Here is a 45,866-nt window from a genome sequence, read left to right on the forward strand (position 1 = left end):
TAAGGCTACCAGGGACTACTCGCCCTAGCCTTCGGCTATCCATGGCTCGCAGCGAAAGAAGGACCTCTTCTTTGTGAGCAGGGCAATCTTAATCAATGCTATCAACCACCCGAAGGCCACCTGCTGAATGTAAATTTCTCCTCATCCCCACAACCAGGTCATTTGCTTTTAAGCCAATACGGCATGCCGATAAGCGCGTTACAGCTATCTCCTGGCGACAGCGGAACATTGCTTCTCACCAATACGGGACAAAACACTCTTTCTTCTTTAACAATTCAATGGTCTTTTGGCTGGAGTGCCTATTTTTCGAACAACTGTCCTGCGCAACTGGCTACGCAGCAAAGCTGTTCGCTCAACTACACCATCCCGACCCCTGCCGCAGTCGGGATTTTAAATCCATTGGCCATTCAGGCGACAGGGGCTGATAACAGCATTAAAATTCCTGTCAGTATTCAAACAATGGGGGCTGCAAAATGCTGGGGTTCGAACAGATATGGCCAATTAGGCTCCATCACTAACAGTGGAACTTTTAATCCCAACAATAGCCCGCTGAACGTGCAGACGTTAAGTTCAGGCGTGATGGCCATAAACGGAGGGCAATTTCATACCTGCGCCTTGTCCGATACCGGGACGCTAAAATGCTGGGGAATAAACCGGTATGGCCAGTTGGGATCCGTCACCAACAGCGAAACGACTAATCCCAATCACACTCCTCTGAACGTGCAGACTTTAAGCTCAGGCGTGGTGGCCATTACCGCAGGAGCATCCCATACCTGTGCCCTGCTTGATAACGGGTCAGCACAATGCTGGGGATTGAACCGCTATGGACAGCTGGGCTTCATTACCAATAGTGGAAGTCCAGCTCCCAACAACAGTCCGCTGAATGTACAGACTTTAAGTGCTTTAGGGATTTTTAATCATAACTTGGGAAATTATTTCTGTGCTATCGCTCCGGCTCCTTAAACCTGAAACTTATTATAAAACCGGTGGAATTTTCCACCGGCCACTTCAAAATATATAAAACTAGTGAACTAAACGCATAACCCATAAAAAAACATAATTTTTTAAACTATTTGAACCACTTGAGCCCATGATAATAACTATGATATAGATACGTCTCTAATTTAGATGGAGTATTTTAGAAATGGATTTTCAACGTAAATTAATAGCTCTTTGTTTGTTTTTTTTCTCAACCATTATCCAGGCAATTCCAGATACAACACCGAACATGGGGATGGCTTTAGTTCATGGTACTCGTGATCACCGAGAGGATGCTTATGGTGGTTATTGGAAAGTCGATTTTATTGAAGAAATGTCTCGAGGCTTGGCCAGACCAGGAAACCTGTTTGTAGTACATTGTGATTTTAGCCAATACATGTGGCATGAAGATGCAGCAAACTGCGTTGCTGATCAATTACTTGATTTCATTAAAGAAAAAGAAATCAGCTCAATGACCGTCTACACCCATTCAAATGGAGCTAATATTATGCGTTGGATTCTGTCCAACCCGACTTATGATAGCCGCTACATCACATTGAAAAACAAAATAAGCCAGGTCATTGCCGTAGCTCCTTCCAGCGGTGGCACTCCTTTAGCTGACGAAGTGTTTGGTGGGGGAGTATTTGAGACGAGTCTTGCCTGGCTAATGGGTTATTTATCCGATGCAATTAAGCAACAACGCATAGGAGACATGCTTCTTTATAATGAGGAGCTATTGTTCGGAAGTAAGGGACGCCCCTCTTTGCCTGTGCCATTTAGAGTAATTGTTGGCTCTGAAGTCTTGGCCTCACCGTTTTCCTCAGCAAGTTATTGCAATGGCTACTTACTGAATAGTGGTTTAAAAATAACCCGCTTGTTTCTTGAAAATTGCGCCGATGGCTTTATAAATTGTACCTCACAGGCAGCAGCTGGCGAACTGTGGTTTTACGACCGGGATAAAACCGATAATAATGAACCTCTGAGTCATAACCAAAGTCGTCATTCATGCTTTGGTCTGGATAAAATTCTCAAAAGTGCCTTATCTGCAAAAGGAGTTGCATAATGAAGACCTCTCGACTGATATTATTATCTGCATTGAGTCTAAGCCAAGCTCATGCCTATACTCTTCCCCAACAAGCAATAAGAGCTTATAACTGCGATGTGTGCAGTCATTTATCACGTGAAAATCTGCAGGCTAAATGGGATATTAGTAACGAACCTTTAGGCTCAGAGAGCAATAACACTCAAAAAAGTTACCGCTATAAGGAGCGCGTTACACTGAAACAACTCCGAGCAGGTGTTGCAATTACAACAACTGCCCCTGGCGCCATTATCCGTGTTACTCCCTTGCAAAATAAACTCATTCCCAAATTAAAAATTAAAACACCCGAGCAACAGATTTTGAATATACAAGATGCCTCTGCCCTATATAGCCAGGATGAATCATTGGGAGAACTTCAGGGTGCGGCCAAACATCAAACCATGCTGCAAATAAAGCCTGAACTGGGTTTCGGTACATTCATCCTTAAAAGTGATGTCAATTCGCTCCAAGATGCCGATGCTTATCTGATTAATGTTTATGATAAGTTTTCTCCTGTCTCCATGGAGGTTGGAACCAATGCTATTCATTATCAATATGGCGATAAAGTTACGGCAACAATTTCTCTGACAGGTAATTACATGAGTTCAGCTCATTGTGATATCGAAGCCGCGCTGGTGGGTCCTAGCGGGCAATATGTTCCTCTGCAAATGAATCGAATTAAAGGCAATCAGTTTGAAGCAACAGAAGTCCTGACTTCAGAAGTGAATGACCATGGAGAAAACTGGTATCTTGAAGCAAAAATTCAAACTGGATACGATCAGGAAGTTGTACTACGTAACGGGCATGCTGCGTTTTCTTATTCAATTCCTTCAGCCAGTTTATTAAATGTAACGAAATTATCATCAAAACCCTTAACTTTCGAAGCGACTCTGGACGTCGCGACAGCCAGTAGATATGCCCTGCAAAGCGTTTTATACAGTAAAAACAGTAATGGCGAACCAGTGCCAATTGAGACATCACAAAAGGCACAATGGCTTGAGGCTGGTAAACAAGTAATGCAATTTACCTTTGACAATTCCCATCAATTAGCAGACGATAACCTTTATTTAGGTTATTTTCGCTTGACTGATTACGGACAATTAAAAACTGTTTATCAATATAATCAACCAATCAAGCTGAGCCAATTAGTGGAATAATGCATGATAGATTTTTCATCTTTTACTCTCATTGAGGGCATAGCTGCGGCTATTGCCCTGCAATTGCTTCTAACTCTCTGGTTTATCAACAAGCAAAACAAACAACGCGCACTGAGTGAAAGCATTCAGGAAAAAATACAACAAGCGCTAATGACACAACTGCATCAATTACATCTTGATCTGGCTCAATCGTACCAAAACAGCCAAAACACGATTAATGAAAAAGTAGCCCATGGACAATTAAGAACTCAGCAAATCATCAGCGATACGATGCAAAAACAAATGACCGATGTCAGAGAACAAATGAACCATAGCTTCAAACAACACGCCAACTCTCTTACCTCGCATTTACAGCTACTGACAGAAGAAATTCGTACTCATTTGAATAGCCTGACCCAGCAGGTCAATCATAAATTAACCGAAGGCTTCGAGAAAACCTCCTCTACATTTATCGACGTAGTAAAACGCCTGACTATCATCGATGAGGCTCAAAAGAAAATCACTGAACTGTCGAACCACGTAGTCAGTTTACAAGATGTATTGGTTGATAAGCGAGCCAGAGGGGCATTTGGTGAAGTCCAGCTGTCCACCTTAATCAGCAATATGATCCCAAGTACTCACTTTCAGATGCAATATACCTTAAGCAATCAAAAGCGCGCGGATTGCATTTTATTTTTGCCAGAGCCTACTGGAAACGTAGTGATAGATGCTAAATTTCCTTTGGAAACCTATCAACGACTGATTAACACGGAAGCTCTTTCTATAGAAAGAAAATCAATTCAGCAACAATTTCGACAAGACATTCAAAAACATATTAAAGACATCTCTGAGAAATACATCATTCCTAATGAAACAACGGATGGCGCGATGATGTTCATTCCAGCAGAGTCTATCTTTGCTGAAATTCATGCAAATTACCCTGATTTAATCACGCTGTCGCAACGGTTAAAGGTGTGGCTGGTGTCTCCCAGTACATTGATGGCAGTACTCACCACTGCTAAAGCGGTGCTTAAAGACGATGCCACTCGCAAACAGGTGCATATTATTCAAAAACATTTACATTACCTGGCAGAAGATTTCCAGCGTTTTGAAAAACGAATGGATAAGCTCTCCAAACACATTGACTTAGCACATCAAGACGTAAACGAAGTAAACACATCTGCTAAAAAAATCACATCAAGATTCCAGAAAATTGAGTCTGTAGAAATAGAGTTGGAAGAACTTGAAAAAAACGAGGTAGAATTAATCGACGCGGTATAACAAAAGGAGTTTGTTTTGCTAAAACGTGACATATCTACAATAAACATATTGGTCGCCTCTGCAGGCGGAATGGTTGGGTCAGGATGGCTGTTTAGTCCTTTTATCAGTGCCCAAATGGCAGGGAGCAATGCCTTAATCAGCTGGGTAATAGCCGCCCTCTTCATGCTTTTTATCGCCCTGCCCTTATGTGAACTAGGGACTATGTTTCCCGTGGCAGGGGGTATGTCCAACTACCCAACCTACACACACGGACAAGAAGTCGGTTTTTTATTTGCCTGGACTTCATGGCTTTCTTATGTCGTTATGACCCCAATTGAAATACAAGCAATACTTCAATATTCCAGCCATTTTTTCCCCTCGTTAATAGTGGATGATCCAGCGACCTTAAAGCTATCAGGAACAGGTTACGTTGCAGCAATATGCATCATGTTATTTGTCGTCATGCTGAACTCATACGGCATTAAATTACTGGCGGAATGTAATAAATACGCCAGCCTGATTAAATTTGCTCTGCCTGGTATCGCCATTGTTGCCTTGCTTCATAGCGCTCCTGACATGAGCAATGTATCTTTGAGCCTGCACGATAAATCCAGTTGGGTGAATATTTTTTCTGCACTGTCAGCCGGTGGAGTTATTTTTGCTTTCACCGGATTTCAGAACGGACTGATTCTTGCCGGGGAAGTAAAAAATCCGCAACGAAGCATCCCTACTGCAATTTTAGGAGCAGTGCTGATTGGTTTTGTCCTTTACTTCCTGCTGCAGTTAAGTTTTATTGCTGCCATACCTCAAAAATTTCTGACCAATGGTTGGAGCGCATTAAGCTATCCCGGGGACAGTGGTCCTTTGGTAGGGCTCACTTTATTATTGGGGCTTGGGGTTGTAGCTACCCTTTTAATGATTGATGCTGCTTTTTCACCATTTGGCACCACTCTTGTTTATACTGCAGCCACTTCCAGAATTATCTATGGAATGGCATTAAATAATCACTTACCTAAAATATTTTTAAAAGTGAATCGCCATAAGATCCCTTATGTCACTCTTTATGCCAATTTTTTAGTAGGCATCCTGTCGTTTTTACCCTTTCCCGGATGGCAAAAGCTGGTGGCATTCCTTTCATCCGCCAGTATACTTTCCTATAGCATTGGCCCTATTTGTCTTCTAGCCATGCGTAAATTACAACCAGGTACTCATAGACCATTCAAACTGTCAGGCAGCCTATTTTGTTCCCATATGGCTTTTTACTTTTGTAATTTAATGTTGTATTGGTGTGGTTTTTCCATTTTATGGAAACTTGATATTGCTTTGTTCTTTGGACTTTTAGTCTGCGTTGCCTATCACCGCAAGAGTTTTATCCTTCATAACTATCCTTTATACTGGTTTATATTTTATATGGCATCCTTGCTGTTCGTCTCTTATCTTGGAACTTTTGGTGGAATTGGTGTTCTGAAGTTTCCAATTGACATGCTGTGCCTGCTTCCTTTGAGTATAATAATTCTTCATTTGTCTCAGGTTGTATTGAATATCGAAGAACATAAAGAAATAAATTGTGACCTGGAGACTGTTCTGACTTGATTTGTTTGTTATTCTCGTTCAAGTGTTCGGGAATAACATACTTTCAGACATTAAGTCCCTCGCCATGAAGACGTCATCCAGAGGAGCTAGCGACGAAGGAACTCCCGGGATTCAGTAGCTCCTTAGCCAGGCTCAGGATTGACGTACTTTTCTTAACTTAATAACAGTGAACATTAAGTATCTCCTCTCGACTTAAATATGCATTTATTTTTAAGATGCAGAATAGAAAAGATACAGGTATAATAGTTCAATTTTCAACCTTGACTACTTATTCCATGGCTAAAGCTCCTCTTCTCTACCAACCCACCAGCAACAAACAAATATGGGGGCAATTGTATGGTAGTAGCCTTGCTCTTGCTCTGGCCGAATATTGCCAGGAAACAGCAGGAATAAAGTTAATCATTGCTCAGGATAACCTCAGCGCAAGCCAACTCCAGGATGAACTGCAGTTTTTCCTTGATCCACAAAAAAATCAACAAGAACTGTTATTTTTTCCTGATTGGGAAACCCTGCCCTACGATCAATTTTCACCACATCAAGACATCATTTCAGAGCGACTCTATACTTTAAGTCGCATTCAGCAAATGACTAATGCGGTTATTATCACTTCGGCCAGCACCTTGATGCACAGACTATGTCCTCCTGAGTTTCTAAACCAGTATGCATTAATGCTAAAGGAAGGACAAAAACTTGATCTGAACATGTTCCGAAATCAGCTCCAACAATCAGGATATCATTGCGTTAACAAAGTGCTGGAGCATGGTGAGTTTGCCTTGCGCGGTTCCATCATTGATGTTTACCCGATGGGAAGCGGATTTCCTTTTCGGATTGAATTATTTGATGATGAAATTGAGAGTTTAAGACAATTTGATACCGAGACCCAACGTACTATCGAAAAAATATCAGAAATCAATGTATTACCGGCACGTGAATTTCCTTTAAATGAAACAAGTCAGATGCTTTTTCGACGAAGCTTTAGAGAACTATTTCCAGGAAACCCCAGCCAATGTCCTATTTATGAAGCCATCACTAATGGCCAATTTCCTTCAGGAATAGAATACTACCTGCCTTTATTTTTTGATAAAACTGTTACTTTTTTTGATTACTTGCCCAAGCAATCCAGCATTTGTCTTATTGAGGACATTCAAGTTAATGCAGAGCAATTCTGGCTAGAACTAAATGAACGTTACGAACAAAGGCGATATGACGTTAGCAGACCCATATTGGCTCCAACGGCATGCTTCATTAATCCTACAGAATTATTAACCTGTGCGAATACTTATAACCAAGTACGCATGTTTCATAAGCCGTCAGAGAAAAAAGGGGCTGTGCTCAATTTCAATATAGGGAAAGCCCCCCTGCTTCCAATAGACAGGAAAAATCAGGAACCACTTCTTAATTTGCGTCAGTATTGTTCTGATTCCTCTTGCCGTTATCTGGTTGTCGTAGAAAGTGCCGGACGACGAGAAGTACTGCTTGATTTACTTAAAATAAGCAGCGTATTCCCCAAAGTACAAAACTCCTGGTTCGACTTTATAAATGACAATGCACCAATCAGTATCACCACAGGACCATTAATTTATGGCTGCGAACTAAAATCTCAAAATATTATTCTGATCGTTGAATCTCAATTATTTGGGGAACAAAATACCCCGCAACGGCGTAGTTCTCAAAAGACCGTCGATCCTGATTTAATCATACGTGATATGGCCGCACTGAGATTGGGTGCTCCTGTCGTTCATCTGCAATTTGGCGTTGGGCGCTATCAAGGATTACAGTACATTACGACAAATGATACATCCAGTGAGTTCCTGATACTTGCCTATGCCGGAGACGATAAAATTTATGTTCCGGTAACTTCTCTGCATTTGATCAGTAGATATACAGGCGCTGACAGTGAACATGCCCCGCTTCATAAATTAGGGAGCGATCAATGGCAAAAGGAACGAAAAAAAGCTGCAGAGAAAATTCATGATGTCGCCATTGAATTACTGGATTTATATGCCAAAAGAGAGGCACAAAGCGGACATCAATATGAGTTTAATCAAAACGAATACATTAAATTTGCCAGCGGGTTCTCATTCACTGAAACCCAAGATCAACTCCAGGCAATTGAACAGATAGTTAAAGACATGCAATCGAGTCGTCCAATGGATAGGTTAATTTGCGGTGATGTCGGTTTTGGTAAAACAGAAGTAGCAATGCGAGCAGCGTTCGTTGCCGTACAAAATGGAAAACAGGTCTGTGTTTTAGTTCCAACAACTCTCTTAGCAGGCCAACATTTTGAATCATTCAGAGATCGCTTCGCTGATTTTCCAATCAATATTGAATTATTATCTCGCTTTCGTAGCAGCAAAGAATCAGCAGAAGTACTAAGCTCATTAACTTCTGGCAAAGTAGATATAGTAATCGGAACACATAAATTATTTCAAAAAGACATTAATTTCAAAAATCTGGGATTACTCATTATTGATGAAGAGCACCGATTTGGTGTTAAGCAAAAAGAATACATGAAATCGTTGCGTACTCACGTTGATATATTATCGATGACCGCAACTCCTATTCCCCGCACATTAAATATGGCCATGGCTGGAATAAGGGATATTTCATTAATAGCAACACCTCCTGCCAAACGTCTGGCAATAAAAACATTCTGGCAGGAGAAGAAAGACATTGTGGTCAGAGAAGCCATACTTCGTGAGATTTTGCGAGGAGGCCAGGTATTTTTTCTTCATAATAACGTTCAAACTATTGAACGAATTTGTCAGGATCTGCAAACTCTGGTTCCTGAAGCTAAAATACGCAGCGCGCACGGGCAAATGCGCGAACGAGAATTAGAACGCATCATGTCTGATTTTTATCATCATCGTTTTAATGTTTTAGTGTGCACTACTATTATTGAAACAGGAATAGACATCCCTACAGCCAATACCATTATTATTGACCGAGCCGATAAATTTGGACTGGCGCAATTACATCAACTACGCGGACGCGTCGGTCGTTCTCACCATCAAGCCTATGCCTATTTATTAACCCCAGATGAAAAACTACTGACTACAGACGCAGTAAAACGACTCGAAGCGATTGTGTCGTTGGAAGATTTGGGGGCAGGATTTACACTGGCAACCCATGATCTGGAAATCAGAGGAGCGGGTGAATTACTGGGCGAAAATCAAAGCGGTAATATGCAGGCTATAGGCTTTAATCTCTTTATGGAAATGCTGGATAGAGCAGTAAATGATCTGAAAGAAGGGAAAACGCCTGAATTGTCAGCACCAATGTATCAAGGACCAGAAATTGATTTGCGTATCAGCGCCATTATTCCGGAAGATTATATTGCAGATATACATAATCGTTTGATTATGTATAAAAGGATTTCTAACGCCCAAAACACGCAACAAATTCATGATTTACAAATAGAGTTAATTGATAGATTCGGTCTATTACCTCAGCCAGTAAAACATTTATTACTGATTACCGAGCTTAAGTTAAAAGCAGCAAAAACAGGTATTTTAAAAATCAGTGCCAGTGGGCAACAAGGAAAACTGGATTTTAACGAGAAACCATCCATAGATCCCGGAGCTTTAATCAGCCTGATTCAAGTGCATGCAAAACGATATCAAATGGAAGGTCCACAGCGGTTACGTTTTACTTTGGATAATACCAATCCTGAAGAGCGTATTTTTGAAATCAGTTCGTTACTAAGTAAATTAGCGCTCTAAAAAGCAGTTATTATTTTTTATCGTATATTGAGGATTTATCGATGACCTATTACAGCCATAGATTTAAAGGGACATGAGAGACATGTTCAATGAAAGTAGAATTCTGTTTAATAAAATAATGGCATCTACATCAAAAAACAGCGTCGCTGTTTTAGGATGGTTAATCACTCTCTTATGTTCCCTGCTGACGCGCATCGCAACCGAATATTCAAACACTAATCTGGCATATTCTGAATTCTCAATTATCTTGGTTGCTGCCCTGGTTATGTGGATATTTCGCCTTGTTCCAGCCTACATTCCGTCTTTACTTATAGTTTTTGCAACCCTGGTACTTCATATTGCACCACAACATATAATTCTTTCTGGCTTCAGTTCGGACAGCTTTTTTTTCGCCATCAGTGTGTTCAGCATTGGAGCATTATTAACCAAGTCCCGGCTCTTTTATCGATTATCGTTGATACTGCTAATTAAACTTCCTTTTAAACAATCCTTGTTACAAAAAATTCTTTTTTTTCTTGGCGCTCTAATGACCCCCATGATGAGTGTGCAAAGTTCTCGGGTGGCATTAATTGCTCCCTTATTGGATGACATCCTGAAAAGCAGCAAAATTAAGCCTAAAAGCTCCTCTGCTAACGCCCTGGCTAATGCAGCATTTAGCGGATGCATAATACTTTCCACTATTTTTTTGACAGGAAAATCGAGCAATTTTATTATTTATGGCCTATTGTCAGAACAACACCAATGGCAAGGTAACTGGTTTAGCTGGCTAGGACTGGCAGCATTCCCCGGGTTCATCCTCATCTCTGTCTTTTTTATTTTACAATCTGTTGTATTCAAACCCACCAAGGATCTAAATCTCAATCACTATAAATTAAAAAAAGAACTGTATTCGATGGGAACGCTCTCTTCTAACGAATATAAGGCCATAGCTACCGTTGTATTATTTACAGCAGGAACCCTATGCTCAACATGGCTGAATATCTCTGCTGCCTGGCTCTGTCTTGCAATTTTTATCATTTTAATGAGCAGCAACGCCTTAAATTTCAAAGAAATACAGACCAAAATAAATTGGAGCTTCTTATTCTATTTTGGTGCCATTATTGGAGTCATGCGTACCATTCAGAATATTGGCATCGATGTTTGGTTAATCCATCATTTTAATTGGCTAACTCATTTAGCTCAAAGCAACGTAGCTTGTTTTATCACTTTGATTTACATCATCAGTTGGATAGGCGGTTTATTTTTAGGAACGATGATAGCACCAGCCATACTTTTTACAGCAATTATTCCCTTTGCTCTTCAAAGCCCAGTAAACAACTGGATCATCGCTTTTGTCATTCTAATGGCAACAGAAGCCTGGATATTTCCATATCAGTCCAGTTATTTTCTCTGTTTTGAAGAGTTGCTGAAGCGCAATGATAACTTTCATATGAAACCTCTTCTGAAATTAAATGCCTGGTTTAGCCTGATCAAATTATTTGCAATCCTGGCATCCATACCATTTTGGTATGCTTTAGGAGTTTTGTATTAAATAAAGAACGGGCGCATAAAACCGGTGTAAAATGCGTCTGGTTCCAAGTCCTGCAAACCAAATTTTAATTCGCAATAAGTTCGTCTTTGCGAGCAAAGGGAAGCAGGATTTTAGCAAAAGCTCGCAACGACAGGTTTTCTCAAGCCTGTTGGTTTCTTGGTTTAATCGCTACCCCAAACAGTGCAACCCCTAATCGCTTCTTCTCCAGGTATATTCCTTTAATCGTCAATACGGGACTTTTTACTCTTAATTCTACATGTATCTGTTGTGGCGAAGAATGAACAGGCAGCAATATTAACTTTCTGTTATCTGCAAAGGAAAAACGAGCTTTTTTAATATATTGACCATTGATATAAAAACTGACTTCTTGAATAAAATCCAGTTGTGGCAATGTTGCAACCAGTTCCAGGCCTATTTGTCCGGAAAACCCCTTATCCAAGTTAAACACCATAGAGGATTGCTTACCTTCAGTCCAGACATAATCAAACTCCAATCCCGACCAGCCATGTTCGAATATTTTTTGTGTAGGAGACTTAAGTAGTTCCTGCGTAGAAATAAATTTTACATGAGTTAAATCAAAGCGTTCAACATTGTAGACAGCGACGATATCCGTCTTAAAAAATGGTTTAAAATCAGAAATAACATCAGAATGTTGGAAAAAAAAGTGCTTATTATGAATACTTTCGAATTTAGTGCATTTTGCTGCTTTGGTAAAAGAAATCTGCCAACTGTTATTTACACAAAATAAATCATTATGTTCTCTTTTAGCAAGTGCGGCCAAAGCCATTACACTACTCCATAGATCAAGGCCGTTTGAGTCATAATTGAAATTAAATACAAGCCTTCCCTCTGTCTTATGTTGATTTAACGCATCATACAGCTGGATAAGATCTGGTTGATAATGAGTTATCGCGGGAGCAATTGCTCGTACTTCTCTGAAATTTTGATAACCTAAAAAAAAGAATGCTGCAATCAAGACAGAAGCAGATAAAACCGACGATTGTTTTTTATTAATTTTTCGAAACACAACAACAAGAAACATGGCAATGAACAATGCCGGAACTGCGTAATAAAACCACCCCACATAAGTACTGAGTAATTCTCTTACGCCATTTTTAGCATAATAAAGAAAAATCAGGCTAGTAAAAAGCAGCGTAGCACAAAGCGAGCATATGCTTGATGTATAGAGCTCTGTTATCCAATGTTTTTTATAACATAGAACTCCTAAAAAACAAACAAGCATTCCCAATGACAATGGTAGAAGTCCTCCCCAATAAAAAGCAACAAAACGAATTGCCTCAACGAATTTGTGCCCCTTATCATCTCTGCCATAACGTATATAATCAGCAAGAGGTCCTGGAAAATCAATAGCTGTTTGAATAAAAATGGGTATTAAAAAAAGTACAAAGAGAGCCAGTGCAATAACAAGATTTTTCTTATGCGCAATAAAATAGCCTTTACTTAATATCTTATTATTTCCAGGATAGATCCAATAATTGTAGATTAATGCAAAAGAAAAAAGTAATCCAAGAAGCACAATAAAAGATGCATAACCATTGATTAAGACTCCCATGCTAAGTGCTAAAGAATATAAAGAATCTACTCGTGATTCTTGAAATAGCGTTATAGCCAACAAGAACACCGTAAAAGGAAAAAAGAATAATGCTGGAGGCCAGGGACCGCTATAAAAGGTATGGTTTATTAAAGCAGCACATCCTAGAAAAAAGGAAAGAAATAACACGGACAAATGAATTGGGTGCACTATTTTATAAAGTAATCGAACCAACAAAACAATCCAGAACGCATTATAAAAAGCAACCGCAATTAATTGACCGGAAAATGGAGACGGTACCATATGTAACCAATCAAAAAAGATGAGCTCACCAAGTGCAAGCACATAAAGAATAGCGGGTCCAGGGTGATTGAATCCCAACCAGGAATAATGACCGACTAGTAATTTAAAAGATTTAGCATCTTGGATTAACAGTGAATCAGCTGCAAAATCCCCGCTTTCAGTATGCAAAGCATTTATTTCTGCAAAATTACCAACCAAGAGGCATAATAGTACTGCCAAGAATAAGAGAGACCACATCAATTTGGCATTACTAAAAATCATGAGCGCGCTTTTTTCAATATTCCGCTTTGAATTTATAAAATTATAGTTCCGTAACACAATGGCAATCTTCATGGATTTTGTAACTGCATACTATAATAAAAAAAAATGATATGACATGAGTAAATTTAATTTTTAGATTAATAACTATTTTAGTTCGAGCAACATTAAAATAATTAGTTCTATATGATTAATATCTACTCTTGCAATAGTAAATGTTTTATACTGCCCTCCATAAAATACGTAACCTCTCAATAGGTTGCAGCAAAATAACTGTACCGAATTACCACGACTTGCTCGAGGTGATTCAAAATAGAAAACAATTCCTCAGAGCATTGAGTTACTACGACACCCGAAGTTAGTTGTAATAGCTCATAAAAAAATGGGAATTCATACGACATTTTCCAGCATTTGGAACATAGGAATATTATTTACTGAAGCTATTGGAGAGCCCATGTTATTCTTGATTTATTCAGCGACTAATTTACGCACTATTGAATCCAGCCTTGGCCTACCAGAATACAGTTATTATTTTGTCCTGAAAGACTTCCTGCCCATGCTGGAACAATTAGGTGAAATCAAAATCATCCATACCCCCAAACTGGAAGTAGACGCCATTTATGATGCCTGTAAGAAAGAAGGCAAAGACTGTTTGTTTCTTTCTTTTAGCCCCCCTCATAAAACACGTTTAAACTTACGATGCCCAACGATTCCAGTATTTGCATGGGAATTTGATACCATTCCTGACGAAGAATGGGAGAATCATCCTCAACATAATTGGGTCATGTGCTTACAGAAAACAGGTAGTGCTATTGTTCACTCAAACCACACAGTTAATGCAGTTAAGCGGCAACTAGGCAATCAATTTCCTGTCGTAGCAATATGGGCTCCACTATGGGATCGCTTTGAGTCTATACGTGCTCATTGCAAGCAAAACCCCTCGATGCATGAAACCACCCTCTCGATAAAAGGCCGCATCATTGATAGTAAAAATTATATCCCGTATGAATTTCCTCCAAATGGGGCTCATAATCAAAACCAAAGCAAGCTCCATAGGCGGCTACGTAAATATCGACGATCGATAACAAAACGCCTCAGCCCCTTATACCAGTTTACGAAAAATAATGTACTCTCCTTGGTACAATCCTCATCCGATGCAACAACTGAACTCCCCCCAAGAGGTGAACTCAGTTTAAAAGGCATCATTTACACTTCAGTATTTAATCCTTATGATGGACGCAAAAACTGGCTCGAGATGGTTATTGCTTTTTGCACCGCGTTTATAAACAACGAAGATGCAACACTAATACTAAAATTCACTCATCGTAGCCATGAATGGTCATGTGCAGCACTGATAGAAACATTTCGCAAACTTCGACCCTTCAAATGTCGCGTAATAGCCATTCAGGGATTCATAGAAGAGGAACACTACAATGCCCTTATTGCTCACTCCTCTTATGTAGTCAATACATCCTATTCCGAAGGCCAATGTTTACCATTGATGGAATATATGTCTTGTGGAAAACCCGCCATTACGCCGTGCCACACAGCAATGGAAGATTATATTAACGATGAAGTTGCGTTCATCGTGAGCTCGGAGCCAGAAATTTGCTCTTGGCCACAAGACACACGCAACTGTTTCAGAGCACATAGATATCGCTTGAGTTATGAATCACTAAAAGATGCATACCTCCAAAGCTATCATGTGGCTAAATATGAACAAGAACGATATAAACACATGTCTGAACAGTGCATAAAAACACTGCAGCAGCTCTGCTCCATTGACTCATCAAAGGATAAACTGGATGTTTTTCTAAAAAATACCTGCCACAAAGAGGGAAAGGTATTTGAATCACGTCACTTGATTGACGAGCCAAGCACCATTTATTGAATCAATTCAACATACGGATGTTTTATGAATAGTACTGTAAGGGTTAAGGATATCGATGTATTACGCGGCATTGCAATAATCATTGTCTTCATACAGCACCTCCCAATTAATTTGATTTATTGGCAGCATGAACCCTTATTCAAATTTTATAACTATTTTGACGGAACAGCAGGAGTCGCCTTATTTTTTGTTATATCAGGCTTCTTGATAACCAAACTCTACCATCCTGATTTTCAACAGGAAAACAAAACGACAGTAATCAATAATGCGCTATTTTTCTGGTGTAAAAGAGCAGTAAGACTATTCCCTGCTGCATGGTTTTGGCTGCTTGCAATCATTGCTGGTTCATTATTTCTGAATCAGACGAACGCCTTTGGCCCTGTGAAAGCAAGTATTGAGGGAGCTTTTGCTGCACTATTTCAAATAGCAAACTTTCGCTTTATGTCCTGCTTTAATCATTATGAGTGCGGCTTAAACAACGTGCAATGGAGCCTGTCACTAGAACAACAATTTTATTTTATATTCCCCTTCCTAGTGTATTTTTCGAAACACAGACTTACATCTTTATTAGCCCTAGTATTGATTCTCCAATTATTTAGCGAAACATTTGCAGCACCATTTGGCCTTCGTTTTTCAGGATTCGTTCTAGGCATATTAATTGGCATTTTAAGTACAACTCCTTATTACACGGCAGTTATGCCGGTGTTCCTGAATAGGTCCTTATTATTACGTACTGTTTTGTTTAGCCTTCTCATTGTCGCACTTGCTTTTTCAATGGGAAAAGAGGTACACATTGGGACATCTGATCAGCAATACAATTTAGCAGTGATGATCAGCGGAATTTTAGTGTTATTAGCCTCTTACAATCAATCCTGGCTACTCCCTCCCTCCAGAATTAAATCACTGTTGCTTTTTATCGGACAACGTAGCTATTCCTACTATTTATGTCATATGTTTTGTTTTGCATTAACCAAGACCTTACTGCAACTTTATTATCCTACGAGAGAACCTGGCTCAATAACAGCATTAATTTATATCGGGCTAGCAACTCTTTTTTGTGGCGTATCAGGAGAATTCAGCTACAGAGTATTTGAAGTAAATTTTAAAAAACGAGCACTACCACATCTTATTGCATTCAAAAGAAGATTGCCTCCCGTTATGCCTCAAACATTCACGCAGGATAAAGGCAACACGCAAATAAGAAGACAGTCACATGCTCTGGCTGAAACCGTATAAACAAAAGGGAAATCGGATGGAAAATACTATTGATATAGGGTTACATGACAGCACACTCAGTGGATGGTTCAACAACAAAACAGGAGAGTTGCTCACTGGTTTTAAAATTGACACAGACGAGGTTTTATTAGATATAGGCTGTGGCGAAGGCCAATTTTCTCATTTTTGTGCACGGCAAGGCGCACACATTATTCTGGCGGATATTGATCCGGAAAAAATGCTCAAAGCCGAACAACGTGTTCGTGCTGCCAATCCCCGTTCATTACAATGTTTGCTGACTGATGCAAACCCCATACCACTTGAATCCAGTTCTGTGGACAAGATAATTGCAATGGAAGTATTGGAACACGTTGAAAATCCTAATATTTTTGTTGCTGAACTTTTTCGCGTAGCTCGACCTGGCGCCCAGATTCTAATTAGCGTCCCAGGAGCTGCCTCTGAGCAAATACAAAAAAAGCTCGCTCCCGAAAGTTATTTTTTACCGCCAAATCATATCCGAATATTCCAGGCAGATGAGATAGAATCCTTGCTTTCTCAACATGGTTTCATAGTAGAACAAAAGATCAATTACGGTTTTTATTTCTCTCTCTGGTGGACGTTTTTTTGGACTTGCGATCAAGATCTGAGTCCTCCCTGGCACCCATTGCTTCAAGCATGGGAACAGACCTGGAGTCTCGTACTTGAATCAAGGGACGGCGCTAAAATAAAACAGACTTTAGATGATTGCTTACCTAAAAGCCAGGCATTTTTAGCGCGCAAGCCAGATTACTCCCAAACAATAGTCTGATGTTTGCTTAAAGCATTCTGGATAATATTATTATAATATTGTTCGACTACCTTTCGTTTTACTTTAAGTGTAGGTGTAAGCATGTCATTGTTGGTTGACCATAAATCCTTAACCACAATGATATGGCTTATTTTTTCATATTTTACCAGTTTTGAATTTACAATTCGCAAGCTTTCCTGCAGCGATTTATTGATTTCGTCCTTATCTGGATTTGCACGAGCAGTTTCATTCAGATTGACCAATAGAACGTTTGTAGGCAATTCCCTTCCCACTAGACACATTTGTTCCAACATCCCATTAGAAGCAAATCGTTTTTCAATAGGTGACGGTGCGACAAATTCTCCTGTCTGATTTTTAAAGTTTTCTGACAACCTACCTAATATTTTGACACGTCCTTCAGGATCAATTTCTGCCACGTCACCAGTTCGTAACCACCCATCAGACGTAAAAGCCTTATCGGTATTTGGTTTGTCTTTATAATATCCCGACATTAAACAAGGCGATTGAATTAATAATTCAGAATCTTCACCAATTTTAATATTAACCCCTATCCTTGCGGTCCCCACATAACCGCGTTTTCGTTCATCTAATAAAGAGACTGTTGCATAAGCAAGATTTTCAGTTTGCCCATAACCTTCCTGGATGTTAATGCCAATTTTTTCAAAAAAATCAATCAATGCAATAGGTAGATGTGATGCCCCAGAAAAAGAATTAACACACTTATTAAGCCCCAGGCCATGGACAATTTTCTTTTTAATCAAAGATGAAAGTAACGGGATTTTCAATAAAAGATGTAATTTGGCTGGGGGAAGTTTTTGTTCTATTTTTTGCTTGAATACCCCCCAAATACGAGGTACTGCAGTAAAAAAGTCAGGTTGAACTTCCTTCAGATTATCAGCAAATTTATCCAGGCTTTCTACAAAAGAGATATCACAATCAATCGTCACACTGCCTAATTGCATTGAAGAACGTTCGTATACATGAGCTAATGGTAGATAGGAAATAAATTTATAATGATCCATATGTCTGATTCGAAGCAAGTCTTGCGGAAATAAAGTTAAATAGTTCGCGATAGCCTTGTTGGTGTACATAGCTCCTTTAGGTGCTCCGGAAGTACCTGAGGAATATATAATCGTATATAAGTCATCTGGTCCTGGGGCGACTAATTGTTCCAACGGTTGGCTGGCTAATACATCTGACCACTTGTGGCTTAGCTCTAAGTCTGAATGATAATCAAAACCAACCGTAATATAGTTTTCAGGAATAAATCGTCGTACAGTTTGATGATCATCAAGTTTTCCCACAAAAACCAATTTAACCCCGGCATGTTCTAATACATAACGGGCGCTATCTGCATTCTGGTTTGCGAACAATGGCACGTTGACCATTCCTGCTAAATGAATGCCAAAATCAGTGATGAACCATTCAGCACAATTTTTAGAAATAATAGAGATGTGACTCCCCTTTTCAATGCCTAACTGATGCAGAAATCCTGCTACTTTTCGTGCCTGGAGCATTACCTCAGCCCAAGTAAATTCATGCCATACGCCATCACGTGGTTGTCTTAAATATACTCGCTCAGCAGCTTCCTTTTCATTTTTTAAAAGTAATTGAAATAATGAGTTAGACATTGTTTCATTTTGCATGATTCATCCTTTCTTAAAATTGATGTGTCAACTGAACTTAATATTTAGTCTAGACCAACTTATTGAAAAATATTAGGGTTTGTTTTAACTTTTGATTTATTTGGTTTTTGTATGAAGAGCTATTGGTGAGCATATCTGATGCTCACCTTTGCTTCAGGCTTCTATTGGCTTGTTCCACCAACAGTTAATGCATCAATTTTTAAAGTGGGTTGACCTACACCGACAGGCACCGACTGCCCGTCTTTTCCACATACGCCTATGCCTCGATCAAGCGCTAAATCATTTCCAATCATACTGATTTTTTTCATCACATCAGGACCATTACCAATCAAAGTAGCACCTTTTACTGGTTGCGTCACTTTGCCGTCTTCAATTAGATAAGCTTCACTTGCAGAAAATACAAATTGACCGGATGTAATATCAACCTGTCCGCCACCAAAATTAACAGCATACAAACCATTTTTTACCGATCGAATAATTTCCTCCGGATCGTGCTGTCCTGCTAACATATAAGTATTGGTCATGCGAGGCATTGGTAGATGAGCGTAAGATTCTCTACGACAATTACCTGTTGATTGCATCCCCATCAATTTAGCATTCAGCTTGTCCTGCATGTAATTAACGAGAATGCCATTTTCGATTAAAGTAGTGCATTGAGATGGAGTACCCTCATCATCAATGGTTAAAGAACCACGTCGATCTTTTAAAGTACCATCATCGACGACAGTAACACCCGTAGCTGCAACTTGTTGCCCTAATAAACCAGAAAATGCGGATAAGCCCTTACGATTAAAATCACCTTCTAGTCCATGACCAACTGCTTCATGAAGTAAAACTCCCGGCCAACCTGGACCTAAAACCACTGGCATTGTCCCTGCAGGTGCTGGTTTTGCTTCCAGATTAATCAGTGCTTCACGAACAGCTTCACGTGCATAATCTAAAGCCATATCTTTTTGCGTAAAATAAGAATAAGCAACTCTCCCACCACCGCCGGTACGCGCAGATTCTCTCTTACCGTGCTTGTCTTCAACGATGACGCTGACATTAATGCTCACCAACGGTCTGACATCAGCCATCATCTGACCATCCATTGCAGCAACCATGACTACTTCGTAACAACCACTTAAAGAAGCATTAACCTGAATAACACGTGGATCAATACTCCTGGCCTCTCGGTCAACTGCCTCTAACAGAGCTATTTTTTCCTGTTTGCTCATCCCGTCTATCGGATTTAACCCTTGATAACGACTGACCGGCTCGCTGGCAACTTTCACGGATTGTACTGTTCTTGAGCCAGTAAGGGCGATAGAGCGTGCTGCATCTGCTGCTCGCAGCATGGAGGGTAACAGGATATCATCACAATAGGCAAAGCCGGTCTTGTCACCGCTCACAGCCCTTATTCCGACTCCTTTATCAATAGAGAAGGAACCACTTTTCACTTCAGAATCTTCGAGATACCAGGATTCATAGCTGGAGCTTTGAAAATACAGATCTGCATCATCAATATGATGGCTCATCATCGTTTTAAATAATTTATCAATGCCCGACTCATCCAAAGCAGCAGGAGCCAGAAGAATTTTTTTTGCTATAGTTAATGCTTGTGTCATTTGATTGCCTTTAATTAATTAAGCTAAAACATGATGATCAATACAGGGAAATTGTCTTCTCAGTTGTTGTGCTCTTTCTAAATCGATATCAGCAGTTATCAGGCCAGCTCCTTCAGTTTTTTGTACCAGAATTTTCCCCCACGGTTCTACTACCATGCTATGCCCGTATGTCTGTCGTCCATTCTCATGCAAGCCTCCCTGATTAGGTGCCAGTACATAACATAAATTTTCTATCGCTCTTGCTCTGAGTAGCACTTCCCAATGAGCAAGACCAGTTATCGATGTGAATGCAGATGGAACGGTAAATAACTCAGCACCTCTTGATTGCAGCTGTTGGAATAACTCAGGGAAACGTAAATCATAACAAACTGATAATCCAATTTTGCCAACCGGAGTCGCAACGACCACTATATCATGGCCTCGCTCTGTAGTTGAAGATTCCTGATGAGCCTCTTGCTCAGATACTCGCACATCAAATAAATGAATTTTATCATAACGCGCAACGCTTTGGCCCTTATCATCATAAACAATAGAACTGGCTCTTACTTTGGTGCCAGCCCCTTTTATAGGAATAGTACCTGCAACTACCCATAAACCCAACTGTTTAGCCAATTGACTCATTTTTTGCTGAATTGGACCGTTCCCATAAAGTTCAGCAATCTGAATTTTATCGGTTTCTTTAAGCCCCATAAATGCAAAATTTTCAGGTAGAACCACAAGCTCAGCCCGCTCATTTTTCGCCTGCAACATCATTTTTTCAATGTATTGCAAGTTCTCATCAATTTTTGATGATGAAACCATTTGTATCAGAGCGACCCGACTCATAATGTTCCCCATAGTGATATTTTTATTATTAATGCATGTTACTATATCTATATAGCACTATAGAACCCAAAAACAAAATTGACATGAATGTGTTTTCAACTTAATAATAACCTGTCTGTAGTATCCAGATGGCTAAGCGTTCCATAAAATTTAAGGTATTGATCTTGAAAACAGGAAACTTACCCACAGATATGCTAGACTAAATATAAACAACTGGAGTTCCTAAAGATGAACCGAAACGATGTTACAATCCTTACTCAGCGTAGTGAGTCCGTGCTTGCAACGAATAAAGTATTGCGTAATACCTACCTTTTACTTAGCCTGACCTTTATATTCAGTGCCTTTACTGCATACATGTCTTTTGCAAGTGGTGCCGGCCCTATGAACCCACTTCTGATGATTGTTGGTGTTTACGGGTTGATGTTTTTAACCCAAGCTTTGCGAAATAGTGTCTGGGGTCTTGTCAGTGTCTTTGCCTTTACTGGCTTCTTGGGATATACCTTAGGCCCATTATTAAATTATTACATGACTGGATTCTCAAACGGTCCTCAACTAATAGCCACTGCGTTAGGTGGAACTGGAATGATATTTTTCGCCTTATCCGGATACGCTCTGACCACTAAAAAAGACTTCAGCTTTCTAGGTGGATTCCTTTTTGTAGGTGTCATGGTCGCTCTTTTAGCCATGATAGCAGGAATATTTATTCAAATTCCGGCATTACAGTTAGCGATTTCAGCTGCATTTATTTTGATTTCATCAGGATTGATTCTATTGCAAACCAGCGCAATTATCCACGGTGGTGAAACCAATTATATCTCTGCAACTGTAGGTCTGTTTGTATCAATATATAATCTGTTCGTTAGTCTGCTTAATATACTTAGTGCTTTTTCAGGCCGCGACTAAACGTCTCCTCTACCTGAGTCCCGGCTTTACGCCGGGATTTTTTTTACAATAAGATTATTCACTTGCAGGTTTGATCCTGACCTACAGCCCATCATGTATTAATGCGCGACATATTAAGTATTTCCGCCCCCCCTCTCCCTCACTGCCATTAAGTTTAGGATTTGGCCATCATCCTGAGGAGCTAGCGACGCTCCCTGGATTCAGGAGATCAATCCTTCGCCATGCTCAGGATGACGTACTGTTCTTAACTTAATGGCAGTGAAGAAGAGGGAAAGAATACTGGTGGCCGATGATAGGCCATTATTAAGACCAAAGACGCAGAAATATCTATTATATTCTTCTATGCCAAACTCGCTATTTTAGTATTCTCTTCTCCTAGGTTATCTGAAACATCAATATAATTTCTGATTCTCCTGGACAGGAAAAATAAAAGTATAGCTCCTATTAGCGCAGCAACACCTAGCTGCTTGAATACCTGTAAAAAATCTTCATTGGTTAACAAAGGATTAGAATGTTCCGATTTGACCATAGCATTAGAAAAATTCTGAGAAAAAAATGCGGCCAAGCCTGATACCAACATCCAGCTCCCCATTAAAATACCTTGTAAATGAGGTGGCGCTATTCGACCTATTAAAGCATATCCAACCGGGGCTAAAAGCAACTCTGCGATGCCTTGCATCATAATATAAACAATTACCCAATAAAGATGGGTATACCCCTGATGGTTAGAATAAAGAATCCCGGCTGCAAGAGAGAAAAACGAACAAGCCATTAATGCAAAGGACAGGACAAACTGTATGGATACAGTAACCTGATACCCTTGCTCTTTTAATTTGTTAATGATTGCCACCATAAGTGGTGCGCCAAAGATGATAACCAAAGGGTTTATATTTCTTATCCATTGTGTTGCCAACTCATAGCCCAGGCAATGCTTGTCTACATTATTTTTAATAAACAAGGTCACGCCCATAGGCCCGGTAAAATAAATCATCCAAAATAAAAATGTGCTTGCGGCCAAAAGTAAATAGGCGCTCATTTTCTGTTTATCTGCTTTGTTTTTTTGTCTTACCCGTAAAATGAGGATTAACCCACAAACCAATGAACTCAGCACTACCAATAATCCATTACTAAAACGTTCCGAATGAAAACATAAATACATCGTAGGGATGAGAATTAAGGTTAATATCACTCCGCCTAAATTATTATATATAAAATGACTTTTGTGTTTTATTTGAGTCAAAGGAGTATTTACATCGTCCAAATTCAGCCAATTCTTTAAAATAAGTCCTAACGTCATAGCATTCGTTACGATACAAATATAAAACAAGTATTGATATTGATTGGTGTAATCAAAAAATCCACTGGAGATATAACCAGCACAAAATCCTATGTTCATAGCAGCATAATTTAAAACGAAAGCACTTTCTCTCCGCTCATCACTCTGCTCAAATCGCTGAGTTAGCATGCTATTGTAACAAGTCGTATTTAATCCACAGCCCACCAAAAATAAACTCAAGCCAATATAAAGCAACGATGAATCAGCCAAAGCCAGAACAACCAGACCGATGCTTTGAATGATAATGGTCATAAAAAACAAACTACGGTTAGTGAGATAACGCCCACCTATTACGCCACCTAATAATTGAAAAATATAGTTAAACGCAATAAATAAACCGACAATACTATTGGATAACACGCTAGACAGCCCTAATTGTTTCGTAGTATATAAAGCTAGTGAACAATACAGCACCGCAAAAGAAAAAGTTGAAAATGCTTGTATAAAATAAAGTGGCGTTACACCATTAGGCATTTTTGGAAAGGCTTTCAATATTTGTAACCATTAATCAGCTCGATAACATCACTCTACCATTATAAAGGTCGAAAAATGAAATTTTTTAGCTTTTCTCCCCTCCCTGTAATAATGACCAAAATAAACGCCAATAGAACAAAAATAACAACCATGGTATAATTGCAAGTCTTTTAAGTGCTTATCACGTATTTGAATCAATAAGCATTTTCCCCTTATTTTTTTCATTATAGGAAACTTAATAACCATGCCTGGCTTTTATGAACAACTGGATGAAATAGAAAAACGATTAGAGCACTTGGTCATTGATGACTTAGACGGTGGCTTAATTACAGTAAATGGACATTTGATTGATAGCAACCAACAATTTGAAATGCTATCCCCAGATTTTTTTTCAGGTACGGCAGATCAAAATCCAGTAATTAAAGCTTATCAATTATTTTTCCAGCAAATGGGTATATTACCTACAAAAACCCCAGAAATACCTCTTATTCGTGATATACCTTTGCGGATGAAAACCCATAGCAATCAACTAGCACAACAACAAATTTGTGCTCGCTTTTTAGAAGAAAACATTTTAACGAATAATCTAAGCATGCTGTTTGCCGATGAATACCGGGATTTTCATCAAAAAATTTCTTTATGCCTTAAAAACCAACAGACAGCAATTGGAAAAAAACTTATAACAACAGATGAAGAAGGAGTGCCTCTCTGTTCTGGCGGCTACTATGTAGAATTACATCAAATAAATGGAATTAAATTATGGCTAAGAACTCCTGCCAGCACTGAAGATAATGACATTGCAACAGCAACAGATAACTCCCTGCAAGACTCGGCGAATGGAGAGTTAATTGTTGGTACTTTAAAATTCAAATTATTGGAAAAAAATAGAATAGCCTTTAACGTCCGTGGTGTGGCAAAAACTATCGGGGCTAAAAACGATTTACGCAATTTGGGCGGAGGGCATCAACACTTTTTACTGTTAGATAAAAATACTCAAACCATTTATGCTATTAATAATACTATTGGTGCAACAGATGAAGATCCGCGTTCGTTCAAAGTGCAAATCGAATTGTTCTTACAATCGTTAGGCGATCACCATCAATACCAATTTGAATTCATTCAAGGCAAATCAAGACAGCCAGATAATGCGTCGTATCTTCGTCAAGTATGTAATATCAGTCAATTTTGCCATTATGCAGCTCTTCTATCTGATGTACGAATTGACGCGCTGCACGATGTTATCCCACCTAAAATAACAACGCTTATGTATTTATTACAATATGCGGTTGTGAATCAGGATGAGGCTTTATCTGTTATTCTGAATGATGTTATAAGTACAATTAATCGCCTGATGGAACAAGAACCACAGCCACTCTCAGCGGTGGATCACAGAATGTTAGATTCTTCTGTAGCGACTCATCAAACTCAGCTATTAAATGATAAGGTATCGCAACACGCTTCAGCAACGGATGTCTCTGGAAAAGAAAAATTGATTAATATCATAGATATCTTAATCGATAATATAAAAAATCAACACAATGGACGAAGCACCAATCGCAACAGTAATTGGAAAACACAACAATTAACAGCTCTACAAAAGGGACTTCGTGATGAGCATCAGAGCACTCCCGAAGTAATACAGTTATATATTGATGAGATCCGAACTGTCTGCGCTGAAAAACGAAATGCCTTTCATTTCTGGGCAACACCACATAGTGTTGCAGAGTTTGAAAAGCTATTGACTGATAATAATATAGTTGAGGTGGCTAACGTGTCTAAAATATCTGCTTAAATGGCAAAACAGACACGTTATCGGTAGTGATCGCACAGCTCCAGCTGTTGGGTTATGGCACACCTACATTTGATTTAAAATGCGTCGCTGGTTGCCTTCAACCAAAAGAGCATAGGCGTCGTGCTATCCGCATCACCAGAGCCGCCAGTGATACGGATAGCAATCATCAGTCATTAACATAAAGTCTCGCTTCTTGCATTAATTGGCGCATGTGACGTACCGCCTCTTTTAAACCACAAAATAAAGCACGAGAAATAATCGCATGACCGATGTTAAGCTCTAATAGCTCTTTTATTGCAGCAATAGGTTTTACATTATGATAATGAAGCCCATGACCGGCATTTACAATTAGATTTAAACTTGCGGCATATTCTGCTGCATGTTTAATTCGCTCTAACTCTTTGCTTTGCTGTTCAACACTCGTCGCATCAGCATAACACCCAGTATGCAATTCAATAACCGGTGCTCCGATCTCCGCAGCCGCTTTTATTTGAGCCTTATCCGGATCAATAAACAACGAGACTTCACTACCCATCCGTTGTAAACGACGGACAGCCTGTTCCACAGTCTTTTGGTGGGTAAGAACATCCAAGCCCCCTTCTGTTGTTAATTCTTCGCGTTTTTCCGGTACCAGACAAGTATGCTCAGGAGAAATTTCTTCTGCAAATTCCAGCATCGCATCTGTAACCGCTAATTCAAGGTTCATACGTGTTTGTAATACTTGTTTTATTAACCGCACATCTCGTGCCTGAATGTGGCGTAAATCTTCGCGCATGTGTATGGTAATACCGTCTGCTCCGGCCTCTTCAGCATCAATAGCGGCCTGCACCGGATCTGGATAGCGAGTGCCTCGAGCCTGCCTTAACGTTGCGATATGATCAATATTAACACCTAACAACAACTCTTTGTTCATTTTTACACCACAGAAAAAATCAAATTGAAAGTATAATGGAGTTCGTTCCAAACTACCATTCATCCTCCACTTATAAGCTATTACTGGATATATAAGGCTCTTGCTTTAATTGTCCTTCCGCCCAAAAGATGATCTATGGCCTGACGCATGATAATTTTCGCCGATTTAAGATACGGGACTTCATTTAAATTATCCTCTGCCAAAGCAAGAATGTATTCACCGGGTATGCCCTTATTACTGGAAACAAATCCCTCTCCAGCAACAAATTGGTAATAAGTACCGGAAGAGACAATAAGTCCTGTTCGAGCATCCACTGTCCATGAAAACGAATGCCCGCAAGCCTTAAGCAAAGCCCACTCAAACCGGCGCAGAACCGACTCTATCTCTAATCGATTGCTAGTTGACGCCAAGCCATTTAAGGTAATTAGATAAGCATTAAATAATTCTATATCAGGATAAATTGGACGTAAGCTGTGGTACAGCAATTCATTAATGTATAACCCGGAGAACAAGGAGTTACCTTCAAGATGAAGCATTGGAGAAATACTTTCGATGCTTTTAGCATAATAACGATCATGGCGTTCATCGACACAAACCCATAAAGGAGTAAAGGCCTGTAGCAGAGATTGTTTTTTGGGGGTTCGCCCCCCTTTGCACAGACAGTGAACTAACCCTAGCTCACGTGAAAAAAAATCAACTCTGGCACTGGTATCTCCAGACCATTGTTTATGAATTACCCAGGCTTGCAGGGATTTAGTTGTCATAACCTAGTTGCTTTAGCATACGTTCATCATCAGCCCAATTGGATTTAACTTTACACCAGCATTGTAAAAATACTTTTTTACCTAACATTTGTTCCATATCCAGGCGAGCGCTGGTTGCCATTTCTTTTAATTTCTGGCCTTTATCCCCTATAACCATACGCTTGTGATTGTCTTTTTCCACTAAAATCAAGGCATGAATACGCACCAGATTTCCTTCATCCTTAAACGATTCAATCTCTACGGTAACGGAATAAGGCAGCTCCTGACCACAAAAACGAAATATTTTTTCACGCAATAACTCAGCGCATAAAAATTTTGTTGATCGGTCAGTAAACTGATCATCAGGGAATAAATGTGGTCCTTCAGGAAGATAAGGAATTAACATTTCCTGAAACTCATCAACCTGCACCCCAGTTTTTGCAGACAAGGGAATAATCGCTACAAACTCATGGCGCTGGCTCATGTGTTCTATCCAAGGCAAAAGCTGATCTTTTTCAGCAATTTTGTCTACTTTGTTGATGATAAGAAAACAAGGAACCTTTGACTGTTTTATTAAATCAAGAACATACTCATCTTCTTCACCCCAATGGGTACCATCCACTAAAAAAGCAATAACATCAACATCGCGCAAAACGCTTATGGCCGTTTTATTCATCATACGATTCATAGCTTTTTTATTGCCTTGGTGAATTCCTGGTGTATCAACATAAACATATTGATACTCATTCTCAGTACGAATGCCCAGAATACTGTGTCTGGTTGTCTGTGGTTTTTTTGAGGTAATACTTAATTTTTGCTGCAAAATACGATTAAGCAACGTTGATTTGCCTACATTAGGTCTACCGACCAAAGCGATATATCCGCAATAACTAGCCATTCAAATTGATTCCTGTTTATTTTTAAGCCATTTTAACAGTCGTATCATAAAACATCCAGCTTTTATCCCTGGAACAACGAGTTAAAAGTGCGTTGTAAAAATTATAACTAAGCCACTTGCATTTTTTCCTTAAAACCCATTACTCTGGAGCTGTGGACACTTTTATATAAGCACAAGATACGGATTTTATGCCAAAATTTTTGACAACGGATGGTCATACGCAAGTAATTATCCCATTACGTGTAACACCATATACCCATAAAGAAATGCCTACCTTAACCGGTAGTGCGTTCAGCTATGAAGCTGGCACCGTACTTTATGGGAATTATAACATGGAATATCTCCTCCCGGGTGGAGATAAACTACGTTTAATAGCAAACCATAATAAAAAAACAGTGCAGTTACTGTTGTTTACTCATAACCCGCAGATTTTAAAAGAGCTCCCTGGAGAGCGCCCCTCGTCATTAGTTGCAGATACAATAGCGACAATAAATCGTTATCGCATTCGTTCGAAAAGTTACACTCCCCCACTAACCCCTGAGCAACAAATCAAACGTCAATTAGCCAATGAGTGCATCAATGATCTCGACACATTGTTAAAAGAAGAACGACAGCTCAAACCCCAGGAATATAAAAAACAGGAACAATTAAGATGTAAAGTGCTGTCCATTATAGATGAGTGCAGAAATGGAAACCGTTTGGTTGCCAATAACCCGGTAATTTCTGAAGGCGCCTTAGGATCAGTGCTTTATGACGCTTACAAAAATGCGCAGAAGTTCCAATTTAATCGCTTTTATAGGGTATCGCGCCAGGATCAAATGGATTTTAGTAAACACAACACATTTCAGAAAAATAATTCAGAAAAACCATGTTTTGTTTGGGACAGCGAAATTCATATTAAGCATAATAACAATGAGCTTGATGATGCCTTAAGAGTAATCTGTACCCAGTATCAATTAACTCCGTCCCCAAAGCTTATTGAAATACCGGCAAACAGATTCGCCAAGCTGGAACATTTTCTTCGTTCATTATGGCATGATGGGCAAGACTGGATAAACTATCTATCTATCGATGCTAAACCCACACATAAATCCCATGTTGATACACATCCAGATGGTATATCGGTTACTCGAATCAAACCCTATTATAACCTGAAAGGCCTCCCTCAAAAGGGATACTCTGATTTACGAGAACTTGTCTTCTACCTAACTAATAGTTCAACTGAACCATCCATTGCAAAGTCCGTTAGGAAAGCACATAAAATACTGGCGCATCTTCCTGATGGTAATTGGGTGATAATCCCCAAAGCCAAGCAGATTATTCTCCGCCGAGACAATAAATTATGCCCACTGAACTACTTTGTCAGTGATAATCTATTTTATCCCTTACCTGATGGGGAAGATTTATATACATTAAGCCAGGTTAGTAAACGCCATCTTTATCTTCCTGAACGTCTGAGTTTAAGGCTTAGTGCTTTTGTTTCTCGCATCCCAGCATTTTTCCAAAATTTTTATAATCGTTTGAAATCATTCATTGTTCATGATCTGTATGAAGACTTTATGAATCATGTACATGCAACTCATGAAGATAAAAATAAGGACGCGACAGCTCATTTTAACGAGCCATATACCAAAATACGTGGTTCATTACATGCTGCACTAGAAAATAAAGGCTTATTAGCCAATGGCCAAACACTAGAGGAATTTATTAAAGAACACATTAATAACTCGCCTTATGTCATTGCCCGCGCCAACCATCCACCAAGTCCTCCACTTTATGACAATCCGCTGCATCGAATTTTAGGAGTATTGCGCCATGTAAGTAGCTTGTTCATAGATGCTAGCGAACGCAATCCTATGATAGGTTCTTTGGCAATGGCTGCTTATCTATATGGTGCAGGCGCTGTACTCAACCCCGAAGCTCTGACATCTCTTTTAACCAAATTACATTTAGGCGGGTTGATTTCTGGTATTGAACCCACTCAAAAACTGGCTCAATGGATTAGCCATGGTAAGATATCAGAAGCAATTTCTGCTTCGGCCACTTTATGGCAAGGTATAATAGCAGGTGGCAGCCTCGATAAATTCTTTGTTGATGCAGTAACCTTGTTCAAAGAAGATCCCGGTGAAATTGCAATTATCGCCGCATTAGCCCTTAGTCTGGGCTATGGTATAACCAAGGCAATTCCTGAATTACAAGATGAAATGGGCGAGTTTCCTGTTCCCACTTATGCTGGATTAGGAGGCAAAGGCGGTGGAGCATTATACGATATCATTATGCACCCAGGTGATGATTGGCTACTAGGTACTTGTAAATGGTTATGTAAAAACATCATCACTTCTGCAAAAATAAGCATAGCCCCATTTTTTGAATGGTATTTTTACGGTTATCAAAACGGGTTTATCAATGGATGGAAAAAAAGTTCTGAACAGATAAAAAAATCGGGCAAACAATTCCTGGCTGCCTCTGTAGATTTGGTATTAACACTTCTTACGATCCCTCTAATTGAAGGGAGTGCTTTATTAATTCATGTTCCATTTAGAGGTATCACCAATTTTATAAGTATGGTGCTGGCTATCGCAGGAAACATCAGCAGCATAGGCCGCATATTAATAGAAATCGCCCAAAGGCCTTCCTTTAATAATTTTATTGCTGAATACCAACTGTCGCCTTTGTATGGTTTTAGTTCCCCTTTAGGAACATTTTCTGATTCACTTTTAACTAATTTAGCCATTAACATTATTAGAATACTATTTTTACCTCCATTCCAACTGATAAAAAACGTACTCATTCTTCCCTTGCTTGATACAGCATTATTATCAGTACGTATCTTGCTGACGATTATAAATCCGGTCAGTAGAATCATTGCGTATGGCTCAGGAATTTTGCTAAGTAATTTTGGAGCATACTGGGATAGTTCAATAGGTCTGTTATTTTCATCCAGTGCGTCTGCCCTGACCTCATGGTGTAATTGGATTGATAATAAAGCAGGTGAGGCAAAGCAATATATTTTGTTACACATAGAAATAAACCGTAGTGAGTTATTCAATTGGGCTTTTCACCAAGAAGACCAGTTGTTGCATACCTTGTTAAGTGATCAGCAATACTACTCTAGCGATCCGAGACGCATGGAATTAATGCCTCATTCGAAAAGCCATTGTTTATTACATCAACTGTTAGAAGAAAAGGATGTTCCTCCAGCTCATTATCAAAAATTATTTTCGCAATCACAGCAAAGAGTTCATACAAGAGATGAAGAATTATTGATACCCAGTTTGCAGTCATGGTCCTGATTTTGTTCCCTGCTACATTCTAATTTGCAAAATTCATAAGTTATACCTAAGATAAACTAGCAAAATTAAATGAGGTATGAATAGCCTCTAAAAAAATAGTATCAACTGCATACAAAAATGTTTAAGAGAGCGACACGTGCACTGCACTGATCATTGCATAAAGCACTCCCCAAAAAAGCTGATGCTTATTTGATCATATTTGTGTATAATTAACTTAACTGGGTGTAAAAAGGATCCAATTTATGGCCGATGACAAAAATTTAAATCCATTAGAGAATGCTCAAAACTCTGTAGAATTAACTAATCTTGCCAAGATGAGCACAGAAAAACCAAATGAATCCAGTTCATTATCCGCCTCTCGAGAACAAACTGCTCTTGATGCTGAGAATCTAACTCTGGATGAATGGGTAGATTCAATTTTTGAAGCAGACAAAAATAATGACACAGGTTCTGATGCAAAAGCCAAAGAGGATTTTAGACCAACCCTTAATCTTGGTCGTTTTGGACTAAAAACTCCAGAAGACGTAAAGAAATTTTTACACTCACCAGCCGGTGAAGCAGTTATTGGAGAAATGGGAGCCAAGCTGTCACATGATAAAGCCATCCAGGAAGAGTTGCAATTTGAACAACGAGAACATCGATTATTAATAAATAAGATTCAGGCGACGCTTTTTATGTGGTATTTGGAATCAAAAGCTCATGCATCAGATAAAGTAAAAGAAGCAATAATGCAACAAAATGAGAAAGCGATTGAAAATGCAAAAACTCATACCCCAGAAGCACCAAGTACTGTAATTCCCAAGGCCATTCAAGGCGTTGATAATACCTTGGACAGTTATTTAGAAGTACTGCAAGCTCTTCAAGCCAAAAAAATCAAGCTTGATGGAAAAATGGCTAAATTAGAAAATGAAGCTGCTCATCTTGAAGCAAAGTATGATATTTACGATGCTAATTTAGCCCTTTTTGAACAAGAGCTGGATGCAAATCCAGAATTAAGTTTAGCTGACATCGAGCTGAAATTAAAAGCACTGACGGGTAAAATGAAAAAATATTCTAAAGAGATAGGCAGGTTGCTTAACGAAAATAAAGAGGATGAAGCCACAGCATTATTACACGCGTTAACTGGATTAAAACTGCAAGCAGCCTGTTGGCATGACATGATTGAAGTACATAACAATAATAAGTATTTTGCAGATATTGATGGCAATCCTTCCTCAATTAAAGACGCATACTTTACTCTGAATCGAGATCAAAAACTGGTTAAAGACGACCAAGGTGTAGTGCATTTAATAAAAGCAACAGATGATAGTGTTAATGAGGTTTGGGATGCCATCAAACGTGACCCTCAAGCCAAAGCAGCAGCACATTCCAACTTCCAGGCATTGAAACAAAACCCAGAAGCCATGGCAGTGAAAAAAGTAGTACAGCATAATAAAGTGATGGAAAATGCCATGCACAGCCAAGAAGTTGCTACTGTTTCAAAATTACAGGAAGACACTCAGGCACATAAACTATTAATAGGTAACCAGATATCACAACTGACTGCAGATAGAGGAAATCTCCTCCAGCAGGCAAATCAGGATATACCTGAAATGGAGCAAATGAGACCGGCCCTCACCCCGCGACCAACACCAACGAATAGTGCGCCTACGGCAGCAAAAGCTAGTCAGGCAACTCCGACGGATATCTTCAAAAGCCGATTACAGGAATTAAAACAAGCCACTCACGTATCGCGTGAAGACTTGATTAATCTGGCGAATCAAGCCCCAGGAAAAAATAGAATTGCAGCCAATGCCTATTTACAAATGGAGTTTGTAAACATGCCCAGAACTGGAAATATACCATTCCAGACCATGCAATCCATGCTAAAAAATCTTGAACGTTTTGGCATTGATTCCACGAAACCAGGTGTTACTAAAATTACGAATCCCGGTGATTTAAAACAATTAAATGAGGCAAAACAAGCGATGACTCCAGAGAAGGAAGATACTCCAGAAGAACGTCCTGTCTTTTCACCAAGCCCATTTAGCACGAACCCGTTTAAATAAACCTCATTCCAATTCCCCGCAAATGAGTGATTTGATGCGGGGAATAGAAAATACATTCTTAGTTAGTCCCACATCTGTCATGCTGCAAAATACCTATACCATATTTTTCGCCGCGTTCGAAGCAAGATACCAATATGCAGTGATGCACTCCTCCTTAGATCGATACGATATTAATTCATGTGATTTATAACAAATAACTCTTTTCAAAACATGCTGATTGTGTTTATTCAACCACTGTTCCGTTTGATAACCACACTCGCTATATGAATCTCCTTGCTCTTGAGAAAAAGAACAAAGCAGCACGCCATACTCTGTTTTCCATTTCAAATGAGGGTTTATTAACGCAGGCCTCCTATCAGGGAATCCTGGTAAAGCTCTAGGATGAGTTGGCAAATAAAAAGCTAAAGAAGCAGATTCTCCCCATAACCCAGCAACCCATTTAAATTGTTCACCGGGAATTTCCTTTCTCCATTCTTTCAGGATAGCTTGAGCCATTTCTTTTGAGCCCACATAAAACTCTGATTCTTGCTTATAAAGCACAACACAAAGGTAGATGCATGATAAAAAAGCAATCCCCCCCCCAAAAAAAGCAGCATTATTCGCCACAGTAAGTGGGTATTATTCTGATTGATGTATGGTTTTAATAACGCGGCCAGCAGTATTGGAAGTGCGAACCAAATAGGATAAGCAAAAGATGAGCCCACCTTAGCTGCATGAAATATAACGGCAAACACCAAAGCATTCGCAGCCGGAAGTATTACTAGTAATGCTAAGACATCCAGATTTTTTTTAGTAAATTTAGTTCCATTGCCAGAAACATCCTCTCTATCATTCCTGCAACGAAAATAAACGAACAAAGACCAAGGGAGGATAAAAAAATAGAAACCTGATAAAGCAAAACTGATTAATTGACTTGGGTTGATTTCTAACCACATTTTATCGTTCATGTATTCGATTGATGGAAATTGCATTTTGTATAACCACAACACATGTGGCATAAAGGTCACTACCATACAAAGCAATGATACATAAGGATATGGAGTACGATACCACCGTCGATAAGCGTTGCTAGAAAAAGAAATCATAAATAGACTGAGTAACAATACCCCTGAAAAATATTTACCTAACATGCACAAGGAAGCCATAAATCCAAGTCCCAGAGCTGTCAGATACTGATATCTACCTGAATAATTGATACTTGAAATAAAAAAATAAGCCGTCCACGGCCATAAAGGCAGTAATAACGTATTGGGATTAAATCTTGATGTTGATGCAGTAGCATAGGCAATTGTTAAAACACTTAAAGCTAAAACCCACCATATAAAATCTTCTTGTGTACCCTTTTCTATTTTTTGAAATAATTGTGCTAACCGAACTATCCCCCACAAAGCAATACCTACGTTAAAATAAGATAAGGCAAAATAGGTCATATTATGTTCAGGAAACACACTAAACCATAAGCCGGTTATCCATCCAATTAAAGGAGGATGTCTGAACGTACCCCATTCAAATACCTGTCCCCAAGCATAATTTTCAGCCATATCATGATGAATGCCTTTTCCGATATGAGTTATACAAGTAAAAGAAAACCAGAATATACTGTGAAAAATTAAAAGGTTAATTAAGTTGAGGCGAGGAAGCTCTTGTAGCATTGCAGCTAATCGTCGCTGAATCATCATAATCTATACCCCTTAATCAAATACGAGTCCATGGTCTAAAAATTAAGTATTCAATGTTGTATCTTGTCCCCCTTTGTACGGGACAAAAAAGAAACGTTATAGAAGAATAACTCGCGGATATTAAAAGAAATATATTAACGAGCGGAGAGATATTAGTCGAAGAATTAGATTGGTACAAGTCACACCAGGATTGTTTGACACAAATATCAATAGACTCTAGTTGCATGAAGAATGAGATACAACAAATTTACGGCCACATTTATAATACGTATTTTACGTGCTAATGTACTTGCCAACTTAATTCAAGTCTTCTAACATTGAAAAATCATGCGGTAGTAATGGAAATAAAACATGCTTATAGATAAATTCATGGTTACCCAATCTGTAATAGTGTCGTTGGATGTTGATAATTTATTAGCTGAACGCATAGAACAAACAAAGAATGCAGGTTTTACCGCAATAGAAATTAACTCGACAGATCCCGAAATGCTGTCTCGAGTAGTCAAACAAAACCCCGGCTTACACATTGGAGCCAGCGGCATTATTAACACCCAGCAATTAGAAAATTGTTACCATGCAGGAGTGCACTTTGCTTCAAGCCCAGGGTTTTTACCGGCGATTGCTCAAACAGCAAACGTCTATTCGATGAATTACTTGCCTGGCATAGCAACCCTTTCAGAGGCGATGGCAGCATTAAGCTTGGGTATTCATCAGATTCGCCCCCTACCAGCCTCCTTAGCCTTTTGTACACTGCTTAACAAATATTTACCGAGCCTGAATTTATTCCCTATTGAGGTAGAATGGGAAGAGGCGGAACATTTTCTTAATTTACCAGCTGTTGTAGCGGTCAGCATCCATAACCCAGATAAAAAACAACTGATGGCACTATCAACTACTGTATTCGCTTAGTTATCCACTTCACTTATTACGTGTTTAACCCATGGGCAATTTTTTACCTGATGCCAGCTCATGGGTAAGTATCCTCGAATATCCAATACGGTACAGAAATATATCAAAATGATCATCAAAGGTATTTTTTTGCTATAATGGACCTTTTGAAGTCATTTTGATTTGCTTCTATATGAATATAGAAGCATATAATAAGTACTAATGGTTATTTTAATAGCTAAGTGCACTCATTAAGGATACCTATGTGTAGAAGTAATAAAACTGCATCATGTTTATGTCATTTGATACAACCTCTGCTTATTGCTGATAAAGAGCAAAATGTTAGAACAACGTATTTTGTACCTTATGCCATAGAAGAATGTTATGACTTTTTAAAAGAAGCTTATGCTCTGATTACATTAAAGGTAAAAATTAATGAAGTAAGCAGTAAACTACAAAAACTTGTAGATGATTATTTAACAAATGAAAGCCCAAAATCAATTAATGTGAATAATGAACAATATAAAAAAGAGTTTCTTACCGCTTATGAACAATTTTGCAGCCAGAAAATCAAAAAAATGGAACTGTATGTAAAACTGGAAACTCTGATCAACGACATTCAGAAGCTGGTTTATAACAATACATCAGATAATACAGGGTTTACGGCATTACTCGTTTCATTGAACGCCAAGAGTGAACGGAGACATTCCTTAACGTTAATGGCCCCACCCAAAGATGATGTGCCATCACGAGAGTCTAAAAAGACTGACACGCCCCGATCAAAAGAAGAAAGTAATAAAGACAGTATAAATTGCAGTATCATGTAATGTTAAAGCATAGAGAGTAAGGATTACTCTCTATGAATCAATAAGTCTAAAATCAGGATTCCAGCTCCAATGCATATAGCGCTATCAGCTATATTAAAAGTAGCGAAATGATGATATTTATAATATACATCAATAAAATCGATGACGTAACCATGTAATCCACGGTCAATCAGGTTGCCTAAAGCGCCCCCGAGTATAAGGCTGATACCAGCAGATTGCATACGAGCCTGAGCAGGAGTACGCCATAGCCAGATCACCAAAATGATACTGACAAGCAGGCTGAATCCAGCGAAAAACCAGCGATGCCAATCACCAGCACCACTCAAAAAACTAAAAGCAGCCCCAGTATTATAAGCCAATGTAATATTTAACATAGGCATGACTGGCATTGGTTTATATGGCGTTAATAGAAGACCAACCCAGTATTTACTTGTTTGGTCAGCAATAATTATTAAAATACTGAGTATAAACCAATGCCATTTTTTCATATGAAATGTCTCACCTCATCGTGACCGCTGATATTGCCAACACACCGCAAACACAGCTCTGGATGTTCATTGTTTTGACCTATATCAGGCCTTCTATGCCAGCATCGTGCGCACTTCTCATGAGCACTGGCGATTACTTCAATAGATACACCATATTCAGTTACAGCCAGGCCAACTGGAGCATTACTGGAAGGTATTACTTTAGCACCAGAAGTAATTAATAAAAAGCGCAATTCTTCACCCAGACGCGTCAGCTTAGGCATAACATCAGGATTAGCATATAAATTGACTTCAGCGGCCAAAGCAGAGCCAATTTCACCTTTCTGTCGTGTCTCTTCTAAAGCTTTATTTACTTCATCTCGTATTTGATGTAGTTGTTCCCAATCATCCATATTTACGGCCTCACATTCAGGCCAGGCATTGTACCATTGTTCCAGGAAAATAGACTCGTCAGTATGCCCCGGAATAACGCGCCATATTTCTTCCGCTGTGAAGGATAATATAGGTGCCAGCCATATAGTAAAAGCGTTTACTATATGATACATAGCTGTTTGGCAAGAGCGTCGCGATACGCTGTCTTTTGCAGTAGTGTATTGCCTGTCTTTAATCAGATCCAGATAAAAACTTCCCATATCAACAGCACAGAAATTATGGATTTTCTGATAAATAACATGGAATTGATACGCTTCGTAAGCAGCTACAATTTCTTCTTGTAACAATTGGCAACGTTTGATTGCCCATTTGTCCAGCTCTAATAAGTCATTTGATGCAACGCTGTCGTTGGTCGGATCAAAATCAAAAAGATTAGCTAACAAGAAACGGGCTGTATTCCTGATTCGTCTATAAGCATCGGCATTACGCTTAATGATTTCATCAGAAATGCTCACTTCATTGCGATAATCAGTTGAGGCAACCCATAAACGTAATATATCAGCGCCATTCTGGTTCACCAATTTATCCAAAGCGACATAGTTCCCTTTGGATTTCGATAATTTTTTGCCTTCGGCATCGACAGTAAAACCATGCGTCAACACCGTTTTATATGGTGCAACACCATTCATTGCAACTGATGTGGTTAACGAAGAGTTAAACCAGCCTCGATGCTGATCAGAACCTTCAAAATATACATCTGCAGGAAATTCCAAATCTTTGTTTTGTTTTAATACGCTAAAATGAGAAACACCCGAATCCAGCCAAACGTCCATGGTGTCATTAATTTTATCGTAATTTTGCGCATCATCACCAAGTAACTCAGCTGCATCTAATTCAAACCAGACATCAATTCCTGATTGCTCAATCATCAGAGCTACTTTTTCAATAAGCTCCAAAGTATTAGGATGTAGTTCTCTTGTCGTATTATGTACAAACAAAGGCATAGGTGTTCCCCAAGCTCTTTGTCTTGAGATACACCAGTCAGGTCTGTTCTCAACCATGTTGCTGATTCGGGCCTTACCCCAATCTGGCACCCAGTTCACTTCGCCAATTGACCGGATGATCTCTTGTCGTAAATTGGATTTATCCATAGAAATGAACCATTGAGGTGTCGCCAGAAAAATCACTGGGGACTTATGGCGCCAGCAATGCGGGTAACTGTGTCGGATGTTTTCTCTTGCTAAAAGGACACCTTGTTCCGCTAATTTATCCAAAATCATGTCATTGGCTTTTAATACTGAAATTCCAGCAAAAAACGCAACATCCTCAGCAAAGCAACCGTTAGCTTTAACCGGGTTAATCAAAGGCAGGTTGTAAGATTTACCTACCAAATAATCGTCGGGGCCATGTGCTGGAGCCGTATGAACACAACCAGTACCAGAATCAGTAGTGACATGGCTTCCCAATATCACAGGAACTTGACGTTCATTGAAAGGATGATTCAATTGTAACAGTTCAAATGTCTGTCCTTTAACAGAACCACAAATTGTGTATTCGCTGATACCATAGCGTGTCATTGCTGACTCAACCAGTTCAGAGGCAATGAGCAAATATTTGTCTCCTGCATCGAGCAGCGAATACTCTATGTCTGGATGTAAACAGACTGCTTCGTTAGCAGGTAAAGTCCACGGTGTGGTTGTCCAGATAGGGAGAATTACCGGCTTAAGTTCTACCGTAGATTCAAAACGGTTAATAAATTTATCAGGAGCCACAGCACTAAAGGCCACATCTATTGATGGTGATGTTTTTTCTTCATAATCAACTTCTGCCTCAGCCAAGGCAGAGCCACAATCAATACACCAATGCACTGGCTTAAAACCCTGCTGTAAATGGCCGTTCTTAATCATTAATCCCAACGCTCGGACTATATTAGCTTCATAACGAAAATCCATAGTCACATAAGGATTATACCAATCACCAAAAACACCCAGACGTTGAAACTCATCTCGCTGAATATCAATTTGGCTGCTGGCGTATTCGCGGCATTTAACACGAAACTCTCTGGCAGTAATTTTTGAGCCTGCTTTTCCTACTTTCTTTTCGACATTAAGCTCGATGGGTAGCCCGTGGCAATCCCAGCCCGGAACAAAAGGAGCATCAAATCCACTAAAGGATTTGGATTTAATGATGATGTCTTTAAGAATTTTATTCAGTGCGTGACCACAATGAAGATGCCCATTAGCATAAGGAGGGCCGTCATGTAAGATAAATTTTTTGCTTCCACTACGAGCCTTACGAATTTGCTCATACAAGCCTTTGGCTTTCCAATCAGCTAGCATTTCTGGCTCTCGGTTTGCCAGACTTGCCTTCATGGGAAATGAAGTATTAGGAAGGTTTAATGTATCTTTATATTCTGCCATTGATGCCTACTCTGCGAATTTGTTAAATTTCTGACGGTTCTTCTGCAGTTAAAATTACTGCACATTTAAAAATGTTTTTGCCGCCGCAATGTCAAGTTGTATCTGCGTAATTAAAGCATCCACTGAGGTGAATTTAACCTCATCACGCAATTTGTGCAAGAAAAACACTTGCAAGAGCGTTCCATATATTGATTCATCAAAATCAAATAAATGTATCTCCAATATATTTTTAGTTCCATCTACCGTTGGTCGTTTTCCAATATTAGCAACACCGTAAACCAGTTTGCTATCCACCGTTACCTGTACTACGAACACTCCTGTTAAGGGTAATGATAAGCGATGCAAACTTAAATTAGCGGTAGGGATACCCCACTGGCGCCCTCGCCCGTCACCTCGAATCACTCTGCCGCACAAGCTGTAAGTCCTGCCTAGATACGTTGCAGCCAAACGCAAATTACCTTTTTGCAATGCCTCTCTGATTTTAGTAGAACTGACTTTTTCATGTTCAATAAGAAAATCAGCACAGGTTGTAACCTGACAGGAGTATTGTGCCCCCAGCGTTTGCAACAGCTGAAGATCGCCTGACCTGTTCATGCCAAATCTGAAATCTTCTCCTACAAGAAGAAAACGCACATTTAAAGCGTTAAATAAATATTTAACGGCAAAATCACTGGCTGTCGTTTTAGCAAGTGCGTCATCGAATTTGATACAGTAGACGTAATCGACTCGACACAACCTTAACATATCCAGTTTTTCTCTTAGGCTGGAGAGTCGAGCAGGAGAACTGTCTTGTTGAAAATACTCTCTGGGCTGTGGTTCAAATAAAATCAGAACCAGAGGTAACTTCATCTCATCAGCTTTATCTCTTAGGGATTTAATCAGATTTTGATGACCCAAATGGATGCCATCAAAATTACCGATAGTAGCTACTACGCCCTTATCAAATTCAGCTGGATGTTGAACACCACGCAACAATTTCATTAATCGATTAAATCATTCGAATTAAAGAGATATAGTATACTGGTTTTCTTGCTTATTGAGAAATATAGCGGAAATTAATTTTTGTCTGATGCGGATTGAAATCATCATTCCTTGAGGTTGTCTTATTAATGTACGCGATGATTATTTTGAGACAACGCCAAGGAATAAAAAAGTTATTTGTGAGTTACTTTTGGTCTTACAATTAAGACATCACATTCAGCACCATGTAAAATTGCATTTGCAGTAGAACCCAATAATAAAGACAAACCGTGTTTGCCATGACTTCCAGTTACAATTAAATCAATCTTATGTTCCGTTGCAACTCTTAATATTTCATTTTTCGTTGAGCCAAACTCAATGAAGCGGTGTTTTTCATCAACGCCTAATTGATCAGCCAATTCACCGAGCTCTTTTTCTGCTTGTTCTCGAATAGATAATTCAACCTCAGCAAATCCAGCAAATCCAGGGTATGCATAGGCAGGTATAGGTTCAACAACATGGACAAGAATTAAATCAGCGCCATTTTCGTCTGCAATTTTTTTTGCTTTTGCGGCAGCTTTAACCCCAACTTCATCAAAGTCAGTAGCAAATAGTACCCTCTTATACATCATTTTCTCCTTAAAAATCCGTTGCCTTAATAAAGAGTAGCAGATCCTCACCTAATTTCCCATTTTTGAGATGAAACTATCGTAGCCGAATAGGAGCTATGACAATCTGTAATGTGCTTATCCAATCAAGTTCAAAAAACCACCTAATCAGCAGCAGGAGATTCCTTGCAGCGGTCGGAAAGACGTCTTTTTTAATAGGGCAACCGTGCTCGTTGCTGTTTTCTCAGTTGTCACATTTAATTAAAATATGATATAGATCATTTTTTAATGAACAAAACATAGTCAAGAATTGAGCTTGTTGCGTCATTACCAAGGTATTTACCATGCTGTTAGATTTAACAGGCTCCTTAGCATCCTTATTATCAACCTATTATTTTATTCGATTAAATAACAAAGCCTGGCCTATAGGGATGATAGCTACAGTTCTTAATGGTTGGCTGTATTGGCAGAAAGGTATTTACGCGGATACAGCGTTGGAATTCATTTATTTCCTGAGTATGTGCTATGGATGGTTCAGATGGTATAGACAAGACACTGTGCATAATAGCTCAATACCCCCCCCCATTGGGCAGCTCAACAAACAGCAATGGATTGTTCTTGGTTTCTCCCTGATTACGATGTTTCTTTTTATTGCCTATTTGCTACGCACATTCACTCACTCTACGGTTCCTTTTCTCGATGCGGCCACTACTTCTATGAGTCTGGTAGCACAATGGTTAATGTGCCACAAAATTATAGCCACCTGGTTTTTATGGTTTATCACCGATGCACTCTACGCCATACTGTACTTCAGTAAAACCCTTCCCTTTCATAGCATTTTAATGCTGATTTATACAGGTTTGGCTATAACGGGTTATATGGTTTGGGCAAAAAAATCAAAGCCTGCGTCTCTCGGCTTGCTTGCATCATCACAGGCCTTGTAATAGGTCATCAGGCTAACGGATACATGATAAATGTACCATGTTGTGCATGGGCTTCCCGTCTTTCGCAGGGCTCTGACGAATCCGGACATATTTGTGCGCAATCAACAGAGATGTATGGTATTGAACAAACTGATCTCAATTGTGTCGTTTTCCGCGAGTGAGGAATCCCATTCTTGAGACAAAGTTAGGAAGTAACTGAAAAAATGGTTTCCTGCCTGCGCGGGACGACACAATAGAGATCCAAATGACGAATAAAGAACAGGCGTAATGTATAAAAAGCGCCAGAACCACTCAACACAGAGCAGCATCCGGGCTATTTTTGATGTTCTCCATAACGGTCTGCCCAAGAGAAACAGCACGGCATGCAAGCGCCTTTCTCCAAAAGAACAACACAACCTAAAAGGCGGTCAGATTTGAGTGCAGGTTAAACAAAAAGGCCCGCAGAAAAAGCGCAACATACATCAGTATGTGAGCATTTTTCTGCGGGCCTTTCGTTTAAGATGCGCCAAATATGGCCGTCTTTATCCGATGTCTGTGAGACCAGATGTACCTCTGATCCACGGTTTCAGTTTTGCAATTTCGGCAGGAAGCTTATTGCTACTCGATTGAGCCAAGGCTCTGCTGTCGTATTCACCTAAAGTTAAAATATACCAATTGCCTTTAGCATTCTTAAAATGTCTTATTTTTGCATTGGCAAATAATTTATTTCCGGCTTTAAATCGATGAATATCACTGACTTTATGACTGGCTACCAATTGAATGGTATACAGACCTGCTCCAGATACTTTAGTTTTCGTATTTTGAGCTAACTGAGGTGGTGTAAACCCACTTATTTTAAGCAGCTTAGACTCTTGAACCGCGGCAGTTTGCGCTACAGTCAATTGAGTATCGATTAATTCCTTTCTTGCTTTCACAGTAGGTATTACTACTACTTTATCAACAAGAGCTACTGTATTTAAATTCTCTTCATCATCCATATCATCTAAAAATTGTTTTTTTGGCAAAGCATAATGCACTAACTGGCGTGTTGATGAATCTTGCCATGAAGCAATGAAGCTCTCTAATTGTACCGGTTTCTCAGCAATTGCTGGCGGCACAGCACCAATAACATGTTGTACTGGCAAAGGAGTAGTCAGTCTGGCTATTTCCGGGAATCGGTATTGATCATAAATACCGCTAAAATATAAATACGAAACACCTGCCGCAACAGCAAGACTTGCAGCCAGACTGGTTCGTTTTAAAACGGACAGTGTACCGCCTTGTTTTTGAGTAGCACATTTATTAATAAATGATTCCAGACTGGAATTAATCTTGGCTAAACTTCCCTGAGTCAATTGATAAAATTGCTTAAATTGTGCATCAGTAAGTGGCTTGTTAATTAAACTAGAAGTCATCGCACGCTGTAATACATACGTTCTTGTTTCGCTTTCATTTAAAGAACCAAGCTCTATAGTATGAATCATGTTATTAAACTGCTCAGCAGTTAATTTATTCAGGGTTGCGACCACGGAATAATCGGATACCAGACAGACATGAAAGAAGCCAAAATCTTCTTGATTCTTAATCGCCAGCATTACATCTTTAACCATAGACTCAGGTAAATGCTGGGCATCATCTATGACGAGTAATACATGAGCCTTTCGTTCATTAATCTGGGCAGCTATAGAGGCAAAATTGCTTTCAGAATTGAAATTTAAATGCAACTGCGCTGCTATATCACTGATGATGCTTTTTTCATCGCAAGGGGCTTTTGCAGTCATGAAAACAGGTTTTATTTGTTGATCCAGACTACTTTGTACTAAAGAACTAAATGATGTTTTACCACCTTCTTTTTCAGAAAGAACAGTGATTAGAACATTATTAAAAAGAACCAAATGATTAATGAAATCGATTTTAGCAAGCCATGATCCTGGCTTAAAAAGTATTCTGGGTGGATTTGCAGCAGCACCAACATCAGGCAGAATCTTTCCATCTATCATTTTTACTCTCCTTCAACAGCAGTAATAAGTGTTTTATGCAAACAATGTTCAGTGACTTTATCATCAAGATAACATTCACCCGGCTTTTTAATCACAACAAAACGTAAACTATTATTTTTAATTTTTTTATCCAAACTCATTAAATCCCTCAATTGTTTTAAATCAATTGATTTTGGAATTTTATGAGGTAAATGGGCGTCTTTCAGCATTCGCTCAACTAATGCAACGTAGTTACTCTCGAGCAATCCCATGTTGAAGGACAAAACAGCAGCGCAGTATAAACCAATGGCCACAGCTTCTCCATGCAACCATTGCTGGTAGTTAGTATAAGTCTCTAATGCATGAGCGAAGGTATGTCCAAGGTTAAGTAAAGCGCGCTGGCCAGCTTCTTTTTCGTCGTTTTCAACAAACATCGCTTTAATTTTGCAACAAGAGGCAATTAAATCAGGTAACTCAGGGCTTGTTGCGGTAAGTCCTTGTTTTAGTGCAAACAAGAGATTATCTAAAAAATCACCACCAGATAATAAAGCATATTTGATCATTTCTGCCAAACCAGAGCGAAACTCTCGCTCTGATAAAGTCTGTAAAGTATCCAGATCAATTAATACCGACTGCGGTTGATAAAAACTACCAATCAAGTTCTTACCTAATACATGATTAATTGCTGTTTTTCCACCAACAGACGCATCAATCTGAGCAAGCAATGTAGTCGGTATCTGAATAAAAGGCACGCCTCGTTGATAAGTTGATGCGGCAAAACCTGCTATATCGCCAATGACACCACCACCTAAAGCAATTATAGTGGTATCTCTATGATGCCTGTTTCGAATTAGAGAATTATAGATAACAGACAAACTCTGCTCATTTTTAAACTCTTCACCATCGTCTAAAATGA

33 protein-coding genes are annotated in these 45,866 nt (G+C 39.2%); 17 read left to right on the top strand and 16 right to left on the bottom strand.

Annotated features, from left to right (window positions below; all coding sequences use genetic code 11):
* Positions 1 to 183 precede the first annotated feature (183 nt).
* The 7 genes from Q0495_RS10300 to Q0495_RS10330 all read left to right on the top strand — a co-directional run bounded on the left by Q0495_RS10300 (position 184) and on the right by Q0495_RS10330 (position 11,301).
* Positions 184 to 963: a hypothetical protein gene (locus Q0495_RS10300; protein ID WP_298625764.1), complete on the top strand. Its 780-nt coding sequence runs from the start codon at positions 184 to 186 to the stop codon at positions 961 to 963.
* Positions 964 to 1,144: 181 nt separating this feature from the next.
* Complete coding sequence (locus Q0495_RS10305) at positions 1,145 to 2,041, top strand: hypothetical protein (protein ID WP_298625766.1); 897 nt, start codon at positions 1,145 to 1,147, stop codon at positions 2,039 to 2,041.
* Positions 2,041 to 3,216: a DUF4785 domain-containing protein gene (locus Q0495_RS10310; protein WP_298625769.1), complete on the top strand. Its 1,176-nt coding sequence runs from the start codon at positions 2,041 to 2,043 to the stop codon at positions 3,214 to 3,216. Before Q0495_RS10305 ends, Q0495_RS10310 begins: the two co-directional genes overlap by 1 nt.
* Positions 3,217 to 3,219: 3 nt before the next feature.
* Positions 3,220 to 4,476, top strand: a complete 1,257-nt coding sequence (locus Q0495_RS10315; RefSeq protein WP_298625772.1) for a DNA recombination protein RmuC — start codon at positions 3,220 to 3,222, stop codon at positions 4,474 to 4,476.
* Positions 4,477 to 4,491: 15 nt separating this feature from the next.
* On the top strand, positions 4,492 to 6,048 hold the full coding sequence (locus Q0495_RS10320; RefSeq protein WP_298625774.1) for an APC family permease: 1,557 nt from the start codon (positions 4,492 to 4,494) through the stop codon (positions 6,046 to 6,048).
* Between the two features lie 275 nt (positions 6,049 to 6,323).
* Positions 6,324 to 9,770, top strand: coding sequence for a transcription-repair coupling factor (gene mfd / locus Q0495_RS10325; RefSeq protein WP_298625846.1), 3,447 nt, complete (start codon positions 6,324 to 6,326; stop codon positions 9,768 to 9,770).
* Positions 9,771 to 9,852: 82 nt separating this feature from the next.
* The gene (locus Q0495_RS10330) at positions 9,853 to 11,301 is read left to right on the top strand and encodes an SLC13 family permease (RefSeq protein ID WP_298625777.1); all 1,449 of its coding nucleotides are present in this window, start codon (positions 9,853 to 9,855) and stop codon (positions 11,299 to 11,301) included.
* A gap of 139 nt (positions 11,302 to 11,440) precedes the next feature.
* On the opposite strand, the gene Q0495_RS10335 is transcribed toward Q0495_RS10330, so the two are convergent.
* Entirely contained in the window at positions 11,441 to 13,417 is a 1,977-nt protein-coding gene (locus tag Q0495_RS10335; protein WP_298625779.1) for a hypothetical protein, read from the bottom strand.
* A 451-nt stretch (positions 13,418 to 13,868) separates the two neighbouring features.
* Here Q0495_RS10335 and Q0495_RS10340 point away from each other — a divergent pair, with 451 nt between their 5' ends.
* Genes Q0495_RS10340 through Q0495_RS10350 form a run of 3 tightly spaced genes read left to right on the top strand, consistent with a single transcriptional unit; the run spans position 13,869 to position 17,328 of the window.
* A complete protein-coding gene (locus tag Q0495_RS10340) occupies positions 13,869 to 15,305 on the top strand; it encodes a glycosyltransferase (protein ID WP_298625782.1) in 1,437 nt (478 codons plus the stop codon).
* Between the two features lie 24 nt (positions 15,306 to 15,329).
* The gene (locus Q0495_RS10345; RefSeq protein ID WP_298625785.1) at positions 15,330 to 16,541 is read left to right on the top strand and encodes an acyltransferase; all 1,212 of its coding nucleotides are present in this window, start codon (positions 15,330 to 15,332) and stop codon (positions 16,539 to 16,541) included.
* Positions 16,542 to 16,557: 16 nt separating this feature from the next.
* Positions 16,558 to 17,328, top strand: coding sequence for a bifunctional 2-polyprenyl-6-hydroxyphenol methylase/3-demethylubiquinol 3-O-methyltransferase UbiG (locus Q0495_RS10350; RefSeq protein ID WP_298625789.1), 771 nt, complete (start codon positions 16,558 to 16,560; stop codon positions 17,326 to 17,328).
* On the opposite strand, the gene Q0495_RS10355 is transcribed toward Q0495_RS10350, so the two are convergent.
* The 3 genes from Q0495_RS10355 to Q0495_RS10365 all read right to left on the bottom strand — a co-directional run bounded on the left by Q0495_RS10355 (position 17,307) and on the right by Q0495_RS10365 (position 21,406).
* Positions 17,307 to 18,974 carry an AMP-binding protein gene (locus Q0495_RS10355; protein ID WP_298625790.1) on the bottom strand — a complete coding sequence of 556 codons (1,668 nt, stop codon included), beginning with the start codon at positions 18,972 to 18,974 and terminating at the stop codon, positions 17,307 to 17,309. The genes Q0495_RS10350 and Q0495_RS10355 overlap by 22 nt on opposite strands.
* Positions 18,975 to 19,135: 161 nt before the next feature.
* Positions 19,136 to 20,581, bottom strand: coding sequence for a metalloprotease TldD (gene tldD, locus Q0495_RS10360; RefSeq protein WP_298625793.1), 1,446 nt, complete (start codon positions 20,579 to 20,581; stop codon positions 19,136 to 19,138).
* 18 nt (positions 20,582 to 20,599) lie between these two features.
* Positions 20,600 to 21,406, bottom strand: coding sequence for a carbon-nitrogen hydrolase family protein (locus tag Q0495_RS10365; protein ID WP_298625796.1), 807 nt, complete (start codon positions 21,404 to 21,406; stop codon positions 20,600 to 20,602).
* Positions 21,407 to 21,634: 228 nt separating this feature from the next.
* Here Q0495_RS10365 and Q0495_RS10370 point away from each other — a divergent pair, with 228 nt between their 5' ends.
* Positions 21,635 to 22,309, top strand: a complete 675-nt coding sequence (locus tag Q0495_RS10370; RefSeq protein ID WP_298625798.1) for a Bax inhibitor-1/YccA family protein — start codon at positions 21,635 to 21,637, stop codon at positions 22,307 to 22,309.
* 340 nt (positions 22,310 to 22,649) lie between these two features.
* Here the strand turns inward: Q0495_RS10370 and Q0495_RS10375 are convergent, their stop codons facing one another.
* Positions 22,650 to 24,137, bottom strand: coding sequence for a peptide MFS transporter (locus tag Q0495_RS10375; protein WP_298625801.1), 1,488 nt, complete (start codon positions 24,135 to 24,137; stop codon positions 22,650 to 22,652).
* A gap of 226 nt (positions 24,138 to 24,363) precedes the next feature.
* On the opposite strand from Q0495_RS10375, the gene Q0495_RS10380 reads away from it, so the two are divergent.
* Positions 24,364 to 25,911, top strand: coding sequence for a hypothetical protein (locus tag Q0495_RS10380; RefSeq protein WP_298625804.1), 1,548 nt, complete (start codon positions 24,364 to 24,366; stop codon positions 25,909 to 25,911).
* A 166-nt stretch (positions 25,912 to 26,077) separates the two neighbouring features.
* Here Q0495_RS10380 and pdxJ read toward each other — a convergent pair whose 3' ends face one another.
* The 3 genes from pdxJ to era form a co-directional block, all read right to left on the bottom strand.
* Positions 26,078 to 26,824 (bottom strand): pyridoxine 5'-phosphate synthase, encoded by a 747-nt coding sequence (gene pdxJ / locus Q0495_RS10385; RefSeq protein ID WP_298625807.1) that lies wholly within the window; start codon positions 26,822 to 26,824, stop codon positions 26,078 to 26,080.
* Between the two features lie 80 nt (positions 26,825 to 26,904).
* The gene (locus Q0495_RS10390; protein WP_298625810.1) at positions 26,905 to 27,588 is read right to left on the bottom strand and encodes a DNA repair protein RecO; all 684 of its coding nucleotides are present in this window, start codon (positions 27,586 to 27,588) and stop codon (positions 26,905 to 26,907) included.
* Positions 27,578 to 28,465, bottom strand: coding sequence for a GTPase Era (gene era / locus Q0495_RS10395; protein ID WP_298625813.1), 888 nt, complete (start codon positions 28,463 to 28,465; stop codon positions 27,578 to 27,580). The genes Q0495_RS10390 and era overlap by 11 nt, the downstream gene beginning before the upstream one ends.
* Before the next feature lie 188 nt (positions 28,466 to 28,653).
* Here era and Q0495_RS10400 point away from each other — a divergent pair, with 188 nt between their 5' ends.
* Positions 28,654 to 31,758 (top strand): hypothetical protein, encoded by a 3,105-nt coding sequence (locus Q0495_RS10400; RefSeq protein ID WP_298625816.1) that lies wholly within the window; start codon positions 28,654 to 28,656, stop codon positions 31,756 to 31,758.
* Positions 31,759 to 32,000: 242 nt separating this feature from the next.
* Positions 32,001 to 33,806 carry a hypothetical protein gene (locus Q0495_RS10405; protein ID WP_298625819.1) on the top strand — a complete coding sequence of 602 codons (1,806 nt, stop codon included), beginning with the start codon at positions 32,001 to 32,003 and terminating at the stop codon, positions 33,804 to 33,806.
* A gap of 93 nt (positions 33,807 to 33,899) precedes the next feature.
* Here the strand turns inward: Q0495_RS10405 and Q0495_RS10410 are convergent, their stop codons facing one another.
* Positions 33,900 to 34,301, bottom strand: coding sequence for a hypothetical protein (locus tag Q0495_RS10410; protein WP_298625821.1), 402 nt, complete (start codon positions 34,299 to 34,301; stop codon positions 33,900 to 33,902).
* Complete coding sequence (locus tag Q0495_RS10415; protein ID WP_298625824.1) at positions 34,283 to 35,485, bottom strand: glycosyltransferase family 39 protein; 1,203 nt, start codon at positions 35,483 to 35,485, stop codon at positions 34,283 to 34,285. The genes Q0495_RS10410 and Q0495_RS10415 overlap by 19 nt, the downstream gene beginning before the upstream one ends.
* 351 nt (positions 35,486 to 35,836) lie before the next feature.
* Between Q0495_RS10415 and Q0495_RS10420 the strand changes: the two genes are divergently transcribed.
* Together Q0495_RS10420 and Q0495_RS10425 are read left to right on the top strand one after the other, a co-directional pair.
* On the top strand, positions 35,837 to 36,394 hold the full coding sequence (locus tag Q0495_RS10420) for a multidrug DMT transporter permease (protein ID WP_298625826.1): 558 nt from the start codon (positions 35,837 to 35,839) through the stop codon (positions 36,392 to 36,394).
* 242 nt (positions 36,395 to 36,636) lie between these two features.
* On the top strand, positions 36,637 to 37,200 hold the full coding sequence (locus Q0495_RS10425; protein WP_298625829.1) for a hypothetical protein: 564 nt from the start codon (positions 36,637 to 36,639) through the stop codon (positions 37,198 to 37,200).
* Positions 37,201 to 37,223: 23 nt separating this feature from the next.
* On the opposite strand, the gene lspA is transcribed toward Q0495_RS10425, so the two are convergent.
* The 4 genes from lspA to Q0495_RS10445 all read right to left on the bottom strand — a co-directional run bounded on the left by lspA (position 37,224) and on the right by Q0495_RS10445 (position 42,069).
* Positions 37,224 to 37,688 carry a signal peptidase II gene (gene lspA, locus Q0495_RS10430; protein ID WP_298625831.1) on the bottom strand — a complete coding sequence of 155 codons (465 nt, stop codon included), beginning with the start codon at positions 37,686 to 37,688 and terminating at the stop codon, positions 37,224 to 37,226.
* Complete coding sequence (gene ileS, locus Q0495_RS10435) at positions 37,685 to 40,480, bottom strand: isoleucine--tRNA ligase (RefSeq protein ID WP_298625835.1); 2,796 nt, start codon at positions 40,478 to 40,480, stop codon at positions 37,685 to 37,687. Before ileS ends, lspA begins: the two co-directional genes overlap by 4 nt.
* Positions 40,481 to 40,534: 54 nt before the next feature.
* Complete coding sequence (gene ribF, locus Q0495_RS10440; protein WP_298625836.1) at positions 40,535 to 41,461, bottom strand: bifunctional riboflavin kinase/FAD synthetase; 927 nt, start codon at positions 41,459 to 41,461, stop codon at positions 40,535 to 40,537.
* 173 nt (positions 41,462 to 41,634) lie between these two features.
* Complete coding sequence (locus Q0495_RS10445; protein WP_298625849.1) at positions 41,635 to 42,069, bottom strand: universal stress protein; 435 nt, start codon at positions 42,067 to 42,069, stop codon at positions 41,635 to 41,637.
* Between the two features lie 323 nt (positions 42,070 to 42,392).
* Here Q0495_RS10445 and pnuC point away from each other — a divergent pair, with 323 nt between their 5' ends.
* Complete coding sequence (gene pnuC, locus Q0495_RS10450) at positions 42,393 to 42,992, top strand: nicotinamide riboside transporter PnuC (protein WP_298625839.1); 600 nt, start codon at positions 42,393 to 42,395, stop codon at positions 42,990 to 42,992.
* A gap of 521 nt (positions 42,993 to 43,513) precedes the next feature.
* Here pnuC and Q0495_RS10455 read toward each other — a convergent pair.
* On the bottom strand, positions 43,514 to 44,971 hold the full coding sequence (locus Q0495_RS10455; protein ID WP_298625842.1) for an AAA family ATPase: 1,458 nt from the start codon (positions 44,969 to 44,971) through the stop codon (positions 43,514 to 43,516).
* Between the two features lie 2 nt (positions 44,972 to 44,973).
* On the bottom strand, positions 44,974 to 45,866 hold an 893-nt coding region (aroB, locus tag Q0495_RS10460; RefSeq protein WP_298625844.1), incomplete at its 5' end, for a 3-dehydroquinate synthase.

Source organism: uncultured Legionella sp., from assembly GCF_937871865.1.
Taxonomy (GTDB): domain Bacteria; phylum Pseudomonadota; class Gammaproteobacteria; order Legionellales; family Legionellaceae; genus Legionella.

Bases quoted from the DNA above. Each gene is read 5' to 3' on its own strand.
- Q0495_RS10345 (WP_298625785.1), top strand. From the start codon at position 15,330: ATGAATAGTACTGTAAGGGTTAAGGATATCGATGTATTACGCGGCATT.
- Q0495_RS10370 (WP_298625798.1), top strand. From the start codon at position 21,635: ATGAACCGAAACGATGTTACAATCCTTACTCAGCGTAGTGAGTCCGTG.
- mfd (WP_298625846.1), top strand. From the start codon at position 6,324: ATGGCTAAAGCTCCTCTTCTCTACCAACCCACCAGCAACAAACAAATA.
- Q0495_RS10415 (WP_298625824.1), bottom strand. From the start codon at position 35,485: ATGATGATTCAGCGACGATTAGCTGCAATGCTACAAGAGCTTCCTCGC.
- Q0495_RS10380 (WP_298625804.1), top strand. From the start codon at position 24,364: ATGCCTGGCTTTTATGAACAACTGGATGAAATAGAAAAACGATTAGAG.
- Q0495_RS10355 (WP_298625790.1), bottom strand. From the start codon at position 18,974: ATGCAAAATGAAACAATGTCTAACTCATTATTTCAATTACTTTTAAAA.
- tldD (WP_298625793.1), bottom strand. From the start codon at position 20,581: ATGACACAAGCATTAACTATAGCAAAAAAAATTCTTCTGGCTCCTGCT.
- pdxJ (WP_298625807.1), bottom strand. From the start codon at position 26,824: ATGAACAAAGAGTTGTTGTTAGGTGTTAATATTGATCATATCGCAACG.
- Q0495_RS10390 (WP_298625810.1), bottom strand. From the start codon at position 27,588: ATGACAACTAAATCCCTGCAAGCCTGGGTAATTCATAAACAATGGTCT.
- Q0495_RS10400 (WP_298625816.1), top strand. From the start codon at position 28,654: ATGCCAAAATTTTTGACAACGGATGGTCATACGCAAGTAATTATCCCA.
- Q0495_RS10310 (WP_298625769.1), top strand. From the start codon at position 2,041: ATGAAGACCTCTCGACTGATATTATTATCTGCATTGAGTCTAAGCCAA.
- ileS (WP_298625835.1), bottom strand. From the start codon at position 40,480: ATGGCAGAATATAAAGATACATTAAACCTTCCTAATACTTCATTTCCC.
- Q0495_RS10445 (WP_298625849.1), bottom strand. From the start codon at position 42,069: ATGTATAAGAGGGTACTATTTGCTACTGACTTTGATGAAGTTGGGGTT.
- Q0495_RS10315 (WP_298625772.1), top strand. From the start codon at position 3,220: ATGATAGATTTTTCATCTTTTACTCTCATTGAGGGCATAGCTGCGGCT.
- Q0495_RS10405 (WP_298625819.1), top strand. From the start codon at position 32,001: ATGGCCGATGACAAAAATTTAAATCCATTAGAGAATGCTCAAAACTCT.
- Q0495_RS10420 (WP_298625826.1), top strand. From the start codon at position 35,837: ATGCTTATAGATAAATTCATGGTTACCCAATCTGTAATAGTGTCGTTG.
- Q0495_RS10300 (WP_298625764.1), top strand. From the start codon at position 184: ATGCCGATAAGCGCGTTACAGCTATCTCCTGGCGACAGCGGAACATTG.
- Q0495_RS10410 (WP_298625821.1), bottom strand. From the start codon at position 34,301: ATGGCTCAAGCTATCCTGAAAGAATGGAGAAAGGAAATTCCCGGTGAA.
- Q0495_RS10340 (WP_298625782.1), top strand. From the start codon at position 13,869: ATGTTATTCTTGATTTATTCAGCGACTAATTTACGCACTATTGAATCC.
- Q0495_RS10365 (WP_298625796.1), bottom strand. From the start codon at position 21,406: ATGAGTCGGGTCGCTCTGATACAAATGGTTTCATCATCAAAAATTGAT.
- Q0495_RS10305 (WP_298625766.1), top strand. From the start codon at position 1,145: ATGGATTTTCAACGTAAATTAATAGCTCTTTGTTTGTTTTTTTTCTCA.
- Q0495_RS10350 (WP_298625789.1), top strand. From the start codon at position 16,558: ATGGAAAATACTATTGATATAGGGTTACATGACAGCACACTCAGTGGA.
- era (WP_298625813.1), bottom strand. From the start codon at position 28,465: ATGGCTAGTTATTGCGGATATATCGCTTTGGTCGGTAGACCTAATGTA.
- Q0495_RS10455 (WP_298625842.1), bottom strand. From the start codon at position 44,971: ATGATAGATGGAAAGATTCTGCCTGATGTTGGTGCTGCTGCAAATCCA.
- Q0495_RS10330 (WP_298625777.1), top strand. From the start codon at position 9,853: ATGTTCAATGAAAGTAGAATTCTGTTTAATAAAATAATGGCATCTACA.
- lspA (WP_298625831.1), bottom strand. From the start codon at position 37,688: ATGAAAAAATGGCATTGGTTTATACTCAGTATTTTAATAATTATTGCT.
- Q0495_RS10425 (WP_298625829.1), top strand. From the start codon at position 36,637: ATGTGTAGAAGTAATAAAACTGCATCATGTTTATGTCATTTGATACAA.
- ribF (WP_298625836.1), bottom strand. From the start codon at position 41,461: ATGAAATTGTTGCGTGGTGTTCAACATCCAGCTGAATTTGATAAGGGC.
- Q0495_RS10335 (WP_298625779.1), bottom strand. From the start codon at position 13,417: ATGATTTTTAGTAATGCCAAATTGATGTGGTCTCTCTTATTCTTGGCA.
- pnuC (WP_298625839.1), top strand. From the start codon at position 42,393: ATGCTGTTAGATTTAACAGGCTCCTTAGCATCCTTATTATCAACCTAT.